At 65.2% G+C, this 56190-nt stretch carries 52 protein-coding genes, 2 tRNA genes and 1 pseudogene (1 of these 55 only partly in view); 36 read left to right on the top strand and 19 right to left on the bottom strand.

The window, feature by feature from the left end; all coding sequences use genetic code 11:
• Together SPMU_RS12185 and SPMU_RS12180 are read left to right on the top strand one after the other, a co-directional pair.
• Window positions 1–1373: the 3' portion of a lipopolysaccharide biosynthesis protein gene (locus SPMU_RS12185; protein WP_245833240.1), read on the top strand. Its footprint begins 145 nt before the window's first position; only the last 1373 of its 1518 coding nucleotides appear in the window; its start codon lies off the left edge, out of view; it ends in the stop codon at window positions 1371–1373.
• 87 nt (window positions 1374–1460) lie between these two features.
• Entirely contained in the window at window positions 1461–1946 is a 486-nt protein-coding gene (locus tag SPMU_RS12180; RefSeq protein ID WP_088334192.1) for a PaaI family thioesterase, read from the top strand.
• A 12-nt stretch (window positions 1947–1958) separates the two neighbouring features.
• Here SPMU_RS12180 and SPMU_RS16960 read toward each other — a convergent pair.
• Window positions 1959–2024, bottom strand: a tRNA-Thr gene (locus SPMU_RS16960).
• A 142-nt stretch (window positions 2025–2166) separates the two neighbouring features.
• On the opposite strand from SPMU_RS16960, the gene SPMU_RS12175 reads away from it, so the two are divergent.
• The 7 genes from SPMU_RS12175 to SPMU_RS16715 all read left to right on the top strand — a co-directional run bounded on the left by SPMU_RS12175 (window position 2167) and on the right by SPMU_RS16715 (window position 9308).
• Complete coding sequence (locus SPMU_RS12175; RefSeq protein WP_088334191.1) at window positions 2167–3489, top strand: site-specific integrase; 1323 nt, start codon at window positions 2167–2169, stop codon at window positions 3487–3489.
• Window positions 3486–3752, top strand: a complete 267-nt coding sequence (locus SPMU_RS12170) for a hypothetical protein (RefSeq protein ID WP_088334190.1) — start codon at window positions 3486–3488, stop codon at window positions 3750–3752. The genes SPMU_RS12175 and SPMU_RS12170 overlap by 4 nt, the downstream gene beginning before the upstream one ends.
• Window positions 3753–3843: 91 nt before the next feature.
• Window positions 3844–4083, top strand: coding sequence for a hypothetical protein (locus SPMU_RS17480; protein WP_088334189.1), 240 nt, complete (start codon window positions 3844–3846; stop codon window positions 4081–4083).
• 60 nt (window positions 4084–4143) lie between these two features.
• A complete protein-coding gene (locus tag SPMU_RS12160; protein WP_088334188.1) occupies window positions 4144–5565 on the top strand; it encodes a YfjI family protein in 1422 nt (473 codons plus the stop codon).
• Between the two features lie 396 nt (window positions 5566–5961).
• Complete coding sequence (locus SPMU_RS16720) at window positions 5962–6717, top strand: hypothetical protein (protein WP_140418471.1); 756 nt, start codon at window positions 5962–5964, stop codon at window positions 6715–6717.
• A gap of 586 nt (window positions 6718–7303) precedes the next feature.
• Window positions 7304–8380 (top strand): DUF262 domain-containing protein, encoded by a 1077-nt coding sequence (locus tag SPMU_RS12150; protein ID WP_211275798.1) that lies wholly within the window; start codon window positions 7304–7306, stop codon window positions 8378–8380.
• A 4-nt stretch (window positions 8381–8384) separates the two neighbouring features.
• Window positions 8385–9308: a hypothetical protein gene (locus SPMU_RS16715; RefSeq protein ID WP_140418470.1), complete on the top strand. Its 924-nt coding sequence runs from the start codon at window positions 8385–8387 to the stop codon at window positions 9306–9308.
• 30 nt (window positions 9309–9338) lie between these two features.
• Here SPMU_RS16715 and SPMU_RS12145 read toward each other — a convergent pair whose 3' ends face one another.
• The 3 genes from SPMU_RS12145 to SPMU_RS12135 all read right to left on the bottom strand — a co-directional run bounded on the left by SPMU_RS12145 (window position 9339) and on the right by SPMU_RS12135 (window position 13363).
• Window positions 9339–9953 carry a hypothetical protein gene (locus tag SPMU_RS12145; protein ID WP_088334187.1) on the bottom strand — a complete coding sequence of 205 codons (615 nt, stop codon included), beginning with the start codon at window positions 9951–9953 and terminating at the stop codon, window positions 9339–9341.
• A 284-nt stretch (window positions 9954–10237) separates the two neighbouring features.
• Entirely contained in the window at window positions 10238–13096 is a 2859-nt protein-coding gene (locus SPMU_RS12140) for an N-6 DNA methylase (protein ID WP_088334186.1), read from the bottom strand.
• Between the two features lie 192 nt (window positions 13097–13288).
• Window positions 13289–13363 (bottom strand) — tRNA-Thr (locus tag SPMU_RS12135).
• Window positions 13364–13451: 88 nt separating this feature from the next.
• Here SPMU_RS12135 and SPMU_RS16955 point away from each other — a divergent pair.
• Window positions 13452–13613, top strand: coding sequence for a hypothetical protein (locus tag SPMU_RS16955; protein WP_169715720.1), 162 nt, complete (start codon window positions 13452–13454; stop codon window positions 13611–13613).
• A 109-nt stretch (window positions 13614–13722) separates the two neighbouring features.
• On the opposite strand, the gene SPMU_RS12130 is transcribed toward SPMU_RS16955, so the two are convergent.
• Window positions 13723–15519, bottom strand: a complete 1797-nt coding sequence (locus SPMU_RS12130) for an aminopeptidase P family protein (RefSeq protein ID WP_088334185.1) — start codon at window positions 15517–15519, stop codon at window positions 13723–13725.
• A 194-nt stretch (window positions 15520–15713) separates the two neighbouring features.
• On the opposite strand from SPMU_RS12130, the gene nadB reads away from it, so the two are divergent.
• From nadB to SPMU_RS12110, 4 genes are all read left to right on the top strand, one after another.
• The gene (nadB, locus tag SPMU_RS12125) at window positions 15714–17294 is read left to right on the top strand and encodes an L-aspartate oxidase (RefSeq protein ID WP_088334184.1); all 1581 of its coding nucleotides are present in this window, start codon (window positions 15714–15716) and stop codon (window positions 17292–17294) included.
• 118 nt (window positions 17295–17412) lie between these two features.
• Window positions 17413–18531: a serine hydrolase gene (locus tag SPMU_RS12120; protein WP_169715719.1), complete on the top strand. Its 1119-nt coding sequence runs from the start codon at window positions 17413–17415 to the stop codon at window positions 18529–18531.
• A 46-nt stretch (window positions 18532–18577) separates the two neighbouring features.
• Window positions 18578–19582 carry a threonine aldolase family protein gene (locus SPMU_RS12115; protein WP_088334392.1) on the top strand — a complete coding sequence of 335 codons (1005 nt, stop codon included), beginning with the start codon at window positions 18578–18580 and terminating at the stop codon, window positions 19580–19582.
• A gap of 174 nt (window positions 19583–19756) precedes the next feature.
• Window positions 19757–20674, top strand: coding sequence for a DMT family transporter (locus SPMU_RS12110; protein WP_088334183.1), 918 nt, complete (start codon window positions 19757–19759; stop codon window positions 20672–20674).
• Here the strand turns inward: SPMU_RS12110 and SPMU_RS12105 are convergent.
• From SPMU_RS12105 to SPMU_RS12095, 3 genes are read right to left on the bottom strand one after another with little or no spacing between them, the layout of a single operon-like run.
• Entirely contained in the window at window positions 20584–21402 is an 819-nt protein-coding gene (locus SPMU_RS12105) for a Rossmann-fold NAD(P)-binding domain-containing protein (RefSeq protein ID WP_088334182.1), read from the bottom strand. The two genes, SPMU_RS12110 and SPMU_RS12105, sit on opposite strands and share 91 nt — an antisense overlap.
• On the bottom strand, window positions 21399–22676 hold the full coding sequence (locus SPMU_RS12100; protein ID WP_245833227.1) for a M48 family metallopeptidase: 1278 nt from the start codon (window positions 22674–22676) through the stop codon (window positions 21399–21401). Before SPMU_RS12100 ends, SPMU_RS12105 begins: the two co-directional genes overlap by 4 nt.
• A 16-nt stretch (window positions 22677–22692) precedes the next feature.
• On the bottom strand, window positions 22693–24381 hold the full coding sequence (locus tag SPMU_RS12095; protein ID WP_088334181.1) for a M28 family metallopeptidase: 1689 nt from the start codon (window positions 24379–24381) through the stop codon (window positions 22693–22695).
• 229 nt (window positions 24382–24610) lie between these two features.
• On the opposite strand from SPMU_RS12095, the gene pepN reads away from it, so the two are divergent.
• Window positions 24611–27205, top strand: a complete 2595-nt coding sequence (pepN, locus tag SPMU_RS12090) for an aminopeptidase N (RefSeq protein ID WP_088334180.1) — start codon at window positions 24611–24613, stop codon at window positions 27203–27205.
• Between the two features lie 45 nt (window positions 27206–27250).
• Here the strand turns inward: pepN and SPMU_RS12085 are convergent, their stop codons facing one another.
• The gene (locus SPMU_RS12085) at window positions 27251–28666 is read right to left on the bottom strand and encodes a S41 family peptidase (protein ID WP_088334390.1); all 1416 of its coding nucleotides are present in this window, start codon (window positions 28664–28666) and stop codon (window positions 27251–27253) included.
• A 114-nt stretch (window positions 28667–28780) separates the two neighbouring features.
• Window positions 28781–29200 (bottom strand): DUF1810 domain-containing protein, encoded by a 420-nt coding sequence (locus tag SPMU_RS12080; protein WP_088334179.1) that lies wholly within the window; start codon window positions 29198–29200, stop codon window positions 28781–28783.
• 66 nt (window positions 29201–29266) lie between these two features.
• On the opposite strand from SPMU_RS12080, the gene SPMU_RS12075 reads away from it, so the two are divergent.
• Window positions 29267–29899 (top strand): YbhB/YbcL family Raf kinase inhibitor-like protein, encoded by a 633-nt coding sequence (locus tag SPMU_RS12075; protein ID WP_088334389.1) that lies wholly within the window; start codon window positions 29267–29269, stop codon window positions 29897–29899.
• Between the two features lie 366 nt (window positions 29900–30265).
• On the opposite strand, the gene SPMU_RS12070 is transcribed toward SPMU_RS12075, so the two are convergent.
• Both SPMU_RS12070 and SPMU_RS12065 read right to left on the bottom strand, forming a co-directional pair.
• Entirely contained in the window at window positions 30266–31306 is a 1041-nt protein-coding gene (locus SPMU_RS12070; protein WP_088334388.1) for a GGDEF domain-containing protein, read from the bottom strand.
• Window positions 31307–31411: 105 nt separating this feature from the next.
• Complete coding sequence (locus SPMU_RS12065; RefSeq protein ID WP_088334178.1) at window positions 31412–31954, bottom strand: peroxiredoxin; 543 nt, start codon at window positions 31952–31954, stop codon at window positions 31412–31414.
• Between the two features lie 64 nt (window positions 31955–32018).
• On the opposite strand from SPMU_RS12065, the gene SPMU_RS12060 reads away from it, so the two are divergent.
• The gene (locus SPMU_RS12060) at window positions 32019–32840 is read left to right on the top strand and encodes an inositol monophosphatase family protein (RefSeq protein ID WP_088334177.1); all 822 of its coding nucleotides are present in this window, start codon (window positions 32019–32021) and stop codon (window positions 32838–32840) included.
• 217 nt (window positions 32841–33057) lie between these two features.
• Here SPMU_RS12060 and clpB read toward each other — a convergent pair whose 3' ends face one another.
• Window positions 33058–35637, bottom strand: a complete 2580-nt coding sequence (gene clpB, locus SPMU_RS12055) for an ATP-dependent chaperone ClpB (RefSeq protein WP_088334176.1) — start codon at window positions 35635–35637, stop codon at window positions 33058–33060.
• 248 nt (window positions 35638–35885) lie between these two features.
• On the opposite strand from clpB, the gene SPMU_RS12050 reads away from it, so the two are divergent.
• Window positions 35886–36920 carry an alcohol dehydrogenase family protein gene (locus SPMU_RS12050; RefSeq protein WP_088334175.1) on the top strand — a complete coding sequence of 345 codons (1035 nt, stop codon included), beginning with the start codon at window positions 35886–35888 and terminating at the stop codon, window positions 36918–36920.
• A 264-nt stretch (window positions 36921–37184) separates the two neighbouring features.
• Window positions 37185–37958: a class II aldolase/adducin family protein gene (locus SPMU_RS12045; RefSeq protein WP_088334174.1), complete on the top strand. Its 774-nt coding sequence runs from the start codon at window positions 37185–37187 to the stop codon at window positions 37956–37958.
• A 57-nt stretch (window positions 37959–38015) separates the two neighbouring features.
• Here SPMU_RS12045 and SPMU_RS12040 read toward each other — a convergent pair whose 3' ends face one another.
• Both SPMU_RS12040 and SPMU_RS12035 read right to left on the bottom strand, forming a co-directional pair.
• Complete coding sequence (locus SPMU_RS12040) at window positions 38016–39053, bottom strand: sensor histidine kinase (protein ID WP_088334173.1); 1038 nt, start codon at window positions 39051–39053, stop codon at window positions 38016–38018.
• A gap of 96 nt (window positions 39054–39149) precedes the next feature.
• On the bottom strand, window positions 39150–39995 hold the full coding sequence (locus SPMU_RS12035; RefSeq protein ID WP_088334387.1) for an enoyl-CoA hydratase-related protein: 846 nt from the start codon (window positions 39993–39995) through the stop codon (window positions 39150–39152).
• A gap of 137 nt (window positions 39996–40132) precedes the next feature.
• Here SPMU_RS12035 and SPMU_RS12030 point away from each other — a divergent pair, with 137 nt between their 5' ends.
• The 3 genes from SPMU_RS12030 to SPMU_RS12020 all read left to right on the top strand — a co-directional run bounded on the left by SPMU_RS12030 (window position 40133) and on the right by SPMU_RS12020 (window position 41899).
• Window positions 40133–40804, top strand: a complete 672-nt coding sequence (locus SPMU_RS12030; RefSeq protein WP_088334172.1) for a glutathione S-transferase family protein — start codon at window positions 40133–40135, stop codon at window positions 40802–40804.
• Window positions 40805–40807: 3 nt separating this feature from the next.
• Window positions 40808–41179, top strand: coding sequence for a tRNA-binding protein (locus SPMU_RS12025; RefSeq protein ID WP_088334171.1), 372 nt, complete (start codon window positions 40808–40810; stop codon window positions 41177–41179).
• Window positions 41180–41323: 144 nt separating this feature from the next.
• Complete coding sequence (locus SPMU_RS12020; protein ID WP_088334170.1) at window positions 41324–41899, top strand: opacity protein; 576 nt, start codon at window positions 41324–41326, stop codon at window positions 41897–41899.
• A gap of 60 nt (window positions 41900–41959) precedes the next feature.
• Here SPMU_RS12020 and SPMU_RS12015 read toward each other — a convergent pair whose 3' ends face one another.
• Both SPMU_RS12015 and SPMU_RS12010 read right to left on the bottom strand, forming a co-directional pair.
• Entirely contained in the window at window positions 41960–42259 is a 300-nt protein-coding gene (locus tag SPMU_RS12015) for a DUF4919 domain-containing protein (RefSeq protein WP_169715718.1), read from the bottom strand.
• An 88-nt stretch (window positions 42260–42347) separates the two neighbouring features.
• Window positions 42348–43580, bottom strand: a complete 1233-nt coding sequence (locus tag SPMU_RS12010) for an acyl-CoA dehydrogenase family protein (RefSeq protein ID WP_088334168.1) — start codon at window positions 43578–43580, stop codon at window positions 42348–42350.
• A 92-nt stretch (window positions 43581–43672) separates the two neighbouring features.
• On the opposite strand from SPMU_RS12010, the gene lpdA reads away from it, so the two are divergent.
• Window positions 43673–45067: a dihydrolipoyl dehydrogenase gene (lpdA, locus tag SPMU_RS12005; RefSeq protein ID WP_088334167.1), complete on the top strand. Its 1395-nt coding sequence runs from the start codon at window positions 43673–43675 to the stop codon at window positions 45065–45067.
• 753 nt (window positions 45068–45820) lie between these two features.
• On the opposite strand, the gene SPMU_RS12000 is transcribed toward lpdA, so the two are convergent.
• Entirely contained in the window at window positions 45821–46603 is a 783-nt protein-coding gene (locus SPMU_RS12000; RefSeq protein WP_088334166.1) for a methyltransferase domain-containing protein, read from the bottom strand.
• A gap of 132 nt (window positions 46604–46735) precedes the next feature.
• A complete protein-coding gene (locus SPMU_RS11995) occupies window positions 46736–47962 on the bottom strand; it encodes an NAD(P)/FAD-dependent oxidoreductase (RefSeq protein ID WP_088334165.1) in 1227 nt (408 codons plus the stop codon).
• A 261-nt stretch (window positions 47963–48223) separates the two neighbouring features.
• On the opposite strand from SPMU_RS11995, the gene SPMU_RS11990 reads away from it, so the two are divergent.
• From SPMU_RS11990 to SPMU_RS11930, 13 genes and pseudogenes are all read left to right on the top strand, one after another.
• Complete coding sequence (locus SPMU_RS11990; RefSeq protein WP_088334164.1) at window positions 48224–48565, top strand: hypothetical protein; 342 nt, start codon at window positions 48224–48226, stop codon at window positions 48563–48565.
• A complete protein-coding gene (locus SPMU_RS11985) occupies window positions 48558–49400 on the top strand; it encodes a hypothetical protein (RefSeq protein ID WP_088334163.1) in 843 nt (280 codons plus the stop codon). Before SPMU_RS11990 ends, SPMU_RS11985 begins: the two co-directional genes overlap by 8 nt.
• Window positions 49397–50698, top strand: a complete 1302-nt coding sequence (locus tag SPMU_RS11980; RefSeq protein WP_245833224.1) for a DNA-packaging protein — start codon at window positions 49397–49399, stop codon at window positions 50696–50698. Before SPMU_RS11985 ends, SPMU_RS11980 begins: the two co-directional genes overlap by 4 nt.
• A 418-nt stretch (window positions 50699–51116) precedes the next feature.
• Window positions 51117–52220, top strand: coding sequence for a phage portal protein (locus tag SPMU_RS11975; RefSeq protein WP_088334162.1), 1104 nt, complete (start codon window positions 51117–51119; stop codon window positions 52218–52220).
• Complete coding sequence (locus SPMU_RS11970) at window positions 52217–52525, top strand: DUF6127 family protein (RefSeq protein ID WP_088334385.1); 309 nt, start codon at window positions 52217–52219, stop codon at window positions 52523–52525. Before SPMU_RS11975 ends, SPMU_RS11970 begins: the two co-directional genes overlap by 4 nt.
• Window positions 52522–52896: an HK97 family phage prohead protease gene (locus tag SPMU_RS11965; protein ID WP_211275796.1), complete on the top strand. Its 375-nt coding sequence runs from the start codon at window positions 52522–52524 to the stop codon at window positions 52894–52896. The genes SPMU_RS11970 and SPMU_RS11965 overlap by 4 nt, the downstream gene beginning before the upstream one ends.
• A 72-nt stretch (window positions 52897–52968) precedes the next feature.
• Window positions 52969–53973, top strand: coding sequence for a phage major capsid protein (locus tag SPMU_RS11960; RefSeq protein WP_425442183.1), 1005 nt, complete (start codon window positions 52969–52971; stop codon window positions 53971–53973).
• Between the two features lie 61 nt (window positions 53974–54034).
• Window positions 54035–54592, top strand: a complete 558-nt coding sequence (locus SPMU_RS11955; protein ID WP_088334161.1) for a head-tail connector protein — start codon at window positions 54035–54037, stop codon at window positions 54590–54592.
• Window positions 54589–54996 (top strand): tail completion protein gp17, encoded by a 408-nt coding sequence (gene gp17, locus SPMU_RS11950; protein ID WP_169715717.1) that lies wholly within the window; start codon window positions 54589–54591, stop codon window positions 54994–54996. The genes SPMU_RS11955 and gp17 overlap by 4 nt, the downstream gene beginning before the upstream one ends.
• A gap of 1 nt (window position 54997) precedes the next feature.
• Window positions 54998–55405 (top strand): phage major tail protein, TP901-1 family, encoded by a 408-nt coding sequence (locus SPMU_RS11945; RefSeq protein WP_088334159.1) that lies wholly within the window; start codon window positions 54998–55000, stop codon window positions 55403–55405.
• On the top strand, window positions 55402–55716 hold the full coding sequence (locus SPMU_RS11940) for a gene transfer agent family protein (protein ID WP_088334158.1): 315 nt from the start codon (window positions 55402–55404) through the stop codon (window positions 55714–55716). Before SPMU_RS11945 ends, SPMU_RS11940 begins: the two co-directional genes overlap by 4 nt.
• Window positions 55713–55916: a phage tail assembly chaperone gene (locus SPMU_RS11935; RefSeq protein WP_088334157.1), complete on the top strand. Its 204-nt coding sequence runs from the start codon at window positions 55713–55715 to the stop codon at window positions 55914–55916. The genes SPMU_RS11940 and SPMU_RS11935 overlap by 4 nt, the downstream gene beginning before the upstream one ends.
• Window positions 55909–56190, top strand: a pseudogene (locus SPMU_RS11930) (tail tape measure protein); the annotation flags it as partial. The gene SPMU_RS11935 and the pseudogene SPMU_RS11930, both read left to right, overlap by 8 nt.

Below are 56190 nucleotides of genomic sequence, written 5' to 3'. Positions count from 1 at the left end.
CCATTGCGGTGGTGGTGGTCGAGCTGGCCGCGCTGGTGGCGACGCTGGGGCTGAAGCGCGGGCTGGCGCAGGCGCTGAGCCGGACGGATCGGCCGCATGTTCATGTGGTGGCGGACGGGCTGGTCGTGGCCGCCGTCATGTCGCTCGTCGCCAGCGCGGTGCTGTGGACCGTGCCGGAGATCATGTACCCCAATACGCCGATCGTCGGGCTTGACCGATGGCTGGGGCTGATCGTGCTGGCGATCGCCTGGTCGGATGTCAGCCTGGCGGCGCTCGCCTATCGCCTGAACGTGAAGGCGGCAGTGACAGCGCGCGCGGTGGTGGAGCCGTGGACGATCTCGATCGCGGCGTGGGTCTTCTCCTTCTTCACGGTCAAAGACGGGCTGGTGCTGAGCTATGTCGCGTCGATGACGGCGGCGCTGATCGCATCTATCGTGCCGCTGGTGCGCAGCTATGGCCTGCCGCGGGGATGGACGCCGCGCTTCGCCGAGCTGATCGTCATGGTCCGCGACAATGTGCCGCTCGCCGGGGCGGATGCCTTCGAATGGGGGTCGCGCAATGTCGACCGCTTCATCCTGGGCGTGATGTTCGAGCCCAAGATCGTCGGCATCTATTACATGGCGCAGCAGGTCGCGAGCCTGCCGCAGAAGCTGAAGACCTCGTTCGATCCGATCCTTGGCCCCGTTATCACGCAAAGCCTGGCCGCAAACGACCTGCCGGCAATCGCGCGGCAAGTGCGGCAGGTGGCGTTCTGGATCATTGCGGCGCAGGGCTGCCTGACGCTGATGGGCTCCATCCCGGGCGAAGCGGTGATGGGGATCGTGGGGCCGCAATTCGTGGCCGGCACCGCGGCGCTGGCGTTCCTGCTCACCGCCGAGGTGCTCGCCTCGCCCGGCGCGGTTTGCGAAACCGCGCTGGTGTACACCGCGCGGCATCGCAACCTGCTGATTTCCGCTGTCATGCTGGCGTTTCAGATCGGGCTGAGCTTTGCGCTCATCTTCTGGATGCGCGCCCTTGGCTGGCCGGCGACCTATCAGGCGGCGGGGCCGGCGATCGCGCTGATGGTGAGCCTGGCGCTGACATCCGTGATCAAGGCTTGGCTGCTCGGGCGCATCCTGTCCGCGCCCGTGTCGCCGCTGCGCTGGCCGCTGGTATGGGCGACGCTCGCCGCGATCATTGTCGGGGCAGCCTTCACCTCGCTTCCCGCGCGGCTGGAATGGGTGGAGATCGTCGTGGGCATTCCGGCGATTGCGGGCGTCTACCTCTTCATCCTGTGGCGATGGGCGTTCGGCCCGGCGGATCGCGCGCTGTTCGGCAAAATGCCTTCCGCCGAGGAGGCGAGCTTGCCGAACGTCGGCGCACCGGCGCGCTGACCGCCGGCGGCGAACGGCGGGCTTGACCCCGGCGGCCAATTTCCTCTTCTGCCGCGATAATGACACCGGCGCCTGTCGGGAGCAGCAGTGGAGGGCATCCTGGACACGACAACGACAGCCGGCGTGAAGCTGGCGCCAGTGACCGACGGCGAATGGAATGGCTGGCTGCGCTGGCCGGGCACCGATCCGTTCGAGGATCACGCCGGTCCGTTCTACGTCCGATACGATGCAGGGGGCACGATCGAATGCGGCTTTCGGCCCGAGGCCAAGAACCGCAACGGCGGCGGCAATGTGCATGGCGGCGCGCTGCTGACCTTTGCCGATTTCGCGCTGTTCATGATCGCATCGGCGGTGTTGCCCGAGTTTCACGGTGTGACGGCGACGCTCAATGCCGAATTCGTCGGCGCCGCACGGCCGGGCCGCTTGCTCACAGCGCGCGGCGACGTGGTGAAGGCGGGCCGCAGCCTCATCTTCGTGCGCGGCACCATTGATGACGAAGGCGACGCGGTGATGAGCTTTTCCGGCGTGATCAAGAAGATCAACAAGGACCGCATTGGCGGCACGATCACCTGACCGGGAGAAAAATGGTGCTGCCGGTGAGGATTGAACTCACGACCTCAGCCTTACCAAGGCAGGCGACCCGGGTGGACTGGTGCTGCCCACACTTACTTCATCTTACCGTAACCCCAAGAAATCCGTCGTTTACCACTTACTTCCCTTGCCCACGGTTGATTGCGATGGCATCACTTGACCGGCGCCGTGCTACCCCGGTGCTACCCAAGAGGATGCCCCGATGGCAGTTCGAAAGCTAACAAAGACGATCGTTGATACGCTCGAAAACCGCACTAGTGATTACGTCGAATGGTGCGGAGTGCTGAAGGGCTTCGGCTGTCGCGTCCGCCGTAGCGGTTCAAAGACGTTCATCGTCCAATATCGGGTTGGCGGTCGCACCAGCCCCGTTCGAAAAGTCACGATCGGGTCGCACGGCAAGCTGACCGTCGAACAGGCGCGCGACGCTGCATCAAAGGTGCTGGCGAAGGCCGAACTTGGCGAAGACGTTGCCGGCGCCCGCGCGAAACAGCGGGCCGGAATGACGATGGCGCAGCTATGCGACGAATACGTGTTGAACGGCTGCGACACGAAGAAGGCTTCGACGCTCGCGACCGACAAAGGCCGGATCGAACGCCACATCAAGCCGCTGCTAGGTCGCAAGCGAGTCGGCGAAGTCACGCGAGCGCACATCGATCAATTCTTGCGCGACGTGGCGAACGGCAAAACCGCAACGGACGAGAAGACGGTAAAGCACGGCCGGGCGCGCGTGACGGGCGGCAAGGGCGCCGCAACCCGAACGGTGCGGCTGCTAGGCGGCATTTTCAGCTATGCAATCGAACGTGGGTACATTGAAACCAATCCGCGTCATGGCGTGAAGCTGTACAAAGATGGGAAGGGCGAACGCTTCCTGTCGAGCGGCGAGCTTCGCACTCTGGGCGAAGCGCTACGCGAGGCTGAAACTGTCGGTTTGCCGTGGCGTGTCAGTGACGGCCCGAACGCCAAGCACCGGCCGAAGAAGGGCGACGATGCGCGCGAGCAAATCTCGCCGTCCGCCGTCGCTGCAATCCGGCTATTGCTTCTTACCGGCTGTCGCGCGGGCGAAATCCTGAACCTCGAATGGCAGCATGTGGATTTCGAACGCGGGTTTTTGAACCTGCCAGATTCGAAGACTGGCGCTAAGAAGGTGATGCTAGGTGCGCCTGCGCTCGAAGTGCTGTCGAACCTGCCCCGCGTCGGTCGCTACGTGGTGCCCGGCGCCGATCCAAAGAAGCCGCGTAGCGACCTGAAGCGGCCTTGGGCGCGCATCATTGCCCATGCCGGCCTCGAAGGGCTGCGGCTGCACGATCTGCGGCATTCCTTCGCGTCCGTCGGCGCCGCCAGCGGCATGGGACTCCCGATCGTCGGCAAGCTGCTAGGACACGCCTCTAGTGCAACCACAGCCCGCTATGCCCACCTTGCGGACGATCCGCTTCGTCGAGCGTCGGACAGCATCGCCGGAACGATCGCAGCGGCCCTTGGCGTGGCGCCCACTGCCACGGTCATTCCGCTCAAAGGGGCCGCATGATGCCGAAGTACGAAATTGGAAAGTTCACAGCCGAACAAGCCGCCTTTTGGGCGGAAGAACGCGAGCGAATGGCGAAGCGTACCGGAATAAAGCATTCGACTTTCAAAGGGAAAAACGCCGCCTCGAAGATGGGCGCTGAGTTGGTTCGAACTTCGAATATCTCGCTATTAGAAGCTGCTCGGATTACCAAGGAGCAAATGGCAGCGCCCTTGCCCAGTGTCGAACGAATGGCACGGCTGATATCTGTAGAATTGAAGAGCTAATCCGAAATGAGTTGTGACGTTGCATGCCGCCGACAACGTCGATCTATAGCCGGTCATCTCGCGCCATTGGCGCTTTCTTGGAGATGACGACATGGCCGACTTTATTCGCCGCGCGGACGCGGCGGCTTACCTTCAGGAGCGCTACGGCGCCTATACCAAAGAGACGCTCGCCAAGCTGGCAGTCGTCGGGGGCGGGCCGAAGTTCCGCCTACTAGGCCGGTTCCCAGTCTATACCCGCGACGACCTGGATGCGTGGGCAGCATCACGCTTGTCGGCGCCCGCGTCATCGACAGCCGAAGCCGGATCAAGCCGCGCACGAACCGCCGCCTAGCCGCAGAAAACAAAGCCGCTGTCGAACACTCGACAACGGACCATTCGTGTCGAGCAAACGATGCACAGTCAGAATAACGGCAATCCGCTATTGCAGCTCCCGCAATTCCCGGAAGGACTAGTCGGCGACGTAGCGCGCTACATTTTCGAAGCTGCCCCCTATCCTAACGAAACAATCGCTCTCACTGGCGCGCTAGGCTTCGTCGCGGGCATCGCAGGAAGGGCGTACAACGTCGAAAACGCTGGCCTGAACCAATACCTTCTTACGCTAGCGCCTACCGGCACCGGCAAGGAAGCCATATCGGCCGGAACTTCGAAGCTGCTAAATGCCGCTTGGGCAAAGTGCCCCGAAATTACGAAGGTTCGCGGTCCCGGACAGCTTGTGTCGGGATCGGGGCTGTACAAGTGGCTTGCGCGGCTCACGAACCCCACGGTGTTCAGCATCATCGGCGAGTTCGGATTGATGCTGAAGGCGTTGGCGGCTCCGAACGCCAACGCGAACATGGCACTGCTGCAAAAGGTGTTGCTCGAACTCTATGGCAAGAGCGAACACGGCGCCGGCTTCGACGGGGCGGCGTACAGTGACCGTGATAACGTCACCGACGTAATTCGAAGCCCAAGTCTAACAATCATCGGCGAAGGGGTGCCAGAGACGTTCTACGCCGCACTAGACGAAGCGATGATCCGAAGCGGCCTGCTGCCGCGCTTCCTAATATTCGAGACCGACGCACCGCGCCCTAGGCTTAACCGCAACCGAGCAATTGAACCTCCTGAAGCGCTTGTCGAAGCTATCGCACGGCTGGCGAACGAAGCGGCGTCACTCGCGCACCTGAACACCGTGCGGCGTGTCTCGCTGTCGCCCGAAGCCGCCACAATGTTTGACGATTACGAAGGTTGGACAGGCGAACAGGTGAACGGCGCCGGCATCGAAGCGACGCGTCATTTGTGGAGCCGGGCGCATCTAAAGGCGCTGAAACTCGCCGCTTTAAGCGCTGTTGGACGCGATCCGATGAACCCGCGCCTCGAATACGGCGAGGCTAAATGGGCAGCGGACCTTGTTCACGACCAAACGTGGGCTTTGGTTCGCAAGTTCGAAAGCGGCGACGTTGGCGAGGCGACGGCGAACGAAGCGAAGCAGCAATCCGAAGTGTGTCGCGTCATGCGCGAGTTCATTCAAAAGCCATTCGGCGAGGTGTCGAAGTACGGGGCAACGGCCGAAATGCATAAGGGCTCGCTTTGCCCACATGCATACATATCGGTTCGGTGCCTGAACCTTCAGGTATTCCCAAAGGGATCAAAGGGCGAAGCGACCGCGGCACTTCAGCGCACGATTAAAACATTGGTCGATAACGGCGAGATAGAGGAAGTCCCGCGTCACTACGTCTGGGAAACGTTTGGAGTTAAACCCAAGACATACCGTTTCGCGCAACGAAATCCGAAGGCGTTGTTCGCGGATGGGAAGCCAAAATTCTTCGACAGTTAAGAAGTTGCCCACAGCTATGAAGCGCAAGTATCTGTAAAAGCAAGCTTAAGAGGTTATGAAACGTAAGAGGTGGTTGGTCCGCCGCCCCAGATTGAGCTTCTGGTGCTCTCCTCCTTCTTATTCTTCATAATTCATAATTCTACATATTCTCTTTCAAATTCGGGTACTTGCGATGAAGCACCATCTCCTAGGGAAGCTCTTATCATCTTGGCGCGAGCAGCCCAGCCGGCGCCGCCAATGTGGGCAGTCGAACCCCGGTACTGCCCCCGTGCTACCCTCGCTTCCGATGTTCGCAAGCCGACTTTCCAACCTGCTGCAAAGACTAACGAAAACCAAACTTCGCCACCCACTTCCCATGCTCTTTTGGGGCAACGGTCGCAATGCAAGGAGCAACCCGTGAACTCCGAAAAGTGGAATATGCCCAATCACACCGTGGCCGATCGGTTGTTAGCCAGCGGATATCAGCCGCTCTGGTTTAACGGGAAGCTAATATATACGAAGCCGGATACCCGAACACCGTTGCAGCGCGAACTTGGTGTGTTCGACTTCGAACTCCGGCCCTCAGTGAACGCGTATCGGATCGCAATGCGCGAGATGGGGGTGAACTTCGGTCCGCGTGGTGTGTTCGCCCGTTCCCTGCTGTGGGCTGCTTACGCCCGCCCGCTAACGGATAGTCCCACCAAATTCATTGAAGATGCAGCGCATACAGTCATTCTTGCGTGTAGCGCACCACTAGGCGAGTTCGCGTCGAAATACGGCTTCCGTCTCGACGAACACGATAGCGCGATTACTGGCGTGCACCGCGAAATCGTCGAGACCCTTCCGAACTGTCCAACCGTTAAAAGGATGGTCGGTCGTGTGCTTCGCGAAGAAAGAGACAATGTCTTTAATGATACATCTTTGACGCTGAACGATCCCAACGTCTTTGTAGTAACGGCAAATAACTCCGGTTTCATAAATCCAAGTATGATTGAAGATGCGGGAATGTCGAAGAACGAAATGACCGAGCGAGTTAGAACGACTGTATATCGGACCATCGAGTATATCGACTTTATACAGCCGCGTGATAAGCGAGGCCGTTTCTTCAAACTTTATCGGTGCTTGACACGCATACGTGTAGTAGGAGAAAGTATTCTAGAAGACGATTTTTAGTCTGTTAATGGCAGGTTCTTGATGGCTTGGGTGTCAGATACGCAAGGAACGCTGAGGGAGTTAGACGCCACCCCCGCCCCCCGTCGCTATCGGGCCAAGATCGATACCGTGGGCAATGTCAGCCGTGAACTGTCCCGCGTTTATCGGGAAGCGCGAAGCGGCATGATTTCAGTCGAACATGCTTCGAAGTACGCGAACATTCTATCTATTATTGCTCGCATCCTCGAGACTTCGAACCTTGAAGTTCGGTTGGCTGCAATCGAAGCGGCGCGATGAACCGGTTTGCCGCTCGTATCGTTCGGCTCGAACCGAAGCCCCCACGACGACAGATAGCGCGTACGCTCGTAATTCACGGCCGCGAGACGGTTGAAGAAGCGCTCGCCTTCTGCCGCCAGCATGGCCCGAACGCTCGAAGTGACCGACTAACCATTGAAGAATGGCGTCGCATTGCTGCTGATCACGTCGAAGAATCCCGCTCGTTGCATCCTCGCCCGTAACATCCATACCGCCGCTTTCGAACCGCCTTGCTCAGCATAGCACTAGGTAATAGTCAGGTTCCCTGAAACTGGGTCAATGAGGAAACGCTGTGGCGATCGGGAATGTAGCTGAGATCGAACGTCGTTTTGACCAGTCGCAAAATGATTTGGTCCTTCAAACGTCAGACTTTTCACTACAGGGCCTAAAAGACATGGTTGACAACCAGATTATTGACTTGGCGCCAAAATATCAAAGGCGCGAACGTTGGGAAGTAGAGCGTCAATCAGAACTTATAGAGTCATTTTTGTTGAATGTTCCAGTCCCGCCAATATACCTAGCGGAGGAGGAGTACGGAGTCTATTCGATTATTGATGGAAAACAGCGTATCACCGCAGTTTCCGATTACTTAAATAATGTATTCTCGCTCAAAGGACTTGAGGAATTTCCTGAGCTAAATGGCGCGAGGTTCCGCGAGCTTCCACGCACCCTGCAGAACGCACTTCGAGTTCGTCCGTATTTGCGAGTAATCACACTGCTTAAGCAGTCTCACCCGCGCCTAAAGTATGAGGTATTCATCAGACTGAACAGGGGCGGCATCCAGCTCAACAATCAAGAGATCCGCAACGTCGCGTTCCGCGGCCCTCTGAACGACGCGATCTACGATGCTGCAGACAATAAACTCCTTAAGTCCGCCCTTAAGATTGATGGCCCAAAATCGGCGGCGTATCAGCAGATGCAAGACGCCGAATACGTACTCCGATTTTTAACCCTCAACGGAACTTGGGAAAAGTTCTCCGGCAGCCTGTCGAAATCGATGGACGCGTTCATGCTTGAGCACAGCAACGCGCGAGGAAAGGATTTGGAAGACCTTATCTTGCCGTTTGAACGCTCCATGGCACGGACGGCGCGACTGTGGGGTGACACCGCGTTTCAGCGATGGGACGGCCAGAAGTGGCGTAGGCAAGCACTAGCGGGACTCTACGACGCTGAAATGATTGCTGCGGCCTTGTTAACGGACGTACAGGTTGCAACGGTGTCCGCCCGCCGGCCCGATGTTCTCGAGGCTACCAAGGCGCTATTCGCCCAATCAGAGTTCGAGGAAGCCGTAAGACTCGGCACCAACACTCCTTCGCGGATTCGCTCACGAATCGAGCAAACGTACGGCATGCTCCTGAGCTTGGCATAACCTGGTGAGTGTGGCGCGCAGTGAGTTTATGCGAAGCCTGTCGGGCATCGGTGAGGCGATTGCGCTTGAGTCGCTCGCGCAAGGTTCGCTTGGAAACACAATCAGCCCCGGCCTGCTGGTGCTCAGAAGGGGCATCCTTATTGCCGGCTTGATAGCGCTAGAAGCATTTGTGCGAGATCGCACTAGCGAAGCACTCCGAACGCTTGAGCGTTGGCCAAAGTCTTTTGACCAGCTGCCAGAGAAACTAAGACTGGCATCTCGGCTAAACGCTCTGCAGTATCTACAGCAGTATGCGAAGATGCTTAAGCGGCAAGGCGACGACTATGAAGGTGAGCTACAAGCCGAAATAGAAAAGATGAGCTCCGGTTCCGCCGCAACTCTGAGATTCACGAAGTTCGTGGCAGGTGACTATACCGGTAATGTCTCAGACCAAGGGATGAAAGATCTGCTTTCAAGCCTTCAAGTGCACGACTGTTGGAGTACGTTTCGCCAGTTTGCGGCAGATGCAGGGATCGGTGTTCCGTCAGTGCATGAACTTGTTAAAAGCACCGTTAGGAAGCGCCATCGTAGCGCGCACTCACCTGGATATTCACCAACTGCTACGGAGATCACAGAGCTTCGCTCGGACTTGCTTTGTATCGCGATGTGTTTCGATGTATCAGTTTCATCGTCGATGGAACAGGCGCTGGCAGTTTCAGACCAATGGGCGGGAGGAGAGACCGCGTGGCGCGATGCGGTTCATTTATACGCAGTTCAGCCGCACGGCACTCGGTATCGATTGCTGCAGCATGGGCGAGCGCGTGCCCTCCGGCTCACAAACGATGCAACTGCGGTGCAGGCTCTAGTACCTCGGGCGGCACCCGGAACGGTTGCGGTTCTAGTGAAGCAAGATGCAGCGGGTCGACCGAACAGCTGGAACATTCTTTAGGCCGTAGACTCTAACCTACCTTAGTGACTCTTAGTGAGATCCGGCTCGTTCTGACTCAAGCTCGAGTAGGAAAGCCGTGTCGCCGAGATCAAGACCGCCCGGTGTGTCGTCGATCGCGGCAAAGGTGCGCAGGCGATGTAGAACCTCATCACTCAGCGTTAATGCATCGAACGACGGACGTAGAACCCAAGCAACGGAGTATTCGAATGTGCGGGTTTTATCGTTCCCAAGATAAGGCATCCAGTGTTTTGCTTGCGCATAAAGGTTATAGAAGGTAACTACGTCTGCAGTGGTGGTCTCGGGCAGAACACCAATCTTACCGACTAGCGCAGGATAGACAAGTGGCGCAGGCATGCGGTTCTGCTCAAGGTAGTGCTTGTCGAAGGGGTTCTCGGGGCCATGTCCTAGCCCTCCGCCGACTTCTAATTTTGACGTATGCTTCGCCAATCGAGCAAGGTCGTCGCGCATGGCAACCATCTCTGCATAAAGGGCTGCCGCGACCGCATGAGCCTCGTCCGCGTGACGGAGTCGTTCATTTCGCCGAGCCAGCCATGAGTTCAGCAAGGCGCCTAGAATGAGGGCAAACAACCCAAAGCAAGCGCCTAGCAAAGCCTGCCAGTCCTTAAGTTCTTCGTACAGCGCCATGCATCGTCCTTAACGAAAGTCTTTAGGTATCTCCTATACTGGCGCAATTAGCCATGCGAAGCTTCGAACACGCGGTAAGGCCAGTCTCCGCGGCACTTCCCGCCTCCTACAACAGGCGCGATATCCTCACTGCTGTACTGGCGGAACGCGCCTGTATACGAGGCAGTCTTGCGTGAACTTGGGAATGATCGAACATCGAACGGCGAACTTCGTGTCGTTACAGCAACGGCTTTGCGGCCCCAGCTTGCACGCGACACAATGTGGGCATCACAGGGGTAGCACCGCTACGCCGATAGGCTCTTATCTATCGCTGCAAAAACCTTCGCCGCCTCATCCTGTGCCCGGAACGCTGCACGAACCTGTTCAGCAAGCGATTGCTGCACCTTAATCGATGGTAGCGGAGGGATAGGCAGCGCAATCAATTGTGCGGGGCTCTCCAGTCGCGTCCGGTTCGAAACACCTGTTATTGCACCCTCAAGTATGGCTCGCATCTTCTCAGAGCGTAGCAGACGAGCGACGTACTGAGCGTCGACCTTTCCTTCAGACGACTCTCGCACTCTGAACGTAAAGAACTCTTTCGAAACGATCAGCCCGTCGCAATCGTCTTCAACAACACCTATTGCGCCTCTCACTGCATCAATGCCGGAAACGAGAATGTCGCCCGACTTAATCTCTCGAAGGTCTTTAGTGTCATACTGCAAATCTTGGATACCCTTTGGACGAACTCTCCCATCCGTACTTCGGACCCAAGCGTAGCTATGTACAAGCGCCTCTTCATCAACAAGTTCCGTGTTCGGAATGCGTGTGACTGGCTCAATTACTGAAGACAGCAGAATGCGCTCGCCCATCGTAGCGACAAGCTCTTTCATTCGATTATACGCGAAGTCCAAGCGCTCCGTTGGTGACTCATCCGATAGTTGATAAAGAGACACAAGGCCGTCGCAGAGCGGCACCTTTGCAGTTGCCTTAGCTAGTCGCGCGGGGCTAACGACGCCTCCCGCATAAGAGCTCGGCGCCGCCTGTCGCCAGATGTTAAACGCTTCGTTGATGGCCGGGAAATCATTCCGGTCATCTACTCCTGTCGAAGTGTAGCCGATCGTGTGTGCCTTAGCGAAGAACACCGGCTCCCGCTGAACGATCGCAGGGTCTGGCTTCTTTATAAGAAGCAATATCGAGGTCTTCGCAGTCGTCCTAGCTAGGAACTCAAAAGCATTCCGAGGAAGTGAGACGACAGCCTTGATGAAGTAGTTATCTCGAATAAACGATCTCGCATCGCCATAGGCCGACGTGTTCAGGACCGCTTCATCGACGACAATGCCGACAATACCGCCTTTCCACTCTTCCGGCGCGCCCGCATCTCTAATCGGTTTGAGGTAGTCTAAGATTGCACTCAGAAAAAGAGCGCCGCCCTTGGCGTTATTACCCGCCGTCACGTACGTCAGCTTGCCAGCCGCTATAGCGCCCTTAACCTCCGCCAACCCAGCTTCGGCTGCGTCGAGGTGGCGGCGAGCGTGGCGCTCCTTCCGTTCGTCTCGAGTTTTCATGGCGAGCAGCAATTTGTCTCGCCAATCTGTCACACGTTTCGACAGCGTGTCAGCGCGCGTTTGTTCAACGCACGTGTGTGGGACAACGCGCAAGCGCTCCTTCGTCCAACGGTTTGCCTTTGCCGCAATCTCGCTCTCGTATGCTTCCGATCCCGGTGCGGCCTTTACCTTGCCGAGCGAGCCTGAACGCGCGAGTTCAGCGGCAACCTCTCTGAAGTTAACGTCTCCAAGCGGAGGATTGGTCAACGCAACGTCGATCGCCTCGTGAGCGCGGGCGGGTGTTCGTGGTGCGAACACATCATACGCGGACAGCGCGAGTCCGTTCGCTGGGCGCACATTCGACTTTCCATCACCGTGCAGATACATATTCATCTTAGCAATGGTTGCGACCCACGGGTCAATATCTGTCCCTAGTAAGCGCTCACGTCGAACCTTCTGCTCAACTTCTTCCTTTGTTTCAGTTGCGGTGGCTACCGCGTTAGCGAGCATCGCGTCCATTGCATGGATTAGAAATCGTCCCGTTCCACACGCCGGGTCTAATACAACATCACTCGGGCGCGGCGAAACAAGCCGTACCGTGGATATTACCGCAGTCTCTGGCGTGAAAAACTGCCCAATCCGATTATCTTTCTCCGCCCTCCGCGCGAGCGCTTCAAACACTGCCCCAATGAAGTCAATGCCGCCAGCTGATAATGGATAACGCTCGAAGATAGGTAGGACAGTTGATACGATGAACTCGTCCGGCAACTCAAGACGCTCATACCGGTCGAACATGCCGGAGGTAACAATGTCGGGGTCGAAGACGATATCCTTCTTTATAAGATGGTGCACCGTCCAGTCCTTGAACTCCTTATCGGCGCGATCCGCCGGGCTCATCTTAGTTCTGTAATCAGCAAACCCCGATAAGGTAGCGCGGCTTTCAATGCCCCGCTTGTCTTCATAAAGAGCGACGAAGAACAAATAAATTAAGAACTTGTGAGCACGCTGCCCGGTAACTCCGCGCTCACGCAGCTTGTTTTCTAGGCCTACGATGTCCCTGCGAAGACGCTCCTGTCGAACGGCCAACTCGCGCAAGCGGGCAAGGTCAAGCTCCTGTTCTTCTTCGGTCCAATCTGGAAATACTTCCTCTTGAAAAACCTGCGCCGCCGCGAGGTCCGTTGCAAACTCGGGCCAACGTGCCACAGCCGATGTCAGGCCGGTAAGTGGGTATGCCTTGGCGGGGGCTGCTGCCCAGTGAGACAGATGCGTTTGCAGCCGATTTAGCGGTAGAAACACAATTCTCCCGGCCCTGCCGTCACGTTCGCGCTGTTGGTTCTCGTTTCGTAGAAACCGAGCCATGCGAACGGAAGTGCTTAGACCCGAGTACAGGACGTTTGTGGTCATGCCGGGCGCGACCGCAATCGCGCGATTGAGGTGTTCGACGATCGATGTGAATTCGCTTTCGTCGCTTCGCTTTGCGACTTCGACAAGGAGCCGGTGCCGCTTCGATGCGACGGTCCATTCAACGGTGATGTCGGCGTCGGCTATCGACGGAGCGTGGCTCGCGTTCGTGCCGTGATGGGTGACGGTTGCCCCCCGCTTCGTAAGCGCACTCGCCATGTCAGCCGAAACGCGCTGTTCAAGCTCAGTGCGGGGGTCGAGGTCTGAATAAGGCCGCGTCACTTTCCCTCCACCAAGTCGGGTTGTGGCGGAACGCGAATCTCCATGCAAGCAGCGCTCGCGATGGTGCTACCCCGGTGCTACCCAGCGATCTACGTTTTATATCCAACGACCGCTAAGTCGTTGAAAAGATGGTGCTGCCGGTGAGGATTGAACTCACGACCTCAGCCTTACCAAGGATGCGCTCTACCACTGAGCTACGGCAGCACTCGGCCCGCTGTTCGCAGGCGAGGGGGCGCTAGAGACGAGCGGCGGCGGATTGTCAAGGCGTCATGACGAAGCGATAGCAGCTTTCATGGACAGCAAGGACGAACGGGACGCGCGCCGGGCCGCTGCGCTGCGGGCCAATCTGCGCCGGCGCAAGGCGCAGGCGCGCAGCGTGGCGGAGGACGGGGCCGTCGCGGAGCAGCCGACGCTTGAGGGTGACGCGGACAAGGCATCGCAGCCTGACGGCTGAACCCGTCAATCGCTCGGCTTGCGACGGCGGCGGCGAACGCGCCCCCGCGACCAGTTGCGGGTTCTCGTATCCCCCCCCGGGCGCGCGCCGGGGAGGGGTGATCGGGTCCTTACCTGAGCGGGGCGCAGCGTTCGATCAGCCACGCGCGGTCCTCGCCCTCCAGTTCGGGCGCAAGCGTGCCGGCGACGCGCGCGTGATAATCGTTGAGCCACGATAGCTCGCCGGGCGTGAGCAGCGCGGAATCGATCAGGTCGCGGTCGATCGGGGCGAGCGTAAGTGTTTCAAAGGCGAGCATCACGTCCTCGCCGCCTTCAAACGTGCGCTCGACGACGAGCAGCAGGTTTTCGATGCGGATGCCGTATTCGCCTGCCTTGTAATATCCGGGCTCGTTGGAAAGGATCATGCCAGGCAGCAAAGATTCTGACGGCCCGCTGCCGGGATAGCTGGGCTTGGCGATCCGCGCCGGGCCTTCGTGGACCGACAGGTAGCTGCCGACGCCGTGGCCGGTGCCATGGGCGAAATCGAGGCCTGCCTGCCACAGGGGAAGCCGGGCCAGTGCGTCGAGCTGCGCGCCCGTGGTGCCGCGGGGAAACACGGCCGTTGCTAGCGCGATATGACCCTTCAGCACGCGAGTGAAGCGATCGCGCATTTCGGCCGTTGGCGCGCCGATCGGGACGACGCGCGTCACGTCCGTGGTGCCGTCGACATATTGGCCGCCGGAGTCGATCAGGTAGAGCTGGCCCGGCTCGATCGGCAGGCTTGATTCATCCGTGACATGATAATGCGGGATCGCGCCGTGCGGGCCAGTGGCGGAGATCGCGTCAAAGGACAGATCCTTCAGCACGCCCGTTTCGCGCCGGAATTCCTCCAGCTTTGCCGCCGCGGACAGTTCGGTCTGCCCGCCCTTGGGCGCTTCGATCGAGATCCAGCGCAGGAAGCGGGAGAGTGCGGCGCCGTCGCGGATGCTGGCGGAGCGGTGGCCGGCCTGCTCCACGCTGTTCTTGGTGGCGCGCGGAACGACAGTGGGATCGCGCAAGGCCACGACCTCGCCGCCGCCAGCCTCAATCGCGAGCGGAATGGCGGCGACCGAGAGCGTCGGATCGACCGCTACGCGCTTGCCGGCGAACGTGCCCAGGGCGGGCGCGAATTCGCGGTGATCGTGGACGCGCACGGCATTGCCGAGATGCTGCGCTACTTCTTCCGTCATCTTCTCAGGCGCGACGTACAGATCGGCGGTGCCGTCAGCGTTCACCACCGCATAGGCCAGCGCGACCGGCGTGCGGGACACGTCTCCGCCACGCACGTTCAGCAGCCAGGCGATTGATTCCAGCGAGGCCAGCACCACCGCATCGGCCTCTTGCTCGGTGAGCCAGTCCGCGACGACGGCGCGCTTGTCGGCGGAGGAGCGGCCCGCATTGGCATCCTCGTGAACGCTGAGCCGCGCATCGGAACGGGCCGGCTGATCGGGCCAGATGGCGTCTACCGGGTTGGTATCCACCGGCACCAGGGTAGCGTCGACGACCTCGAGCGCTTTGCTGGCTTCATCCACCCAGGCGCGGGTGTGCAGCCACGGATCATAGCCGATCCGCCCGCCCTGCTTCGCGTGCCCCGCAAGCCAGGCCGAAACGCTGGTGTCCGGCACCCCGACGAACTGCCAATCGTCGGCCGACACCTGTTCGCGGACCTGGAGCGTATAGCGGCCGTCGGTGAAGATCGCGGCTTCGGCAGGAAGGACCACGGCGGTGCCGGCGGACCCCTGAAAGCCGGTGAGCCAGGCCAGCCGCTGGGCGTAAGCGCCGACATATTCGCTCATATGCTCATCCGTCAGCGGCACGACGAAGCCGTCGAGCTGCTGGCGCGAAAGCTGATCGCGCAGGGCGGCGAGGCGGGCGGTGTAGGTGGACATGGGACTCCCTTGGACTTCTTGTTCCGCGCAATCCTCTCCACCGTTCGTGCCACGCTTGTCGCCGCACCTGCAACGGGCGGTGTCGCTCACAGTGCGCGCTCCGGCCGAACGGTGAAGAGGTTTCGAGCAGATATGGCAGATGCGTGCGCTTCGTGCCATGCAGCCGCGATGGTCTTCTCTCCCCAGAGCCGCGCATGACGAGCGCGGACGTTCTCATTGTCGGATCGGGCGCAGCCGGGCTCACCGCAGCCCTGAACCTTGCCGATCGTTTCCAAGTCACCGTGCTTGCCAAGGGCGCCCTCAACGAGGGCTCCACCGCCTGGGCGCAGGGCGGGATCGCGGCGGTGCTGGAGCCTGGCGACACGTTCGAAAACCATGTCGAGGACACGATGGTCGCCGGCGCGGGGCTGAACGATCGCGAGATCGTGGAGTTCGTGGTCGAGAATGCGCCGGCTGCGATCGAGCGTTTGCAGAAGCTCGGCGTACCCTTCGCGCAGGACGGGAACGCCCTGCACCTGACGCGCGAGGGCGGGCATTCGCACCGCCGCATCGTCCATGTCGATGACGCGACCGGATGGGCGGTGCAGGAGGCGCTGCAGCGCGCGGCGGAGGCGCATCCCAACATCACGTTGGTGCCCGATCAGGTGGCGATTGACCTCGCTACCAGCCGGCATGAGGAGCGCTATTCCGGGGCTGGCAATGTCTGGGGCGTCTATGCGGTGGATCGCAGGACCGGGCGCGTGAACCTGTATACGGCGCGTGCGACGATCCTGGCGACGGGGGGCGCGGGGCGCACTTATCTGTTCTCCACCGCGCCGCGCGGGGCGACCGGGGACGGTATCGCAATGGCGTGGCGCGCGGGATGCCGTGTCTCCAACATGGAGATGATGCAGTTCCACCCGACCTGCCTCTACAACCTCGACGTCAAGAATTTCCTCATCACCGAGGCGGTGCGCGGCGAGGGCGGGCGGCTGATCAACCCGCAGACGGGCCACCGCTTCATGGTGGATTATGATGCCGAGCGGCTGGAACTGGCGCCGCGCGACGTGGTGGCGCGGGCGATCGACGCCGAGATCAAGCGCTATGGCCTCGATTACGTCCACCTAGACATCAGCCATCAGTCCGCCGATTTCGTGCGGGGGCACTTCCCGAACATCTACGAAAAGCTGATGGGGCTGGGCATCGACATGACGGTGCAACCGATCCCGGTGGTGCCGGCGCAGCATTATACCTGCGGCGGGATCATCGTGGATCGTGACGGGCGCACCGATCTGCCAAACCTTTATGCCGCGGGCGAATGTACCGAAAGCGGGCTGCATGGCGCCAATCGTCTGGCCAGCAATTCGCTGCTGGAATGTTTCGTCTTCGGCGAGGCGGCGGCAAATCACATCGCCGCATGCTGGGACGATTTGCGCCCGGTGCCGCCGATCCGGCCGTGGGACGAAAGCCGTGTTGCGGATTCCGACGAGGAAGTCGTGATCAAGCAGAACTGGACCGAGATCCGCCGCTTTATGTGGAATTATGTCGGCATCGTCCGGACCACCAAGCGGCTGCAACGGGCGCAGCATCGCATCGAGATGCTGACGGCCGAGGTGGAGGATTATTACGGCCACTTCCGCGTGACGCCGGACCTGATCGAACTGCGCAACCTGTTGCAGACGGCCGATCTGATCGTCCGCTCCGCGCTCCACCGCCAGGAAAGCCGTGGGCTTCACTACACGCTGGACTGCCCGCAGACGCTGGACGTGGCGGTAGATACCGTCCTGGTTCCCTAGCAGGCGCTTGCATTGGTCGCACGTCAGCGCCGGTTCATCGCAGGCGGAGTAAGTCCCGGTTTTCAATGGTGACTTTTGGGATAGCCTGTTTGGTGGCGACTGTTCGGGGGCATGGCAGATGATGATCGAGCGGTTGATCGCGGGCGTAGCGCTGCTGTCCTTGGCCGGCTGCGGCGTTGATGAGCGGCCGGCGCAGACGGCACGGGCGGTAGCGCCTGAGCCGGCCTATGTCGTCGCCATCCCCGTGCCCAAGCCGACCCCGCTTCCCGCCAATCGCGCGCCGCGTGCGCTTGAAGCCTCGATCGGGCAACTGGTTCGGGAATTTTCGGGCGTCGCCGGCGTTGCGGTTCGCGCCGTGGATGACGGATGGACGGTGGAGGCCAGCGGGCGCCGCCTGCTGCCCCAGCAGAGCGTCAGCAAGCTGTGGGTCGCCATGACGATCCTCGACCAGCGTGATTCCGGCCGGTTGCGGCTTGATGATGAAGTGTCGCTCACCCCCGCTGATCTCACGGTGTTTCATCAGCCGACCGCTTATCTCGTAAAGGGCGGCATTTGGAACACGACGGTGGGCGACCTGCTGTTCCGCGCGCTGACGCAAAGCGACAATACTGCGAATGACCGGCTGCTGACGCTGGCTGGCGGGCCCTCTGCCGTGCGGTCGTTCATCGAGCGCAAGCAACTGGGCGATATTCGCTTCGGGCCCGGCGAGCGGCTACTGCAGGCAAAGACGGCGGGGCTGACCTGGGACCAGTCGATGAGTGTCGGCAACACGTTTTCGCTCATGCGCGCGCGGCTCGATCCCGCCGTTCGCGCGGCGGCGATGCAGGCCTATATCGACAATCCGCCCGATGGCGCTGCCCCCTTGGCGATCGCCGATGCGCTGGCGCGGCTCGCGCGGGGAGAATTGCTGTCCGAAACCTCGACGCGGCTCCTGATCTCGACGCTGGAGTCCAGCAAGACCGGGCGCGCGCGGCTGAAGGCCGGCGCGGCGCCGGGCTGGACGCTGGCGCACAAGACCGGGACTGGGCAGGAACTGGGCCGTCGCAATGCCGGGTTCAACGACGTTGGGCTGCTCACCGCGCCGGACGGACGGCGCTATTCGGTTGCAGTCATGATCGGCGACACGCAGCGACCGATGCGCGATCGGCAGCAGCTGATCCAGGCCGTGGCGGCGACGGTCACTGGCTATCGCGGGCCGACCATCGCGTCCAACGACGCGGACGCGCCGGAAAGCTGATCGGCATCGATTGACGGCGCGGGACGCCCGCCGCAAGGCACGCAACATGCGCTTCTTTTCGGACAATGCCGCCCCCGTTCACCCCGCCGTTCTCGCCGCACTTGCCGAGGCGGACGTGCTCGATACCGCTTACGATGGCGATCGCTGGTCCGGCATGCTGGACGCGCGGCTGTCGGCGCTGTTCGAGACGGAGGTGGAAGTCTTGTGGGTGCCGACGGGCACGGCGGCCAATTCCCTCGCGCTCGCCGCACTGTGTCCGCCGCATGGCGCGGTGCTGTGTCACCGGGATGCGCACATCCAGAACGACGAGTGCGGCGCACCGGAATTCTACACGCATGGCGCCAAGCTGCTGCTGGCAGGCGGCGAGGGCGCGAAGCTGACGCCGGAGAGCCTGGGCGCGCTGCTGGCGACGATCCGCACGGCCGTGCATCAGGTGCCGCCGCACGCCATCTCGATCACCAACGCGACCGAATATGGGCTGGTCTATCAGCCGGACGAGGTGGCGGCGATCGGCGCGTTGGCGGCGGAACGTGGCCTGGCGCTGCACATGGATGGCGCGCGGTTCGCCAACGCGCTGGTGCATGCGGGGTGCTCGCCGGCCGACATGACGTGGCGCGCCGGCGTGACGGCGCTCAGCTTCGGGTTCGTGAAGAACGGCGGGATGGGCGCGGAGGCGCTGGTGTTCTTCAAGCGCGGGATGATCGAGGCGAGCCGCTATCGCCGCAAGCGGGCGGGGCTGCTCTTTTCCAAGGGCCGCTATCTCGCGGCGCAGATCCTGGCGTTGCTGGAGGAGGATCGCTGGCTGGCGAATGCGCGCAACGCGAACGAGGGCGCGGCGCTGCTCGCGGCGGCCGCGGGCGATCGGCTGGTGCATCCCGTGGAGGCGAACGAGGTGTTCCTGCGGGTGACATCGGAAGAAGCCGCGGCGCTGCGCGGCAAGGGTTTCGACTTCTACGATTGGGGGCCGGGCGAGGCGCGGCTGGTGGTATCGTGGAACCAGCAAGCCGAGGACATCCGACCGCTGGCAGAGGCGATCGCAGCGCTGGGGTGATCGCCCGCCGAAGATCATTTTCCCCGCCATGCCGGTCTTGTCCCGGTAGGGTTTGGCTTGACCCGCGGCTGCTGAGTACGCAGAGGGCTGGAGGCCGGCACTAGGCCGGCATGACGTTTTTTCGGGGCGAGGTGCCGTAGCGCTGCGCTTCGATCCGCATTACGCGCGCCGAGCATGACCGACGCGCCGCCGCCGCAATCCACCCGTGCCCACGTGCTGATCCCGTTCGGGATCGTGACGCTGATCTGGGGATCGACCTGGCTGGTCATTCGCGACCAGTTGGGCGTGGTGCCGCCGTCCTGGTCGGTCAGCTACCGCTTCCTTGTTGCCGGGGTGGCGCTGTTCATCTGGGCAGCGATCCGGCGCGAGCCGGGCAGGATCGACGCGCGCGGCTATGCCTTTGCGGCGGCACTGGGACTGGCGCAGTTCGTGCTCAACTTCAACTTCGTGTATCGAGCGGAACAGTTCATCACCTCGGGGCTGGTGGCGGTGACCTTTGCGCTGCTGCTGATCCCCAACTCGTTGTTCGGCCGCATTTTCCTGGGGCAGCGGCTCGGGCGGCAGCTGGTGATCGGCTCCGCGATCGCCATGGCGGGGGTGGCGCTGCTCTTCCTTCACGAGGTGCGCAGCGATCCCAATGGGCCGGCCGCGTCGCTCGTCGGCATCGGCCTGACGCTCTGCGCGATCCTGTCGGCGTCCAGCGCCAATGTGATGCAAGGCACGCAAATCGCACGATCTTATCCGATGCTGCGAACGACCGGGATCGCCATGCTGATGGGCGGGGCGTTTGATGCAGGCTGGGCGTGGTTCACGGTGGGGCCGCCGGTGATGGAATGGCGGCTCGGTTATGTGGCGGGGATCCTGTACCTTGGGATCTTCGCGTCGGCGCTCGCCTTTCCGCTCTATTTCGGGGTGATCCGGATCATCGGGCCGGCCAAGGCGGCCTATTCGAGCGTGATCGTGCCGGTGATCGCCATGGCCTTGTCGACGACCTTCGAAGGTTACCGCTGGTCGCTTTTGGCCGGGTCCGGTGCAGCATTGGCCGCTTTTGGCCTGGTCGTGGCCTTAACCGCGCGCAGGCCCAATCGGTAGTCGGGATAGAGCGGGCGCCAGCCGAGCACGCGCTTCGCCTTGCCGTTCGCGACGCGCCGGTTTTCCGCATAAAAGGCGCGGGCGGCGGGGGACAGGCTGTCCAGCGCGACAACCGGGGGCGGCGGCACGCCGAGCATGGCGGCGGCATGCGCGATCACGCGATCCTGGCTGGTCGGCAGATCATCGGCGAGGTTGTACGCGCCGGGGGGCGCGGTGAAGCCGGCGACGACCCCGCTGGCGATGTCCGCCACATGGACGCGGCTGAACACCTGATTGGAAAGGCCGGTGAGATGGGCGGTGCCCGCGGCGACGCGGTCCAGCGGGGAGCGGCCGGGGCCATAGATGCCGGGCAGGCGGAAGACGCGGGCGCCCAGCGCGAGCCAAGCCGCATCCGCCGCGTTGCGCGGTAAGCGCCGTCCGCGGATCGGGGCAGTTTCATCCACCCAGGCGCCGCCGGCATCGCCATAGACGCCGGTGGAGGAGAGATAGCCGAGCCAGCGGCCGTCCAGCGCGTCGGCGTAGCGGGCGAGGACCGGGTCGTCGCCATCGGGGGGCACTGAGGAGAGCACGTGCGTCGCCGCGGCGAGGCCGGCGCGCACCGCCTGCTCGTCGTCGAACCGGATCGTGCCGGCGCGGCCATCGCGCGTGGTGGCGAGGACTGGCGAGCCGCTCGCGTCGGCGATCGCACTCGCGGTGTAGCCCAGCCCGAAGATGAACAGGCGGCTCATTGCGCGAGCGTCGGTTTGGCCATGGTGGCGCCGGGCATATTATCCTTCTTCCACTGCATCGCCATTCGGATGCGCGTCGCGCCCGAAGGGTGATCGAAGAACAGGAACTCCTCGATCGGCCCCGGTTCGAGCTTGCGATATTCGGAGAGGCGGATCGCCACCTTGGCGAACCCGTCCGGCGCGCGCGCGGCGTCCAAGCCGAAGCGGTCGGCCTCGCTTTCATTCCAGCGAATCACCGTGCTGATGTAGGGCGTCGCCAGCGCGGCGAGCAAGCTCGCGATCGCCAGCAGCAGCGGGGCACCGGCCGGATCGCTCACGTCGCGCACGCCCGAGCGCGGGTAGCGCGCGATCAGCCGCGGCGCGATGCGCGACAGGGCCAGGAAGATGACGAGCACGCCCAGCCCGAACCAGAAGAGCAGCCACCCGATATGATTGAGCACATAATGGCCCATTTCATGACCCATCACGGCGGCGACTTCGTCAGGCGAGGTGCGGTTCAACAGATTGTCGTTGAGCGCGATGCGGATCGTCGGCCCGAGACCCGCGACATTGGCAGAGATGCGCTTCGACTGGCGCGATTCATCGGCGACATAGATATGGTCGGCCGGGATCTGCTGCGCCTCAGCCATCGCCACGATGCGGTCGCGCAGCGGCCCGGCGGGCATTTCGGTGTATTCGTTGAACATGGGCTCGATGAAGACCGGCCCGAGCAGCAGGCCGATGGTTAGGAAGCCGATCACCACCCCCGTCCCGATCGCCCACCAGCCGCGCCGGAAGCGGCGGATGACGGCGTAGATGGCGGTGAACAGCAGCGCATTCACCACCAGCGATATGCCCAGCATCTTGAGCTGATCGATCAGCCACGCGCCGAACGTCTGGCTCATCAGGCCGTATTGCGCCTCGCGCACGAAGCCGGTGTAGATCGACCACGGCAGGAAAAGCACGAAGGTGACGAGGGTGAAGAGCACGCCGTAAGAAGCGGGCACCAGCCGGGTGCGCTTGATACGCCGCGCCGCCAGATCGCGCAGCCGCGCCGACCAGCCGCTGACGAGCAGCGCGCCATAGACCAGCACGGCGACGACAGCCCCCCACAGGGTCAGCCAATAGCCGCCTTCGAAATAGGCGTCCGACTTTGCGCGTGCCGGCCCCTGCAGCAGATCGAGGTAGGCGCGCGTTGCCGCATCGACATCGAACCCGGGGTTTGATCCCTGGGCCTGTGCGATCGCGGGCACCAGCGCCGCCGCCAGCAGCGCTGCCCCCATCACCTTCCTCATCCCCCGTTTCCCCTTGTTATGGCGCCATCGGCCCCTTGAACAACGTGCCGAAATAATCGCCCTTGTTCCACACCGGGCGCGTCGCCGCGTCGCCGATGTTGCGCGCGATGCGATAGTTCACGTCGACGAAGCGCACGCCTTCTTCCCACTCGATCGGCTGCGACAGATCGTCCGTCGGCTTGTGATAGTTGGTGGAGAGGAAGTGCTCGACCGCGGCCTTGCCGGGGCCCTTCTGGCCGGGCCACAGGAACACCGACGGCACGCCCTTTTGCACAAAGCGGAAGTGGTCGGAGCGCACGAAGATGCCTTCATCCGGGATCGGATCGGGCGACAGGGCGACGCCGGCGCCCTCCACCGCCCCGCGGATGATCGGGCCAAGCGTGGAGCGATCGCCGCCGAAGGCCACCATGTCTTCGAACTTGTAGGTGAGGATCGGCATGTCGAGGTTCACGTTGGCAATGATCGACTCCGCCGGCACCGTTGGGTGGTTGGCGAAATAGTCGCTGCCCACCAGCCCCTTTTCCTCCGCCGTCACGGCCAGGAAAAGGATCGTGCGCTTTGCCGGGCCTTCCTTCTGGAAGCGTTTGGCTTCCTCGATCAGGCTGGCGATGCCGATGGCATTGTCGAGCGCGCCATTGTGGATCTTGTCCTCTGCCTTGCCGCTGACGCCGACGTGATCGAGGTGCGCGGAGAGGACGACGACCTCACGCGACAGAGCGGGATCGCTGCCGGGCAGGACGCCGACGACATTGGAGGAGCGCACCTGCTCAAACTTGGTCTTGGTTGTCGCCGAAACTGTGACGGGCAGCGCCTCCGGCGTGAAGGTGGCATCCGCCTTTTCGGCGGCACGCGCGATCTTGGCCCAGCTGGTGCGGGCGCCGGCGAAGAGCTTTTGCGCGCCCGAGAGGCTGAGCGTGGCGAGTGCGGGGATGCCGCCTTCCTCGACATGGCCGGTGCCGTCGGCATTGGCCCAGGTCATGCGGCTGTGATCGTTCGCTTCCACCAGCCGCGCGAACGGGCGCTGCTTGTCCGAGCGCGGGGTGACGAGCGCGATCGTGCCGACGGCGCCGCGCTCGGCAGCGAAGCGCGCCTTGGTGGTGGCCGCGCCGAGCCAGGCGCGCTCCTCACCCGTCATCTTTGACGGCGAGCCGCTGACAAAGGCAACGATCTTTCCTTTCACGTCGACCCCACGATAATCGTCGCGGCCATATTGCGGGGCGACGATGCCATAGCCGACGAACACGACGGGGGCGGACACGCTGGTTTCAGCGGTGCGCGGGTTCGACGAGGGAATGTAATCGGTGCCAAAGGTGAGCGCGCTCTGGCCCGCGGCGCCAGTGATGGCGAGCGTGCCCTGGCCATCGGGCTTGTAGGACACGAGTGGTACGTTCTGGGCATAGCCGCCCTTGTCCCCGCCCGGCTTCAATCCGGCGGCGAAGAATTGCGCGGCGACATATTCGGCGGCGATGTCATATTCCGGGCTGCCGGCCTCACGGCCGCGCATCGCGTCCGCCGCGAGGAACATCACGTGCGACTTGATGGCGGCGGCCCCGGCGGACAGCGGTGCAGCAGCGGGGGGCACGGCGGGCGCGACAGTGCCCGGAGTGGCGCTATGCTGGGTATCAGTGCCCTTGGCGGCAGTGGCTTGCGCGATGGCGGCGACGGGAAGGGACGTAAGGCAGAGGGCGAGGATCAAACGACGCATTCGTGCTTCCAGAAAGCCTTGCCTGCCGGGGCGCCGATGGCGTGCCGAACCACAGGATTACGGCAGCAATCGTTCGAAGAAGTGCTGCAGGCCAATTGCTTGCAACACAACTCCACCGCACGCGACACGAACGAAGGGGAGTGGACCTGATCGCCAGACGTAGCAGCCAAGCGTTTCGCCGCAAGCTTTAGCGATGGAACCACAAGCCGCCCCGTCTATATCTCTCCTCATGCTCGATGTTCTCACCGCCCCAGCCGCTCCTGCGATCAAGCGCCGTCAGGATTATCGCCCGCCTGCCTGGCTGGTGCCGAACGTCGACCTGGACTTTGCGCTCGATCCTGGGGCGACGCGGGTGCGTGCCCGTCTGGAAGTGACGCGCAACGGGGGCGCGGGCGAGCCGCTGCGGCTGGACGGCGACGGGCTGACGCCGCTGGCGGTGATCGTCGACGGGGTGGCGGTGAACGACTGGCGGCTGGAGGACGACCAGCTCGTCATCCCGCTGACCGGCGCATCGCACGTGATCGAGACCGAGGTGGAGATCGCGCCCGACCAGAATACGCAGCTGATGGGGCTGTATTCGTCGGGCGGGAACCTGTGCACGCAATGCGAGGCGGAAGGGTTTCGCCGGATCACCTACTTCCCGGATCGGCCCGACGTGCTGGCGACCTATCGCGTGCGGATGACGGCGGACAAGGCGCGCTATCCCGTGCTGCTCGCCAATGGCGATCCGATCGCGAGCGGCGACAATGATGACGGGACGCATTGGGCCGAGTGGCACGATCCGTTTCCCAAGCCCTCCTACCTCTTCGCGCTGGTAGCGGGGGATCTGGCCTGCAACGCGGGCACGTTCACCACGCGATCGGGGCGTGAAGTGCAGCTTGGCATCTGGGTGCGTGCGGCGGATCTCGCCAAGACCGACCATGCGCTTCATGCGCTCAAGACGTCCATGGCCTGGGACGAGCGCGTCTATGGCCGCGAATATGATCTGGACGTGTTCAACATCGTCGCGGTGGACGATTTCAATTTCGGCGCGATGGAGAACAAGGGGCTAAACATCTTCAACAGCCGCTACATCCTGGCCGATCCCGATACCGCGACCGATTACGATTACGACGCCATCGCCGCGGTGGTGGCGCATGAGTATTTCCACAACTGGTCGGGCAATCGCATCACTTGCCGCGACTGGTTCCAGCTGTCGCTGAAGGAAGGGTTCACCGTCTTTCGCGACCAGGGGTTCTCGGCCGACCAGGGCTCGGCGGCGGTGAAGCGGATCGAGGACGTGCGCGGGCTTCGCGCGAGCCAGTTCCCCGAGGATGCCGGGCCGCTGGCGCATCCGGTGCGCCCGGAGAGCTACCTCGAGATCTCCAACTTCTACACCTCGACGATCTACAACAAGGGCGCCGAGCTGATCCGCATGATGGCGACCATCCTGGGGCCGGCGCGGTTCCGGACGGCGTGCGACCTGTATTTCGATCGCTTCGACGGCACGGCGGCGACGTGCGAGGATTTCGTCACCTGCATGGAAGAGGGCGGCGGGGTGGACCTGTCGCGGTTCCGCTTGTGGTACAGCCAGGCCGGGACGCCGCGCGTGTCGGCGAGCCTGGAGCATGACGGCGGGCGCGCGACGCTGCGGCTGGCGCAGCAGGTGCCGCCCACGCCGGGGCAGTCCGCCAAGGAGCCGATGGTGCTGCCGCTGCGCATCCGGCTGTTCGGCGCAGAGACCGGCCAGCCGCTCGGGCCGGAGCAGCTCGTGCTGCTGGAAGAAGCGAATGAATCGATCGTGTTCGACGGCGTGGCGGAACGGCCGGTGCTGTCGATCAATCGCGGCTTTTCGGCGCCGGTGACGATCGAGAGCGATCGCACGGCGGCGGACCTCGCCTTCCTCGCGCGGCACGACGATGATCCGTTCGCGCGCTACGAGGCGATGCAGCAATTGATGCTCGATACGCTGATCGCGGGCGCGGTGGAGGGCCAGGCCGATCACCGCGCGGTGATCGATGCGGTGGCGGATACGCTGGACGACCCGGCGCTTGATCCTGCCTTTGTGGCCGAAGCGGTGCTGCTGCCGTCCGAAAGCTTCATCGGTGATCAGCTCAGCACGGTTGATCCCGAGGCGATCTATCGCGCGCGCGAGGCATTGCGCGGCGATCTCGGCCGGGCGCTGGCGGAGCGGTGGCGCAACATCTACGAGGCGAACACCAGCGGGGCGGCTTATGCCTATACGCCGGCCGGCAAGGGCGCGCGCCGGATCCGCAACGTGGCGCTGGGCTATATCGCAGCATCGGGCGCGAGCGATGCGGCGGCGCTGGCGTTCCGTCAGTTCGAGCAGGCCGACAACATGACCGACCGGCAGGGCGCGCTCAGCACGCTGGTGAACGGCGACAGCGATCTGCGCGAAGCGGCGCTCGACATTTTCTACAACCGCTATTCGGGCAACGGCCTGGTGCTGGACAAATGGTTCCAGACGCAGGCGCTGTCGACGCGCGACGACACGCTGGAGGCGGTGGCGGCACTGGCCGAGCATCCGAGCTTCACGCTCGCCAATCCGAACCGTGCGCGCAGCCTGATCGGGGCGTTTGCGGTGAACCAGCGGGCGTTCAACCGGGCGGATGGGGCGGGATATCGCTTCCTCGCCGATCAGCTGATCGCGCTCGACCGGCTGAACCCGCAGACGGCGGCCAAGCTGCTGCCGCCGCTGGGCCGCTGGCGGCGGTTCGATCCGGCGCGCGGCGCCTTGATGCGCGCCGAGCTGGAGCGGATCGTGGCGACGCCGGGGCTGTCGAAGGACCTGTTCGAGCAGGCGTCCAAGAGCCTGCAGGGGTGACACCACACGCGCGCCTCGCCCGCCGATGCGGGCGAGGCGGCCGGTTCAGAAAGCGCCGGGCGTTTCGCGCTGGAACGTGGAGGGGCGCGCCGGCGCCAGGAGGTCTCGCGGCACGGCCACGTCGCGGGTGCGGGCCGCAGAAGCGGTCGCGCTGGCGCCGCCGATCGGCGTGCAGCTGCGCCCGGCAATGAACGCCAGCGCTTGGCGGACCGACGCCTCCCGCGGGTCGCCCAGGGGATAGGACAGATCATCATCGGCCCGGCACGTGGCCGGCATGACGGGCGCGAGGCCGTTGTAATAGTCGCCCTGCCGGTCCGCATTCTGGCCGGCAAACGCCACGACGCGCAGGCGATCGTCACACGCGGCGCGATCGCGCGCGATCTGGCCGACCGGCTTGCCATAGGTGTTGGTGCCGATCAGCGCGACGTTCGCGCGCAGGTACGGGATCATTCCGTTGATCACCAACTCGCTGGCCGATGCGGTGCCGCCGGTGCCGATAAAGGCGATGCGCGTCGGCGCGACCGATTGCGGCTGCGGCGTGAAATAGTCGACGCGGTTCTCCGATGACTTTTCCCGCCGGTAGGTGGTGTAGTTGAACACTTCGCTCCGCTGGCGATTGGCGCCAAGGAGGTCGCCGATCAGGTTTGCGGTGGAGACCAGCCCGCCGCCATTGTAGCGGAAGTCGATAATGAAATCGGTGATGCCGGCGGCGCGCATCCGGGCAAAGCCGTCCCGCAGCGGTTGATCGGCTGTGGAAATAAAGGTGCGCAGGTTGATGTACCCCACGCGCCGTCCCTCATCCTCGATAACGGTCACGCCGTAGCGCGGCGACACCGGGTTGAGTTCGAAATCACGCGGCGACAGCGTCACCTCGCGCTCCACACCGTTGGGCGCGCGCACGCGCAGCAGGCGGGCGTCGCCGGCCTGCTCACCGCCCAGTGCGTCGCTCACCGCCTGCGCGCCGCCGCTCGCGAAAAGCGCGCTGACGGTGCGTGGCGCCGTGCCGGGGCGACCGATGGCGAGGATTTCCGTGCCGCGATCGATCCCGGCCTCGAGCGCGGGCGCGCCTTCGAAGGCCTCGATCACGAACATGCGCGCCGCGCCCGCATCGATGCCGAGCCGGAAGCCATATCCGGCGCTCGACCCCGAGGCGTAATAGGCATTCTCCTCGGCGATCGAGGTAATGTAGGTGAAATAGCGATCCTTGTTCTGCGCGCGTGCGGTGGCGGTCAGGGCGTCGACATATGCGTCCACGCTCGCGTAGCGGCTGCCGTCGAGCGACGGGGGGAGCGTATCCGGAAAAAGATACCATTCGCGCAGTTCCGCCGCGGCCCATGTCTGCCGGCTTTGCAGCGAACAGGTGCTGGTGGTGGGAGCGGGAGACGGAGCGGGCGAGGGGCCGCTTGCGATCGGATTGCCGCTTCCGCCGCCATCGCCGCCGCACCCTGCGAGGAGGCTCATCAGGCACACGGCTGCTGCCCATCGATTCGTCATCGCGATCCCCAACCCGCAAACCCTTGTTTATGGCTGGTTAGCAGGTCCGGGTGATCTTGCCAGCCGGCCCGAGAGGAATGATCAGCCGAGCAAGGCCATCGTCGCGGCATCGCGCGTGCCGCCGTAAAAGCGGGCAAGGACGGCGTCGAATGGGGCGGGATCGTCAGCGGCGGCGGCAAACAACGTCATCGACGAGTGCAGCTTCATTGCGTCGACGGGGCCAAGGATCGCGTCGGCGGATCCGGACGCCAATAGGAGCGCGGCGCATGCCTCGATCAGGCGGGAGCCGAGCAGCGGATGGCGCAGATAGGCGCGCGCCTCATCCAGCGAGGCGATGCCGTAATAAGTTGCCGTGTCGCTCCGGCCGAGGCCGCGCAGCTGCGGGAAGATGAACCACATCCAGTGCGTGGTCTTTCGCCCTCGGCGAAGCTCCGCCAGCGCGGCGGCCTGGCTGGTTTCCTGCGCCGCGACGAAGCGGCCGAGATGGAACGGATCGGTCATCGCTCTGAAACGCGCGGGACGCATCGCGGATGCCGCTTGTGCGTTGGTTGGGCAAAGGAGGTCGCCATGCTCGAATTTATCCCCGCCTGGTTGGGCCGCACCCTGGGCAATGTCCGCGCCGGCGCCAGCAAATTGGCGATCGTGCAGCCTGAACTCGGCGGACGCTTCGATGCGATCGATCTTTCGAGCCCGGCATTTGCGCAGGACGCGCGTTTGCCGCCGCGCTTCACCGCCGACGGAGAAGGCGTGTCGCCGCCGCTCGTCTGGGGGCCGCTGCCCGAAGGAACGGCGTCGCTCGCCTTGCTGGTCGAAGATGCCGATGCACCCACCCCGCAGCCGCTGGTTCACGCCATCGTCTGGGGCATGGCGGCGGATGCCGGTCGCCTGGCCGAGGGCGCGATTGTCGCTGACGGGCCGGGCGATGCCGACACGGGCGATGTGGGGCGTAATTCGTACCTCGGCGAAGGCTGGCTGCCGCCCGATCCGCCGACCGGCCATGGCGAGCATCGCTATGTGTTTCAGCTGTTCGCGCTGGACGGCGGGGTGGAGGATCCAGGCCAATCGCCCGGTCGCTCCGCCCTGATCCGCGCGATGGCGGGGCACGTACTGGCGGCGGGACTGCTGATCGGCACCTATTCGCGCGGCGAGGAAGCGACGGTCAGCGGCGCTCAGACGACGCTTGCGGCGGCATCGACATAGGCGAGAAGCGAGGAAGCGCTCACCAGGGCGGCCAGCGCGAGGATTGCGGAGCGGATCATGATCATCATCCCGATATCGTGAAAGGGGTGTTCCGGTCAGGCGACCGGAACGACCGGAACGGCAGCGCCGATCATCAGCGCCGCGAAAGCAACGGCGCCCACGAAGCTGGCGACCTGCAGGTGAAGCTGGTTCAGACGATTGGCCATGTTCGATCTCCTTGACGTTGGGGCCGGACGATCCGGCGCCTATGCCATCCGCTTTGCAGGGGGCGTGCCAACTTCAACCGATTGTGGAACTTCAAGGACTTAGGATCAGGCTGCGCGCCGATTAGCGTATGGTGCCAGATAGCGTTGGCGGCTCATGCCATCATGCGGCGCAAAATGCGCAGTTCCGCCCGGCTGCCTTCGCACGATACAAGGCGGCGTCTGCGCGGGCATAAAGCGCCTCGCGTGGTTCGTCGCTGGTGCCGGCTGCAACGCCGCCGGAGATGGTGACAACGCCGATTGGCGCATCGGTCGCGCGTGAGCGGAAGCGCCGTGCGGCGACGGCGCTGCGGGCGCGATCGACCAGCGCGATTGCGGCGTCGCTATCTACCCCGACGAACAGCAAGGCGAATTCTTCCCCGCCGTAGCGAGCAACCACCGCGCTGGCGCATTCGCCGGCGATCGTCGCGCCAACCGCGCGCAACACGCGATCACCGACGGCGTGTCCGAATTCGTCGTTCACGCGCTTGAAGTGGTCGATATCGCACAGCGCCAGGGCGATCGGCGTTCCCGGCGGCAGACCGGCATAGGCCTCGTCAAACGCGCGACGGTTCGCCAGTTCGGTCAAGGGATCGCGGCGAGCGGTGCCGTGCGCCTCGTCCAAAGCGCTACGCAGCGCTTCGGCCTCCTGTTCGGCCGCCGCCATGCGGCGTTCGGCGGCATGAGCGCGATCGATCATCGCGGCGGTCAGCCGAACCACCTCATCGAGACCGGCAACCGGCGCCGCCATTCGCATGGCGGCCGCGCTGGCGGCGAGATCACGCCCAAAGCCGCTGGTTTCCTCGTGAATGGAGCGAACCGCACGGGAGAAATCCGCGACCTGCATCTCCGCGCGCGCGATCATCGCCTCAGCCTCTGCGGCGACGCGCGCGGTGTGCGGCTCGGCCAGTCCTTCGTCGAGGCATGGCTGAGGCGCGCCGCTTGCCGCTTCCGGGCCACCGAGCTCCGCTATGTCGTGCGCGGTCAGCCTCACGCCGCCGTCGGTAAGCGCGGCGACGGAACGTGCCAACGGGCCGGCCGGGTCGCTCAGCACCCGGTAGGCGAAGGCGTAATTGGCAGGTTCGACGCTCAGCTTCTGGTCAGACAAAAATTGACCGACCGCTTTGTACAGCTCGTCGTCTTTCTGTCTGGGGAACTCAGCCATGCTCTCCGTCCCCCGCCCCACCCTGGCGTTCACCCGCGTCGTGCGTTTCGGCATCTCCCTATCCGCCGCAGAAACTAAAATATCGTTGCTCTGGCTGCACTTCAATCAGGAACGCGAGAGACGCTTCACCGCTTCCAGCGTCAGCGCGACGTGGCGGTCGGCCGACAAATCGTCGTGAACATAGGCGATTCGCCCGGTGCGATCGATGACGTAGCTGGTGCGGCGCGTGGCATCGCGCCCCTTGATCTGCCGGCCGAGCGCGACGTCATAGCCAGCGACGACTCGCGGACCGGCGCTGGCCACGGGGAACTTGCCCGCGCATTCGGCGGCGGAGAATTTCGTCAGGTCCTCCACGCTGTCGGCCGACATGCCGATGACGGTGGCGCCGGCGGCCTGGAAGGCGGGGATGTTCTCGGCAAAGGCGCGGGCCTCGGCATTGCAGCCGGCGGTGAAGGCTGCCGGGAAGAAGTACAGCACCACCGGCCCCTTCTTCAGCTGGCGTGCGAGATTGACGTTCACGACCTTGCCGGCGACGGCACCGCGGGTGGTGAAATCGGGTGCTTTGGCCCCAACCGGGAGGACGGCGCTCGCCGGCGCGGCGATGGCGAGCGAGGCAAGAACGGCAGCGGTGGCGAGATAGCGGCGCATGGAGCAACTCCCGAAAGTTGCAGCCGTTCTAGCGCTGCGCGTTGCGGGGCGATAGGGCTGGCGAATGCCGATCCGCCAAGCTGACCTCGATCTCGCCCACCGTCTCGCCGATGCCGCGGGCGAAGCGATCCGCCCCTATTTTCGTGGGGAGCTGGGCACCGAGATGAAGGACGATCATTCGCCCGTGACGCTCGCCGATCGCGCGGCGGAGGCGGCGATGCGGCGCATCCTAGACGCCGAAGCGCCCGGCGACGCGGTGCATGGCGAGGAATATGGCGTCAAGGAGGGCGTGACGGGGCGCCGCTGGGTACTCGACCCGATCGATGGGACGCGCAGCTTCACCGTGGGGCGGGCGATCTTCGGCACGCTGGTGGCGCTGGTCGAGGATGGCTGGCCGGTGATGGGCGTGATCGATCAGCCGGTGCAGCGCGAGCGCTGGATCGGTGCGGCAGGGCGGCCGACCCTGTTCAACGGCGCGCCGGTGCGCACGCGTGCCTGCCGCGCGGTGGAGGGTGCGATCCTCGCGACGACGAGCCCACATGCCTTCAACGATGACGAAGTGCCGTTTTTCCTAGCGCTGGTCGCGGCGGTTTCGGGCGGGCATGCGCGGCAGGGGCCGGTCTATGGCGGCGATTGCTACAATTACGGGCTGCTGGCGAGCGGGCATCTCGACATCGTGTGCGAGGGCGGGTTGGCGCTGCACGATTTCGCCGCGCTGGCGCCGATCGTCGAGGGCGCGGGCGGGCGGATGTGCGACTGGAACGGCGATCCCCTGACGGAGGCTAGCACCGGCCAGGTGCTGGCGATCGGTGATCCGGCGCGGATGGACGAGGTGCTGGAGGCGCTGCACGCGGTAGCGGGCGGGCACGACCACCACGATCATTGACGCGTTTACTGCGCCATTCGTGCTGCGCTGTCGAAGCGCATGCCGTGCGCGGTGGTGCTGCTAACGTCCTTCGACAGGCTCGGGACGAGCGGAGGAGAGGGGGCGTTGTCGTCATGCCGGGCTCGTCCCGGCATCCAGGCCTCCACGTACCTTCGCTTGTTGGCGCGCGCGGACGGCTGGATGCCGGGACGAGCCCGGCATGACGGGGTGGGTTTGTTCAGGCGACCGCGAGCGCCAGCTTGCCGTCGCCTTCGTCGACCTTGATCGTGCTGCCGTCCTTCACTTCGCCGCGCAGGATCATGTCCGCCAGCGGATCCTGCAGATAGCGCTGCACCGCGCGCTTCAGCGGGCGGGCGCCGTACACGGGATCGTAGCCGACCCGGCCGAGCCACGCGCGCGCCGCGTCGGTGAGGTCGAGCGACACCTTGCGATCGGCGAGCAGCTTGCCGACACGCGCCACCTGGATGTCGACGATCGGCCCCATGTGCGCCTGGCCCAGGCGATGGAAGAGGATGATCTCGTCCAGCCGGTTGAGGAATTCCGGGCGGAAGTGCGCGCGGACGATCTCCATCACCTGCGGCTCGACCGTCTCGACATCCTCGCCCTCGCCGAGATTGGCGAGATACTGGCTGCCGAGGTTCGACGTCAGGATGATGAGCGTGTTCGAGAAGTCGACCGTGCGGCCCTGGCCATCGGTGAGGCGACCGTCGTCGAGCACCTGGAGGAGCACGTTGAACACGTCGCCATGCGCCTTCTCCACTTCGTCGAACAGCACGACCTGATAGGGCCGGCGTCGCACCGCTTCGGTCAGCACGCCGCCTTCCTCATAGCCGACATAGCCGGGAGGGGCGCCGATCAGCCGCGCGACGGAATGCTTCTCCATGAACTCGCTCATGTCGATGCGGACCATCGCATTGGAATCGTCGAACAGAAATTCGGCGAGCGCCTTGGTCAGCTCGGTCTTGCCGACGCCCGTCGGCCCGAGGAACAGGAACGAGCCGAGCGGCCGGTTCGGATCCTGCAGCCCGGCGCGGGCGCGGCGAACGGCGGTGGAGACGGCGCGCACCGCATCGGCCTGGCCGATCACGCGCTTGCCGATCACTTCCTCCATCTTGAGGAGCTTGTCACGCTCGCCCTCCATCATCCGCTCGACCGGGATGCCGGTCCAGCGGGCGACGACGCCGGCAATGTCCTCCGACGTCACTTCCTCGCGCAGCATGGCGTTGGCCGCGGCGCCCTCAGCCTCGGCAAGCTGCTTTTCGAGCGCGGGGATGCGGCCGTAGGAAAGCTCGCCCGCCTTGGCGAGATCGCCCTGGCGCTGCGCCTGTTCCAGCTCCAGCCGGGCGGCGTCGAGCTGTTCCTTGAGCTTCGCCTCGCCGGCCAGCTTGTCCTTCTCGGACTGCCAGCGCTGGGTAAGCTCGGCCGACTGCTGCTCGAGATTGGCGAGTTCGTCCTCGATCTTCTCGAGCCGGTCCTGCGAGGCCTCGTCGGTCTCGCGGCGCAGGCCCTCGCGCTCGATCTTGAGGCGAAGGATGCGGCGGTCGAGCGTCTCGATCTCCTCTGGCTTCGATTCCACTTCCATGCGGATGCGGCTCGCAGCCTCGTCCATCAGGTCGATCGCCTTGTCGGGCAGGAAGCGATCGGTGATGTAGCGGTTCGAGAGCGTCGCGGCGGAAACGAGCGCGCCATCGGTGATGCGCACGCCGTGGTGAAGCTCGTACTTCTCCTTCAGCCCGCGCAGGATCGAGATGGTGTCCTCCACCGTCGGCTCGCCGACGAACACCGGCTGGAAGCGCCGCTGGAGCGCGGGGTCCTTCTCGACGTACTTGCGGTACTCATCGAGCGTGGTCGCACCGACGCAGTGCAGCTCGCCGCGTGCAAGCGCCGGCTTCAGGAGGTTGCCCGCATCCATCGCGCCTTCGGATCTGCCGGCGCCGATCAGCTGGTGCATCTCGTCGATGAATAGGATCACGTCGCCTTCGGCGGCCTTCACCTCGTCGATCACGCCCTTCAGCCGCTCCTCGAACTCGCCGCGATATTTCGCGCCCGCGATCAGCGCGCCCATGTCGAGCGCCATCAGCGTCTTGTTCTTGAGCGTATCGGGCACGTCGCCATTGGCGATGCGCAGCGCGAGGCCCTCGGCGATGGCGGTCTTGCCGACGCCGGGCTCGCCGATCAGCACGGGATTGTTCTTGGTGCGGCGGGCCAGCACCTGGATGGTGCGGCGGATTTCCTCGTCGCGGCCGATCACCGGATCGAGCTTGCCGTCGCGCGCCGCCTCGGTGAGGTCGCGGGCGAACTTCTTCAGCGCGTCATAGCGATCCTCCGCTGTCGCGGTGTCGGCGGTGCGCCCGCCGCGCAGGTCGTTGATCGCGGTGTTGAGCGCGTCCGCACGCACGCCCGCGGCCTGCAGCGCCTTGCCCGCGGGGGTGTTGAGCGACAGCGCGAGCGCGACCAGCAGGCGCTCGACGGTGACATAGCTGTCGCCGGCCTTTTGCGCGATCTGCTCGGCCTGGTCGAGCAAGCGCACGGCATCATTGTTGAGGCCCGGCGTCGACTGCGCGCCCGAGCCGCTGACCGCGGGGATCCTGGCGAGCGCAGCGTCGGTCTCCGTCACCGCGCGACGTGCATCGCCGCCGGCGGCCTGGATGAGACCCGCGGTCATGCCCTGCTCGTCCTCAAGCAGCGCCTTCAGCAGATGCTCGGGGCCGATCTGCTGATGGCTCATGCGGATCGCGACAGTTTGCGCCGATTGGAGGAAGCCCTTGGCGCGCTCGGTAAATTTCTCGAGGTTCATGGGAGTGCCTGTATCCTTCGAGCATCATGTTGTGTTGCTGTTATGCAACACAAGATGTGACGTTAGAGAAAGAATGGTGATGCGGGTGAAGCGCGTCCAGAGCGATGTTGTCTGTCCCGTCCAAAAGCTCGCCGGCCTTTTTCCGCGTCGCGGGGAGGGCGGGTATCCGGGAATGCCCCAGGTTCGACGCGTGGTTGACGTGGGCGCGCTGTTCCGCTCCGCTAAGCAAAACCAGTGGGGAGCGGATCATGAAGGCTTTGCGGTATTTCGGCGCGCGCGACATCCAGTACGGATCGACTGAGGACGCAGCGTTGCAGGACGATCGCGACGTGCTGGTCCGCGTGAAGCATTGCGCGATCTGCGGCAGCGATCTGCACATCTATCACGGCCACGGCTTTTCCGAGGATACGGGCTTTTGCGTCGGCCATGAGGCGGTGGGCGAAGTGGTCGAGACGGGGCGCGCGGTGCGCACCCTGAAATCAGGGGATCGCGTGATGATCTCCGCCGCGGTCGGCTGCGGCGCCTGCCCCGGCTGCCTGATGGGCCGGGTGCATGAGTGCGAGAACAATGCCTTGGGCTGCTACGGACTGTCGGCGGCGCTGCAGGGGAGCCAGGCGGAAGCGGTGCGCGTGCCCGCAGGCGACGTAAACGCCCGGCGCATCCCGGAAGGGATCACCGACGAACAAGCGCTGATGCTGACCGATGCGCTGCCGACCAGCTGGATGGCGGTGCGCAATGCCGACATCAAGCCGGGCGCGAGCGTCGCGGTGGTGGGGCTCGGCCCGATCGGGCTGATGGCGGTGGAAGGTTGTCTCGCGGTGGGCGCGGGGCGGGTCTATGCGATCGATCTGGTGCCCGAGCGGCGCGCGATCGCGGAAGGGCTGGGCGCGGTCGGCGTCGATCCGGCAGAAGCCGTGCCGTTCATCCGCGAAGACACCAAGGGCCGGATGTGCAGCAGCGTCGTTGAGGCGGTGGGCGCTGACGCGACGATCGACCTGTCGCTTCGGCTGGTGGGGAAATGGGGCACCGTCTCCTGCCTCGGCGTCAACCAGACGCGGCGCTTCCCCTTCCCGATGGAGCGCGCCTTTGCGAGCGGGCTGACGTTCCGCACCGGCACCTGTTCCGTGCCGCATTGGTGGCAGGAACTTATCCCGATGGTGCAGAAGGGGCAGTTGAAGCCCGAACGCTACATCTCGCACCGACTGCCGCTGTCGCAGGGTGCCGAGGCCTATGCGATCCTCGACAGGCGCGAGGCGCTGAAGGTGGTGATGACGCCGGAGTGATCCGCCGGCGTCTGTCCTACATGGCACGGATCATGTTCTAAGCGGCGATGATGACGCACCCATCTCCCGCCCTGTTGCCGATCGCCGCCAATGTTGAGGGTGTTGGAGAAAAACGCGCTATCGCCTCAACTTCCTCAACATTCGTTTTCTGCACTTGTCGATCGTCGGTGCGTTTTCGCACGGCTCCGCGTGGGGTGCGGCTCGATTGCTCCTGTCCCGCCACGCCGTTATGATCGGCGCAAATAGCAATCAGGAGAGCACGCCATGGCCACGCTGGCATCGGTCGATAACACCATCCAATATGCCCCCGGCGAGTGGGAGGCGCGAGTCGATCTCGCGGCGGCGTACCGCCTCGTCGCGCTGTACGGTTGGGACGATCTGATCTTCACGCACCTGTCGGCGCGCGTGCCGGGGCCGGAGCATCATTTCCTGATCAACCCGTACGACATGATGTTCGAGGAGATCACCGCCTCCAGCCTGGTCAAGATCGACGTCGAGGGCAATCCGGTTGGCCATACCGATCATCCCGTGAACCCGGCCGGCTTCACCATCCACTCGGCGATCCACATGGCGCGCGAAGATGCCGCCGCGGTGATGCATCTCCACACGCCGCATGGCCAGGCGGTCAGTGCGATGGAGTTCGGGCTGTTGCCGCACACCCAGACGGCGATGATCGCGCAGCACAATGTCGCCTACCACGACTATGAGGGCATCGCGACTGACCTCGACGAGCGCGCGCGGCTGGTCGCGGACATCGGCGACAAGCATGCGATGATCTTGCGCAACCATGGCACGCTGGCGGTGGGTGACAGCGTCGCGTCGTGCTTCCTGCGGCTCTATTTCCTCGAGCGCGCATGCGAGGCGCAGGTGCTGATGCTGTCGGCGGGCCGTGAGAACCTCAACAACCCGCCGCAGGGCGTGGAGGAGAAGGTTGCCGGGCAGAGCGCGCCGACGGGCATGGGCAAGCTCGCCGAGAAGCTCGCGTGGCCGGCGCTGCTGCGCAAGCTCGACCGGATCGATCCCAGCTTCCGCAACTAGAAGTGCGCGGCGCTCCCGTTCAGCCCCGACGCGGGGCTGTGCGGGCAGACGGCCCGGCTAGCCGGCGTGTTTGCCGCCATCCTGGGCACCTTGGGCCTGCGGCAGAACGAGGCAGGCGCGGGTTTCGGGGCCGCCGGTAACCGTGTAGCTGCCGCCCGTCTGGTGGGCGAGCATGGTCGCGATCGAAAGGCCCAGGCTGTTGGTCGCCTCGGCCGAGAAATCGGCAGGGAGCGTGCCGCCATTGTCGATCACGCTGATGCGCAATTGCCCATCGACGGCCAGCACCTCGATCGCGATGGTTGGTGCGAGATGATCGGGAAGGCCGTGCTCGATGGCATTGGCGATCGACTCGGCGACAACCAGCGCGACGGGCAGCGCCTGTTCGGTGGAAAGGCGCAGATCGGGGGGGCAATCCACCCTGCGCGCGATGTCGCTGCGGCCGTTCGCTTCCACCACATCGTCCAGCAGGGCGGTGAGAAAGGCGGCGAGGCCCTTCCCGTTTTCATCGGCATCGTAGAGGCGGCGGCTGATCCGCCCGATCAAGGCGACGCGCTGCGAGGCTTCAGCGAGCGCGGCGGCCGCCTGCGGATCGGCCAGCCGGCGGCGTTGCAGGACGAGGAGACCGGCGACCGCCTGCAGGTTGTTGGACACCCGGTGCTGCAATTCGTCGAACAACAAGGCACTGGTGCGAGCAAGGGCGGTGCTACGCTCGCGCTCAGCGGCGAGATGCCCGTTGGCACGCTGTAGCCAGTGGATGATCAGCACATCGGTGACCACCACGAGCGTGTAGAAGCCCATGGCCGTGAGCGAGCCGACGTCCAGATTGAAGGTGTGGCGCGGCGGGATGAAGAAATACCACGCGAGCACGCCGCCTGCTGCCGCCGTGACCGCGCCGTAGCGGGCGCCGAACAGCATCGACACCAGGATCACGGCAGGAAAGAAGCTTAGAAACGGAAAACCGGGCGGCAGCGCGCCATCCGCGGCATGCCGGATCCAGAGTGCGATTGCGACCGCCACGAATGTTGCTGCCCAGGCCACAAAGGGGCGAACGGCAAGCGGAAAGCGATCGAGCGGCAGAAAAGACCCCTGGAGCAAAGGTGGCCTGATCCACCGTTGCTGATGGTAATGAGCCGACGCGCTCAGGTCGAGGCTCGTGTTGCTGTCTTTCCGATCCGTCGGAAGCGATTGAGATCAGGCGCTCCACCAGGGATAGCCGGGTGGCATGTCATGCGCGATCCGGCCGCGAAAGGTGGGCGCCCGCTTCTCAAGGAATGCCGCCACGCCTTCGCGCACATCCGGGCCGGCACCCAGTGTCATCGCGAACCCGCCGTCCACTTTGAGCGCGCCTGCGGGCGACGCTTCTCCGGCGAAGCGCCACAGCATCTGGCGGGTCAGGGCAACAGATACGGGCGCGGTGTTCTCGGCGATCTCGCGCGCGATTTCCTGAGCGCGATCGAGGAGCGTCTCGCCGGGCACGACCTCGTTGACCAGGCCGCCCGAAAGCGCTTCCGCCGCACCGAAGAGCTTGCCTGAAAGGCACCAGCGCAATGATTGGGGAAGCCCGACGATCTGCGGCAGGAACCAGGCGCTGCCGGCCTCGGGCACCAGGCCGCGGCGGGCGAACACGAAGCCGAAGCGAGCCGTATCGGACGCAATGCGGATATCGCACGGCAAGGTGAGGGTTGCGCCCACGCCGACGGCGGCGCCGTTGATGGCCGCGATCACGGGCTTGGGACTGTCAAAGATCGCGCCAACGAAGCCGCCGCCGTCCTGGCGCGGCTTGCCCTCCGCAGCGAAGTTCGGTCCGCCGCTGCCGAAACTTTCCGCGCCGCCCGAAATGTCTGCGCCCGCGCAGAATCCGCGCCCCTCGCCGGTCAGGATGATGGCGCGCACCTTTTCTTCGGCGCCCGCCCTGCGCACCGCCTCGGCAAGTTCGGCGCCCATCACCGCCGTGTAGGCGTTCAACTTGTCGGGGCGGGCGAGCATGATCGTCGCGACTGGCCCGTCAATCGTGTAACGGATCTGTTCAAAGGTCATCGGCCTCTCCTTGCCTTGCGGATCATGGTCGTCCGCTTGGTGACGCGCATAACCTTTCCCGCAGCCTTGCGCCATGCGGTGCACTCGGATCGCCAAAGCGGCTTTCCCCTGCCGCTCGCGCAGCTTAACGAGGGGGGATGTGGCAGCTGTACCAATTTCCCCTGTGCCCCTTCACCCGCAAGGTCCGCATCCTCTTGGGTGAGAAGGACGTCGGCTACGAATTGGTCCGGGAGATCCCGTGGACTCGGCGCGACGAGTTCCTCGACATGAACCCGGCCGGCCAGACCCCTGTCATGGTCGATGGCGAGCGCGGCACCGTGCTGATCGATTCGGCGGCGATCTGCGAATATTTCGAGGAAACGGTGGATCGCGCGGCGATGATCAACGGATCGGCCGCCAACCGGGCCGAGATCCGCCGGCTGGTCGCCTGGTTCGACACGCAATTCTTCCGCGACGTCAGCCAGCCGCTAGTGGAAGAGCGGATGGTGAAGCGGCTGGTGCTGCGCCAATCGCCTAATGCCGCCCGGCTGCGCGAAGCGATGAAATCCGCGATCGGCCACCTCGATTATATCGACTATCTGCTTGATCACCGGAAGTGGATGGCGGGCGCGACGATCAGCCTCGCGGATTTGGCTGCCGCGGCGCATATTTCGGTGGCGGATTATCTCGGCGGGATCGACTGGTCCGGGCATACCCATGCCAAGGCATGGTATTCGGCGTTCAAGAGCCGCCGCAGCTTCCGCCCGCTACTCGCCGAGCGGATGAGCGGCATTGAGCCGCCGAGCTATTACGAGAACCCGGATTTCTGAGCGATGCACGTGAGCCATGATGCAAGCGCCGCGGCGGCCGAGACAATAGCGTTCGACGATTTCCTGAAGGTCGACATACGGGTCGGCACGATCGTTTCCGCGGAGCCTTTCCCCGAAGCGCGGAAGCCTGCGTTGAAGCTGCTGATCGATTTCGGGCCGGTCATCGGCCGCAAGAAATCGTCTGCGCAGATCACGGAGAACCATGCAGCCGAGGATCTGGTTGGGCGACAGGTGATGGCGGTGGTCAACTTCCCTCCGCGGCAGATCGGGCCGGTGATGAGCGAAGTGCTGACGCTGGGCTTTCCGGATGCGGCGGGCAAGGTCGTGCTGGCGGGGCCGATGCTGCCGGTGCCGGACGGTGGGCGACTGTTCTAGTAGGCGAGCGTGGCGGCGTTGCTGTGCACTGTTGCTGCAACGCAACACAATCACTTTACTTGGCTGCGCGAGCAACAAGCGGGGCGCCCGCGGGTTCAGTTAACGACCGCGCATAGGACAGGCGGCCTCGTAAAAGGTATTGTAATGAAGAAGTTGCTTTTGGCGGCCGCTGCCGCCGCGTTCGTGTTTCCTGCGATGGCATCGGCCCAGGAGACCACCACCGACGGATCGCGTGCGTTCGGGATCGACCCTTATGTCGGCGTGATGGGCGGTTATGAAGGGTTTGAGAGCGCGCCGGGTGGCGGCATCCCAGTGTCGCAGCCGGGCAACCGCCTGAAGGGCGGGCTGGTTGAAGGCGTGGCCGGCGTGAACGTGCCGCTCGGCGGCTTCTTCGTCGGCGTGGAAGGCAATGCAGCCAAGGGCTTCACCGGCGACATCGACTGGCAATATGGCGTGCACGGCCGCGTCGGCGCGCGCGCTGGCGAGACGGGCCTGATCTACGTCAAGGCCGGCTACATGTGGACGAACTTCGACCGCTACGGCCCAAACAGCCGTGACTATGGCGACATCTCCTACGGCATCGGCGGCGAGTTCGGCCCTTCTGCGATCGGCCTGGACGGCTTGGTCAAGAAGGAAGGCATCCGCTTCCGCGCCGAAATCGCTACCCAGGGCGAGTTTGAGTCGGTGCGGCCGATGATCGGTATCATTGGGCACTTCTGAGCCCTGCGACCGGTGAAAGGAAAGGGGCTCCGGCTATCGCCGGGGCCCCTTTTTCGCGCGTCAATAGGTCGCGTAGAAGCGGCTTATATCGAGCCAGAGTTGACGCGTTTCGCCCCGATCGTTTGTGACCGTCAGCACATCATAGGGTCTTTTCTGAATGACCAGAGATTGTGATTGTGGCGTAAAGCCAAGTGCGGCGATGATCTGATATTCGTCCCTGACGCTGGCGACCTTGAACGCCGTCTCGGGCGCCGCGCCGTCCGCCTTAGCCATGATCTTCTGGATGTGCTTCGACACCGGCGGCGCTTGCGCGCTGCCGGGCGTTGCGATCAGGGCGGTCAGCAGTAGGGCCAATCGCATCGGTTCGCCTTTCACGGTTGCGCAGCTCATGCGTGCAAAAAAAGATGCGGCTTGTTCGCCAGCGCCACGCTCAGCACGAACCGGTGCTCTAAAGCCCCAGCACCTGTTTCGCGATGATGTTGCGCTGGATTTCGTTGGAGCCGGCGTAGATCGGTCCGGCGCGCTCGTTCATGTAGCGCAGGGGCGCGAGGGCGTGCCATTCCTCGCCGCTGACATAGCCATCCGCGGGGGGAGTGTGACGGGGGACAGGGCCGCCAGGCATTGTTGCGTGCGGCTGATAGACAAGGCCGCGGTCGCCTGCGGCTTCCATCGCGAGTTCCGTCAGCGTGCCGGCGAGTTCCGTGCCCATGATCTTCATCATCGACGATAGCGCGCCAACGCTGCCGTCGCCGTTGGCGGCGGAGAGCAGGCGAAGCTCCATGATCTCCAGCACGTCGGCGCGGATGCGGGCGCGGGCGAGCTTGGCGGCGAAGACGGGATCCTCGAGGAGCGGCGCGCCGTCGCTGCCGGTGGTTTCGGCGGCGTGGCGGGCGATGGCGTCGGCGCGAGCCTTCAGCGCGGGGGCGTAGGCATTGCCGCCGCGTTCGAATTCCAGAAGATATTTGGCGACGCTCCAGCCGCGGTCGATCTCGCCCATCACGTTTGCCTTGGGCACGCGCACGTCGGTGAAGAACACGGCGTTCTGGATCTGCTCGCCCGACGACATGGTGAAGGGGCGGACCTCGACGCCGGGCGTCGTCATGTCGATGAGGAGGAAGGTGATGCCCTGTTGCGGGCGGCCCTCCTTGGAAGTGCGCACCAGCGCGAAGATCCAGTTCGCTTCGTTGGCGTGGGTGGTCCACACCTTTTGACCGTTGATGATGAGATCATCGCCCTCCTCGACGGCGCTGGTCTGCAAGGAGGCAAGATCGCTGCCGGCGCCCGGCTCGGAATAACCCTGGCAGAAGAAAATCTCGCCAGAGAGGATGCGCGGCAAGAAGAACTGCTGCTGTTCGGGCGTGCCGTATTTCATGATGACATAGGCTACCATCGAGATGCCCATCGGCGACAGGCCTGGGGCGCCGGCGGCGATGCGCTCGCGATTCCAGATGTAATGCTGCGCCACCGTCCAGTCGGTGCCGCCGTGTTCGGGCGCCCAGTGGGGGGCGGCCCAGCCCTTGGCGACGAGGGTTTCCTGCCACTTCATGCTGGCGTGGTGATCGGCATAGACGCTGGTGGAGAGACGGCCTGCGCGCTGCAGATCGGGGGTGAGCGAGGTGGCGAGAAAATCGCGGACCTCCGCCTCGAACGCCTGCTCCTCCGGGCTCCAGTTCAGGTCCATTCCCGCTCTCCTCTTTGCGTCGCGGGGTTGCACCCCCGTCATGAGGGTCTATGTCGCAGCCGTTTGATATATCCGCAAGGCGAGTGCACCCGATGGCTGATGAATTCGACTATGACGTTCTCGTGATCGGCGCCGGTCCGGGTGGTTATGTCGCGGCGATCCGGGCGGCCCAGCTGGGGCTGAAGGTGGCGTGCGCGGAGAGCCGCGAGACGCTGGGCGGCACCTGCCTCAACGTCGGCTGCATCCCGTCCAAGGCGATGCTGCACGCGAGCGAATATTTCGATGCGGCGGCGAACGGCACGATGGCCAAGATGGGCATCAAGGTGACGCCGGAGCTCGATCTGGAGGCGATGCATGCGCAGCGCCGCGACTCGGTGAAAGGCCTGACGGGCGGCATCGAATTCCTGTTCAAGAAGAACAAGGTGACGTGGCTGAAGGGCCGCGCCAGCTTCGAGGATGCGCATACTGTCAGCGTCGGCGACCAGAAGGTAACGGCGAAGAACGTCGTGATTGCAACGGGTTCGAGCGTGACGCCGCTGCCGGGCGTGACCATCGACCAGAAGGTGGTGGTCGATTCGACGGGCGCGCTGGAGCTGCCCAAGGTGCCCGAGCATATGGTCGTGATCGGCGGCGGCGTGATCGGGCTGGAGCTTGGTTCGGTCTGGCGCCGGCTGGGCGCGAAGGTGACCTGCGTCGAGTTCCTCGATCAGATCCTGCCGGGCTTTGATGGCGATATCCGCAAGGAATCGAACAAGATCTTCAAGAAGCAGGGGATCGAGTTCAAGCTGTCGACCAAGGTGACGGACGTTGCGGTCAACGGCGAAAAGGCCACGCTGACGGTCGAGCCTGCGGCGGGCGGCGAGGCGACGACGATCGAAGCGGATTGCGTGCTGGTGTCGATCGGCCGCCGTCCGAACGTGGACGGCCTGGGGCTGGAGAAGATCGGCCTCATCCCGAACAACCGCGGCCAGATCGAGACCGATCACGATTTCCGCACCTCCGTTTCGGGCGTTTGGGCGATCGGCGACGTGATCCCGGGCCCGATGCTGGCGCACAAGGCCGAGGACGAGGGCATTGCCGTTGCGGAGAACATCGCCGGGCAGCACGGCATCGTGAACCATGATGTGATCCCGTCGGTGGTCTACACCTGGCCCGAAGTGGCGGGCGTCGGGCTGACCGAGGAAGCGGCCAAGGAGAAGGGCGAGATCAAGGTCGGCAAGTTCCCGATGATGGCGAACAGCCGCGCCAAGACCAATCACGAGCCCGACGGCTTCGTGAAGGTGATCGCGGACGCGAAGACCGACCGCGTGCTGGGCGTGTGGTGCATCGCGAGCGTCGCGGGCACGATGATCGCGCAGGCGGCGCAGGCGATGGAGTTCGGCGCGACCAGCGAGGACATCGCCTACACCTGCCACGCGCACCCGACGCATTCGGAAGCGGTGAAGGAAGCCGCGATGGCGGTGCAGGGCAAGCCGATCCATATGTGATCGGCTGACACTGGCAAACATGATGGGGCGCGCGGGCGGTATCGCCGGCGCCCCCCTTTTTGTGGGGATTGCCGAGGCAGGCACCTGTGCGGGATACCGCGGAGACGCTTGAGACGCTTGAGACGCTTGAGGCGCACAGAGCCGGGGTTCGGCGCCACAACGATATGCCGTAAAGCCCGCTGTGAAACTTTGGGGCAGCGCGGATATGGCCGTCTGATCGGTTCATTACGACAGAGGTGCGTCACTGCCGTTGCGGCACTCTCCGTCGCCGGAATGCCGGTCAAGACAGTCGCTCAGACGTTCGCTCCGGTTGATGATGTAGCGGGGCTGATACAGAAACGTAGAGCACGGGAACGACTGTACCAATCAAGGCCCGCCTATCAGTGGCATTTTCAGATCGACACGAACGCAGGCCGCAACTTAATGTTCGCAGATTGCGATCGGTTGTTTTGCGGGGCCTTCTATCGAAGCCCGCCTTTTCGCTTCACTGTGTTGGCGATGGTCGGCCGTCCTCTGATGCTGAGCGTAGCACGTGAGGATTGCCTGTCGGCCGTTGAGACGTGGCGTGCTCCTGGCATCGTAAACGATGTGCGGCGACTGCCGATCAGCATGGCAGACGCGCAGTCGATGACCAGAGCTCTTGCTGACCAGGCCAACAGAGCAGCGCGCCGAAACTGCAGATCGAAGATTGATGCGACAGCCTCGAGAACGATCCGCTCGTTCCCGCAACTTCAATCTCGCTTCACCTTCCAGCTATCCGATACGTTCGACGCGCCCTGAGACGAGAAAGGCGAGATCCCAGAAGATCGCACCACCTACTGCCCGGCGTTCCTCATCGATGCGATCCGCAAGGACGTTCAGATCAATCTCCTCGTCACGAACAACCCCGTGCTCGATCATGCGCGCCAGCATGGCGCGGGCCAGCGTCGGCGGGAAGGATTCTTCCCATGACTGGATGATCACGCCTTCGCTGCGGGCGTGCTCGATCGCAAAGCCGGCTTCGCGCATCAGATCCGCCAAACGATAGCCGAGCGTGACGTCACCCCTTTCAGCAGCAACGGTGTCCCACATCATTCGATAACATTGTTGATGCATGGGAAGGTCGCCAAGGCCGGAAGGCAGATCGGCGCGCGCATGCTCCTGGAAAGCCAGGATCGTGCCTGGCTTTGCAAAACGTGCAAGCCTGTTCAGCGTTGCTGCGGCATCTGGGAGGTACATCAGCACACGCCGGCCGACGATCGCATCGAACTGGCCAAGGTCGGGCAGCCCTCCACTCAGATCGGCAACCTGATAGCATATCGGGGCCGTTCCCGGTTGCGGCTGAACGGCGCGTGCCGATGCCAACGCGCCTTCGCTCCTGTCGATGCCGACGACCTCACCCCCAGGCCCGACCAATGCGGCCACAGCCCGGCTAAGATCACCATTGCCGCATCCCACGTCGAGCACCCGCATATCCGGCGCAAGGCCGATATGGGGAAAGAAGCGGGCGCTGGGGCCGTTGGCCGGATTGGCCGGCGTGGGCTGGTCATGTGACATTATCACATGGTAGGAGCTAGGCTTGTGGCTGGCAAGGCACCGGCGTTGAGCCGCGATGCCGCACGATCACGCATCGCGGCCTGGGCGACGGGGTGATGGGAGCGGCAGCGAGCCAAGCTCAAGCCTCCCCTGTCAGCCGGCGAGTTCCTTCAGTGGCGTAGCGGTGTCGGCGAGCCGCGAGGCATCCGGCGTGGCGCGAGTTTCGACCAGCTTGCGGCCCCCGACGTAATCCTTGACGGCGTTGACGCAGTCGAGCGCGATCACGCGGCCGGCTTTCAGGTAGATGATCGAGAAGCTACGCGTGGCGGGGTCGCCGCGCAGGACGGTGGCGTCGTGGCCGATCGAGAGGCCGACGGTCTGAAGCTTCAGATCGTATTGGTTGGACCAGAACCAGGGGACGGCGTGATAGGCGGCGTCCTGGCCGGTGATCGTTTTTGCCACGACGTTTGCCTGGTCGTTGGCGTTTTGCACTGATTCCAGCCGGATCTCGGCGCCATCGGCAAAGGCGTTGGCGTGGAGCGCGCAATCGCCGATCGCGAAAATGTCGAGGAGGCTGGTGCGGCATTGCGCGTCGACCTGGACGCCGTTGCCGCCCGCCGCGCCGGCCGCGATCAGCGGCTCAACCGCGGGGATGATGCCGATGCCGACGATGACGAGCTGCGCGGGGATGACGCTGCCGTCGGCGAGGCGGACGCCGCTGGCCGTGCCACCCTCTCCCAGGATGCAATCCACCGCGACACCGAGGCGGACGTCGACGCCGTGCGCGCGGTGCTCCGCCTCGTAGAAGCGCGAGAGATCCGGGCCGGCGACGCGGGCGAGGACCCGGTCGAGCGCTTCGAGCAGCACCACGTGCTTGCCGAACTTGGCGAGGACGGCGGCAGCCTCCAGCCCGATATAGCCGCCGCCGATGACGACGGCCTGCGTCACGCCGGGGAGCTCGGCCATCATGCGATCGGCGTCGGCGCGGGTGCGCACGGTGTGGACGCCGGAAAGATCGTTGCCGGCGCAGCCGAGGCGGCGCGGGCTGCCGCCGGTGGCCCAGATGAGGTGGCGGTAGCCGATCGTGGCGCCATCGGCGGTGGAGACGGTGTGGGCGGCGGGATCGACGGCGGTGACCTCGCGGCCGAGCAGCATGTCGACGTTGCGCTCCTGCCAGAAAGCCGCGGGGCGGATCAGGAGGCGATCGAACGTCTTGTCGCCGGCGAGATATTCCTTGGAGAGCGGCGGGCGTTCGTAAGGCAGCTCGGGCTCGGCACCGATCACCGCGATCGTGCCGTCGAACTTCGCCTGGCGCAGCGCGATCGCGGCCTGCGCGCCGCCATGGCCCGCGCCGACGATCACCACGTCATAGCTGCTCATCGATCCTCCCCCGGCAGTGGTTTGCGCGCGTTCCTGCGCGGGTGGACGCGCCAGGGCAAGCGAAACGCGCTTGACAGCGCGACGCTGTTTGTGTACAAAACAGGAACATCGAGAAAGTGCAGGCGCGGTTGGGCAGCGCCGCCAAACTCGATGCGGCGACGGGCCGGTGAGCACGGGGGCGACCCCGTTGTTCCCGGCCCGTCGGCGTTTGGGGCTCGGCGGATGGCTGGCCCTTTCACGAGAGCCGGGGGGAGAGGCGCGATGAACAAGGGCGCAGCGGAGGGGATCGTTCGCCTTGGCGGGACGGGTGCGCTGGCGGAGGTGCGGGGCGCCCGGGCGCGCGCGGGGCGGACCTCGCGGGATGGCGGCGGCAGGGCCGAAGGCGGCGGTGCGGACGCGCGGGGCGAGAGGGTGATGGCGGCGCGGCGGACACGCAAGCCGGCAGGTCGCGCCGGCGCGCTTAATAGGGCGGCGGATGGGGGCGGCGCGGCGCTTGCGGTTGCGGACGGCGGACGTGTGCCGGTTGAAGGTCGCGAGCCAGGCGCTGTGGGCTTGGACGCATCGCCCGGCTTGGGTGCGCGGAACATTGAGCGGCATGGGTGATGCCGCGCGGCATCGCCGTCGCTCTGCCAAGGTGCAGGCGGAACCATGCGACGCGCATGCGGCGGCATCCGCCGCTGAGCGGACGGCGATGATCGACACGGCGGCGGGCAAGCGCAAGGCGGAGCGGGCGTTGGATGGCGCTAGATCGGTGCCGAGCCAGGAGAGCGAGCTTGGTGCGCTGGTGGGTGCGGCTCCGCCGCTGCGCGCCGGGACGGTTGGGCGCGCGTGCGCCACGGGTGCTGCCATGCGGCAGCCCCGCCGCTCTACCCGGGTGACGGCGGGGCAGCGTGACAAACATGGGCCGGGTGCGGCCGGGCGGGTTGTGACGGGGGGTGACGGCGACGCCGACCGGGCGCTGGATGACGCAAAGTCTGCGGCGCCGCGCCATGGCGTTCGGGGAGTCGAGCTTATTGCGGGGCACAGCACGCGGCTGCGCCAGCTGCGCTTTGCCAAGGTGCTGGCGGAAACGTGCAACGTGGCGCTGGCGGCGGCGTCGGCCGGGCGGACGGTGGCGACGGTGCATCGCTGGCGTAGCGTGGACGCTGCCTTTGCCGCGGCCTGGGATGAGGCGCTCGCGATCGGATACGACCGGCTGGAGAATGCGCTGCTGGTCTATGCGCTGGGCAAGGTCGACGGTGTTGCGGGCGGGGCGGCAGGCGGCAGCATCAGCAATGGCGACCTGCAACTGGCGGTGGGCATGTTGCAGCGGCATCGCGCGTCCAGTGGCGGGCGCAGGGGAGACGCGCTGCCGATCAAGATGCCGACCGAGGCGGAGACCGACGCGGCGCTGAAGCGCGCGCTGGATGGGCTGGCGCGGCGGGACAAGCGGTCGTGAGCCGCGATCTCTTGCTGGAGCTGGCGCTGCTGCCGCCTGACGAGCGCGATCGGGCGATCGCCAAGCTGTCGGTGCCGATGAAGGTGGAGATGGCGGGGCGGTGGCATGCCCTTGCACATACGGGGCAATATTGGCCGGAGGCGGATTGGGGCGTGTGGCTGGTCCGTGCGGGGCGCGGCTTTGGCAAGACGCGGGCGGGGGCGGAGTGGGTCAATGGTGTCGCGCGGCGGGTGCCCGAGGCGCGGATCGCGCTGGTCGGGGCGACGGCGGACGAGGCGCGGCGGGTGATGGTGGAGGGGCCGAGCGGCGTCCTCGCGACGGCGCGGCTCGATGCGCGGCCGGCCTGGGCGGCGAGCAAGGGGGAGGTGCGCTGGCCCGGCGGGGCGATCGCGACCGTTTATTCGGCTGATTCGCCCGAGGGGCTGCGTGGGCCGGAACATCATGCGGCGTGGTGCGACGAACTGGCCAAATGGCGGCGCGGCGAGGCGGCGTGGGACAATCTGATGATGACGATGCGGCTAGGAAAGCAGCCGCAGGTGATGGTGACCACGACGCCGCGATCCACTGCGCTGATGCGGCGGGTGATGGCGCTGCCGGGGCTGGCGCAGACGACCGGGCGGACGGGGGACAATGTTCACCTGCCGGCGGCGTTCGTTGAGACGATGAACGAGAGCTATGGCGGGACGGCGCTCGGCCGGCAGGAGCTCGACGGCGAGCTGATCGAGACGGTTGCGGGCGCCTTGTGGACGCGCGCGGCGATCGAGGCGTGCCGGATCGCGGCGGCGCCGGTGCTGGTGCGCGTCGTCGTGGGGGTCGATCCGCCGACGGGCGTGGGCGGCGACGCGTGCGGGATCGTCGCGGCGGGGCTGGATGCGGCGGGCAGCGGGCATGTGATCGAGGATGCCAGCGTGACCGGCGCGACGCCGGAGGGCTGGGCACGCGCGGTGGCGGGGTGCGCCGCGCGGCATGGCGCCGACCGGGTGGTCGCGGAGGCGAACCAGGGCGGGGAGATGGTGCGATCGGTGCTGCATGCCGCCGACACGGGGCTGCCGGTGCGGCTGGTGCATGCCAGCCGCGGCAAGGTGGCGCGGGCGGAGCCGGTGGCGGCGCTCTATGAGGCGGGGCGCGTGCGGCATGCGGGCGTGTTTCCGATGCTGGAGGACGAGCTGTGCGGGTTGGTGGTCGGAGGCGGTTATGAGGGACCGGGGCGTTCGCCGGACCGCGCGGATGCGCTGGTGTGGGCACTTAGCGAACTGATGCTGGGGCGGCGCACGGTGGCGGCGGTGCGGGCTTTGTGAATCGGGGCGGTGGCGTTTGCCGCTGGTGTGCGGCGGATGGTGCGCTTGATCGGTTAGCGGCAGCGCTCGCGGTGGGTCGGATTCGGGCGCGAGGCCGGGATGACTGTTGTGGCGGTGTTTGGCGGCTTGCTTTTCGTCCGGCCGGGCTGGCTCGGGCACCCAGGATGCCGCCTGCTCGCCGGCCTGAGAGTTCGCAGCACGGTGGACCCCGGCACAGGGCCGGGGTGACGGTGGTGGGTGGGGCTGGCTGGTTGGCGGCTTCGTCATGCCGGGCTTGTCCCGGCATCCACTTGGCCGCGCATTTGCCGGTCTAAGAGTTTGCGGGACGCTGGACCCCGCACGGGGCCGGGGTGACGATGAGGGTGAGGCGTTTGGCGGCTTTGCTCGGCGACGGCGCGCTTTTTCGGGAGAGGTGATCATGAAATGGTTCGGCTTGAAGGCCGGGCGCGAGGGGTCGCGTCCGGCGCTTTCGCAATCGGGGGCGCGGTGGGGGCCGGGGGTGGCGCAGGGCGAGTGGCCGGCGGGCTATGACGCGCAGGTGCGCGCCGGCTATCTCGGCAATGCGGTGGCGCAGCGGGCGGTGCGGCTGGTGGCGGAGGCGGTAGGGTCGGCGCCGCTCGATGCGAGCGATCCCGCGCTGCTGGCGTTGGTGACGGCGCGGGCCGGGGGCGGGCGGCTGGCGGAGGTGGTCGCGGCGCAGGTGCTGCTGCACGGCAACGCTTTCATCCAGGTGCTGCGCGATGAGCATGGCAAGGTGGCGGAGCTGTATCCGCTGCGGCCCGAGCGGGTCGGCGTGGTGCTGGATGCCGGGGGGTGGCCGGCGGGGTATCGCTACACCGTGGGTGCGCGATCGAGCGAGATCGCGCCCGATGCGGTGATCCATGTGCGCGGCTTTCACCCACTCGACGATCATTACGGGCTGGGGTGCCTGGGGGCAGCGTCGGCGGCGATCGCGGTGCACAATGCGGCGGGCAAGTGGAACAAGGCGCTGCTGGACAATGCGGCGCGGCCGTCTGGCGCGCTCGTCTATGATCCGGGAGATGGCTCCGCGCTGTCAGCGGAACAGTTCGGGCGGTTGCGCGAGGAGATGGAGGCGGGGTTCGCCGGCGCGGGCAATGCCGGGCGGCCGATGCTGCTGGAGGGCGGGCTCAAATGGCAGGCGCTGAGCCTGTCGCCGGCTGACATGGATTTCGTTGGGCTGAAATCGGCGGCGGCGCGCGAGATCGCGCTGGCCTTTGGCGTGCCGCCGATGCTGCTCGGGCTGCCGGGGGACGCGACCTACGCCAATTATCGCGAGGCGAACCGCGCGCTGTGGCGGCTGACCGTGCTGCCGCTGGCCGATGCGGTGTTCGGCGCGCTGGCGGCGGGGCTGCGCGACCAGTTTCCCGGCGCGCGGATCGAGATCGATCCCGATCGCGTGCCCGCATTGGTCGAGGATCGCGAGCGGCTGTGGGCGATGGTGTCCGCAGCCGATTTCATTTCCGCCGACGAGAAGCGGCAGATGGTGGGGTGGGCGCAATGACCAGTTCTTCTGGGACGGGAAGAGTTTTGGCGCAGCTGCTCGCGCAGGGGAGCGCGGGCGGTGCGGACATGGCGACGCTGCGCGCGATCGCCGAGGAGGCGGGCGAGCTGGGCGCGACGCGCGCGATGACGCGGTTGGGGCTGGCCGATGATGCGGCGGGGCGCGACCTTGCCGAACTGCGCGAGCTGCTGACCGCGTGGCGCGATGCGAAGCGTAGCGCGTGGAAGGCGTTTTCGGGCTGGGTGGCGGCGCTGTTCCTCGCGGTGCTGGCGGTGAAGCTGGGGTTTGGGGAATGGGTGAAATGAGCCTGCGTATTCAAGGCTATGCCGCGGTGTTCGACCGGGTGGACCGGGCGGGCGACGTGATTCGCGCCGGTGTCTTTGCCGATGCCGTGCCGGTGCCGCTGCTGATGCAGCATCGTGGGGAAGCGGTGGGGGAGATCTGGGCGATCGGCGAGGATGCGCGCGGGCTGTGGATCGAGGCGTGCGTCAGTGATCCGGCGGCGGCGCAGCTGGTGCGAAGCGGGGCGCTCCGGGGGCTGTCGGTCGGCTATCGCGCGATTGCCGCGCGGCAGGGGGCGTGGCGCGAGGTGCTGCGTGCCAGCCTTGCCGAAGTGAGCCTGGTCACGGTGCCGATGCAGGCGGCGGCGCGGGTGGAGACCGTGATCGAGATTTGAACAAGTGCGCCCGTGGTGGGTGCAGCTCTCCGGCCGAGGCGGCCGGGGACGGTTTTTGCGTGGGAGAAGAACATGGGCGATATGATGGTGGCACGGCCGGTGCTCGAGGGCGCGGCAACGGTGGGTGACGCGGCGTTCGGCGCCTTCGTGCGCAGCGGCGCGGTGCTCGAGATGAAGGCGTTTTCCGGGGTCACGGGGGATGCGGGCGGCTATGCCATGCCGAGGGAAATCGACGCGGTGATCGATGCGACGCTGAAGGCGGCGTCGCCGATCCGCAGCGTCGCCAATGTCGTGAAGGTGGGGAGCGCGGGCTATCGCAAGCTGGTGACGACGAACGGCACGCCATCGGGCTGGGCCGCGGAAACGGGCGGGCGGGCCGAGACGGGCACGCCGACCCTGGTGGAGATCGCGCCGCCGATGGGCGAACTCTTCGCCAATCCGTCCGCCACGCAGGCGATGCTGGATGATGCCAATTTCGACGTCGAGGAATGGCTGGCGGGCGAGATCGCGGCGGAGTTCGCCAAGGCGGAAGGCGCGGCGTTCGTGAACGGCAATGGCATCAACCGGCCCAAGGGCTTTCTGCAGCAGCCGACGGCCGCCACCGGCGATGCCGCGCGGCCGTTCGGCACGTTGCAGCACATCCTGTCGGGTGCGGCGGGTGAGTTCGGCAGCAATCCGCAGGAGCGGCTGATCGACCTGGTCCAGTCGCTGCGCGCGCCATACCGGCAGGGCGCGGTGTTCGTGATGAACGCGAGCACGCTGGCACGCATCCGCAAGTTCAAGACCAGCGATGGCGCGTTCGTGTGGCAGCCGAGCCTCGCGGCGGGGCAGCCGGCGACCTTGCTCGGCTATCCCGTGATCGAGGCGGAGGACATGCCCGATATCGCGGCCAACACGCTGGCGGTGGCGTTCGGCAACTTTAAGGCAGGGTACCTGATTGCGGAGCGCAATGAGACGGCGATTTTGCGCGATCCCTACACCAACAAGCCGTTTGTCAGCTTCTACGCCACCAAGCGGATCGGCGGCTGCGTTTCCAACAGCGAGGCGATCAAGGTGATGAAGTTCGCCGTGTCGTGATCCTTCTCCGCCCCTCCCGTTCGCGCGGGAGGGGCATCGGTTGCGCTGAGGGGAGAGGATCATGACGGTTTCGGGGGTGTCGCCCGCCGCGGTTGCCGCGGCGGTGGGGGAGGCGCGCGCGTATCTGCGGCTGGAGGGGGAGGCGGAGCAGGCGCTGCTGGCGCGGCTCGCCGCCACCGCGATCGCGCTGGCGGAGGCGTTTACCGGCACGTTGCTGGTGGCGCGAACGGTGGAGGATGTGCTGCCCGCCACCGCAGGCGGCGCGTGGCAGCTGCTGGCGGCCGTGCCGGTTGCGGCGATCAACGGGGTGACGGGGCTGCCGGCAGAGGGCGCGCCGTTCGTGCTGCCGGCGGATGCCTATGCGGTGGATGTCGACGGCGATGCGCGCGGCTGGGTGCGCGTGATCGCGCCGGGCGCGGCGGGGCGCGTGGCGGTGAGCTACACCGCCGGGCTGGCGGCGGACTGGGATGGGCTGCCGCCGCCGATCGCGCAGGGCGTGGCGATGCTGATCGCGCATCTGTTCAACGATCGTGATGTCGGGCGCGCGCCGCCGGCAGCGGTGGCGGCGCTGTGGCGGCCGTATCGGCGCATGCGGCTGATGGCGGAGGCGCGGCGATGATCGAGGAGGCGATGAGCGGCGCTGATCCAGGAGGAGCGTTGCAGGCGGCGCTGGTGGCGGCGGTCCGCGACGTGCTGACGACGTTCGATGCGCCGCCGGTGCGCGCGGCGCTGCCTTATGCGGTGGTCGAGGATGCGGTGCTCGCACGGTGGGGCGGGGTGGGGATCGACGGGCGCGAGGGGCGGGTGCGGATCGTGCTGCACGATGCGGGCGAGCGGCCGGTGCGGCTGCGCGTGCTCGCGGCGCAGGCCGAGGAAGCGGTGGCGGCGCTGTCGGGCGAGATCGGTGCGGGATGGCGCGTGGTGGCGCTGCGGCTGGTGCGCGCGCGCATCGTGAAAAGCGGCGGCGGGGATCGCTGGACCGCGACGAGCGAGTTCGCGGTGACAATCTATCGGGAGAGGTGAGATGGCGGTGGAGAAGGGATCGGCGTTTCTGCTGAAGGTCGGCGATGGCGCGGCGGTGCCGGCGTTCGCGACGGTGGCAGGGATGCGCACGACGCAGCTGAGCATCAACGGCGAGGCGGTGGTGGTGACGCACAAGGGATCGGGCGGGTGGCGCGAGTTGCTGTCCGGCGCCGGCGTGCGCAGCGTCAGCGTGTCGGCGGCGGGGGTGTTCACCGGATCGGCGGCGGAGACGCGGGTGAAGACCAATGCGCTGGCGGGGGTGATCGACGATTACCGGCTGAGCTTCGAAAGCGGCGATACGCTGACCGGGCGCTTCCTGGTGACGCGGCTGGACTATGCCGGGGATTTCAATGGCGAGCGCAGCTACACCGTCAGCCTCGAAAGCTCCGGCGCGGTGGTGGCGGCATGAGCGGGGTGGCCAATCCCGTGAGGGGCGAGGCGGCGGTGCGCGTTTCGGGCGAGATGCTGGTGCTGCGCCCGAGCTTTGCGGCGCTGGTGGCGGCGGAGGGCGAACTGGGGCCGCTGTTCGCGCTGGTGGAGCGCGCCGCGGAGGGGCGGCTGGCGCTGGTCGAGATGGTGGCGCTGTTCTGGCACTGCCTGCGCGATCGTCCGGCCGGGCTGACGCGCGAGGCGCTGGGCGAGGCGGTGGCGGCGCAGGGGCTGACCGCGGTGGTGCCAGCGCTCAAGGTGTTGATCGGGCAGATCGTGGCGGGGCGGTGAGCTTCGTCGAGGCGGCCGGGCGGCTGGCGGGGCTGGCGGGCGTGGCGTTCGGCTGGGCGCCCGAGGTCTTCTGGCAAGCGACACCGGCGGAACTGGCGGCGCTGGTGCGGGTGCTGACGGGCGACGGCAGCGCGGGCGGCGGCGCCCCGCCCGATGCAGCGACCATCGCCAAGCTGAAAAGGGCATTTCCGGATGGATGAGGATTGGGAGCGGATGGTGATCGGCGTGCGTGCCGATGCCGCCGGCTTTGCGCGCGACGTGGCAGACATGCGCGGGGCGCTGGAGGGGCCGCTGACGGCGGGGGCGGACCGCGCGGGGCGGGCGATCGAGACGACGCTGGCGCGCGCGGTGCGCAGCGGCAAGCTGGGGTTTGAGGACCTGAAGAGCGTGGCGCTGGCGGCGATGGGGGAGATTGCGGCGAGCGCGTTGCAGGCGGGGATCGGCAGCCTGGTGGGCGGTGGCGCGAACCGCGGG

The sequence above is a fragment of the Sphingomonas mucosissima genome (assembly GCF_002197665.1).
GTDB classification, from domain to species: Bacteria; Pseudomonadota; Alphaproteobacteria; order Sphingomonadales; family Sphingomonadaceae; genus Sphingomonas; species Sphingomonas mucosissima.
The sequence above is the reverse complement of the archived record's forward strand: the minus strand, read 5'-3'. Positions and strand labels throughout refer to the sequence as shown.

Coding starts and splice junctions, on each gene's coding strand:
- SPMU_RS12175 (WP_088334191.1), top strand. CDS start 2,167: ATGGCAGTTCGAAAGCTAACAAAGACGATCGTTGATACGCTCGAAAAC.
- gp17 (WP_169715717.1), top strand. CDS start 54,589: ATGATCGAGGAGGCGATGAGCGGCGCTGATCCAGGAGGAGCGTTGCAG.
- SPMU_RS11970 (WP_088334385.1), top strand. CDS start 52,217: ATGACCAGTTCTTCTGGGACGGGAAGAGTTTTGGCGCAGCTGCTCGCG.
- SPMU_RS12070 (WP_088334388.1), bottom strand. CDS start 31,306: ATGGCTGAGTTCCCCAGACAGAAAGACGACGAGCTGTACAAAGCGGTC.
- SPMU_RS11965 (WP_211275796.1), top strand. CDS start 52,522: ATGAGCCTGCGTATTCAAGGCTATGCCGCGGTGTTCGACCGGGTGGAC.
- SPMU_RS11960 (WP_425442183.1), top strand. CDS start 52,969: ATGGGCGATATGATGGTGGCACGGCCGGTGCTCGAGGGCGCGGCAACG.
- SPMU_RS12100 (WP_245833227.1), bottom strand. CDS start 22,676: ATGAGGAAGGTGATGGGGGCAGCGCTGCTGGCGGCGGCGCTGGTGCCC.
- SPMU_RS12085 (WP_088334390.1), bottom strand. CDS start 28,666: ATGAGCCTCCTCGCAGGGTGCGGCGGCGATGGCGGCGGAAGCGGCAAT.
- SPMU_RS12050 (WP_088334175.1), top strand. CDS start 35,886: ATGAAGGCTTTGCGGTATTTCGGCGCGCGCGACATCCAGTACGGATCG.
- SPMU_RS12160 (WP_088334188.1), top strand. CDS start 4,144: ATGCACAGTCAGAATAACGGCAATCCGCTATTGCAGCTCCCGCAATTC.
- SPMU_RS11945 (WP_088334159.1), top strand. CDS start 54,998: ATGGCGGTGGAGAAGGGATCGGCGTTTCTGCTGAAGGTCGGCGATGGC.
- SPMU_RS12010 (WP_088334168.1), bottom strand. CDS start 43,580: ATGGACCTGAACTGGAGCCCGGAGGAGCAGGCGTTCGAGGCGGAGGTC.
- SPMU_RS11995 (WP_088334165.1), bottom strand. CDS start 47,962: ATGAGCAGCTATGACGTGGTGATCGTCGGCGCGGGCCATGGCGGCGCG.
- SPMU_RS12015 (WP_169715718.1), bottom strand. CDS start 42,259: ATGCGATTGGCCCTACTGCTGACCGCCCTGATCGCAACGCCCGGCAGC.
- SPMU_RS11985 (WP_088334163.1), top strand. CDS start 48,558: ATGGGTGATGCCGCGCGGCATCGCCGTCGCTCTGCCAAGGTGCAGGCG.
- SPMU_RS12170 (WP_088334190.1), top strand. CDS start 3,486: ATGATGCCGAAGTACGAAATTGGAAAGTTCACAGCCGAACAAGCCGCC.
- SPMU_RS12110 (WP_088334183.1), top strand. CDS start 19,757: ATGACCGACGCGCCGCCGCCGCAATCCACCCGTGCCCACGTGCTGATC.
- SPMU_RS12030 (WP_088334172.1), top strand. CDS start 40,133: ATGTGGCAGCTGTACCAATTTCCCCTGTGCCCCTTCACCCGCAAGGTC.
- nadB (WP_088334184.1), top strand. CDS start 15,714: ATGACGAGCGCGGACGTTCTCATTGTCGGATCGGGCGCAGCCGGGCTC.
- SPMU_RS12095 (WP_088334181.1), bottom strand. CDS start 24,381: ATGCGTCGTTTGATCCTCGCCCTCTGCCTTACGTCCCTTCCCGTCGCC.
- SPMU_RS12065 (WP_088334178.1), bottom strand. CDS start 31,954: ATGCGCCGCTATCTCGCCACCGCTGCCGTTCTTGCCTCGCTCGCCATC.
- SPMU_RS12080 (WP_088334179.1), bottom strand. CDS start 29,200: ATGACCGATCCGTTCCATCTCGGCCGCTTCGTCGCGGCGCAGGAAACC.
- SPMU_RS12130 (WP_088334185.1), bottom strand. CDS start 15,519: ATGTCCACCTACACCGCCCGCCTCGCCGCCCTGCGCGATCAGCTTTCG.
- clpB (WP_088334176.1), bottom strand. CDS start 35,637: ATGAACCTCGAGAAATTTACCGAGCGCGCCAAGGGCTTCCTCCAATCG.
- SPMU_RS12045 (WP_088334174.1), top strand. CDS start 37,185: ATGGCCACGCTGGCATCGGTCGATAACACCATCCAATATGCCCCCGGC.
- SPMU_RS16955 (WP_169715720.1), top strand. CDS start 13,452: ATGGACAGCAAGGACGAACGGGACGCGCGCCGGGCCGCTGCGCTGCGG.
- SPMU_RS12105 (WP_088334182.1), bottom strand. CDS start 21,402: ATGAGCCGCCTGTTCATCTTCGGGCTGGGCTACACCGCGAGTGCGATC.
- SPMU_RS11990 (WP_088334164.1), top strand. CDS start 48,224: ATGAACAAGGGCGCAGCGGAGGGGATCGTTCGCCTTGGCGGGACGGGT.
- SPMU_RS12120 (WP_169715719.1), top strand. CDS start 17,413: ATGATGATCGAGCGGTTGATCGCGGGCGTAGCGCTGCTGTCCTTGGCC.
- SPMU_RS11975 (WP_088334162.1), top strand. CDS start 51,117: ATGAAATGGTTCGGCTTGAAGGCCGGGCGCGAGGGGTCGCGTCCGGCG.
- SPMU_RS12140 (WP_088334186.1), bottom strand. CDS start 13,096: ATGGCGAGTGCGCTTACGAAGCGGGGGGCAACCGTCACCCATCACGGC.
- SPMU_RS12115 (WP_088334392.1), top strand. CDS start 18,578: ATGCGCTTCTTTTCGGACAATGCCGCCCCCGTTCACCCCGCCGTTCTC.
- pepN (WP_088334180.1), top strand. CDS start 24,611: ATGCTCGATGTTCTCACCGCCCCAGCCGCTCCTGCGATCAAGCGCCGT.
- SPMU_RS12060 (WP_088334177.1), top strand. CDS start 32,019: ATGCCGATCCGCCAAGCTGACCTCGATCTCGCCCACCGTCTCGCCGAT.
- SPMU_RS12035 (WP_088334387.1), bottom strand. CDS start 39,995: ATGACCTTTGAACAGATCCGTTACACGATTGACGGGCCAGTCGCGACG.
- SPMU_RS12145 (WP_088334187.1), bottom strand. CDS start 9,953: ATGGCGCTGTACGAAGAACTTAAGGACTGGCAGGCTTTGCTAGGCGCT.
- lpdA (WP_088334167.1), top strand. CDS start 43,673: ATGGCTGATGAATTCGACTATGACGTTCTCGTGATCGGCGCCGGTCCG.
- SPMU_RS17480 (WP_088334189.1), top strand. CDS start 3,844: ATGGCCGACTTTATTCGCCGCGCGGACGCGGCGGCTTACCTTCAGGAG.
- SPMU_RS11955 (WP_088334161.1), top strand. CDS start 54,035: ATGACGGTTTCGGGGGTGTCGCCCGCCGCGGTTGCCGCGGCGGTGGGG.
- SPMU_RS11940 (WP_088334158.1), top strand. CDS start 55,402: ATGAGCGGGGTGGCCAATCCCGTGAGGGGCGAGGCGGCGGTGCGCGTT.
- SPMU_RS12020 (WP_088334170.1), top strand. CDS start 41,324: ATGAAGAAGTTGCTTTTGGCGGCCGCTGCCGCCGCGTTCGTGTTTCCT.
- SPMU_RS12000 (WP_088334166.1), bottom strand. CDS start 46,603: ATGTCACATGACCAGCCCACGCCGGCCAATCCGGCCAACGGCCCCAGC.
- SPMU_RS12075 (WP_088334389.1), top strand. CDS start 29,267: ATGCTCGAATTTATCCCCGCCTGGTTGGGCCGCACCCTGGGCAATGTC.
- SPMU_RS12025 (WP_088334171.1), top strand. CDS start 40,808: ATGCACGTGAGCCATGATGCAAGCGCCGCGGCGGCCGAGACAATAGCG.